Source organism: Roseovarius pacificus (assembly GCF_900142665.1).
Lineage (GTDB): Bacteria > Pseudomonadota > Alphaproteobacteria > Rhodobacterales > Rhodobacteraceae > Roseovarius > Roseovarius pacificus.
In genome coordinates this window covers 1-55,304 of the sequence record NZ_FRBR01000007.1, presented here as the reverse complement: position 1 = coordinate 55,304, position 55,304 = coordinate 1, and the positions used below count along the sequence as shown (strand labels likewise).

The following is a 55,304-nucleotide window of genomic DNA, read 5'->3' as shown; positions in this document are numbered from 1 at the left end:
TCCGCCACCGAGCGGAAGCAGACGACCTGAACGCTGCTCTCATCCGGCATCCAGATCGCCGCCGGCACCTGCGCCATGCGCGAGCGGCGGAACTGACCGGGGGCAAAGGCCTCCGTGCGCATATCCACCGGGCAAAGCTTGGCAATCGCTTCACGCACAAGCGCACCATTCCCCGACAAGCGGAACATGGCCCGCGTGTCCGAAACATTGACCGCCAGATGATGCACCTTCGAGAGCGCATCGCGCAGGGATGCCTCGGTGTCGCTTACGCTCTCATAAGCGACGATCAGCAGCAATTCATCCGGTGACATCCACGCCACCCAGTTGCCGCCTTCACCCGCGATATGCCCTTGCTCGGGCACATTCAGGCCGGTTGCATCCTTGACCGCCTTTTTCATCTCGGGCGAGGCCAGATCGCCACGAAGGGTGATCATGCCTTGCAGGCCCATTTCCTCGACCGTGACGATCCCGTCGAAGGAGGCCCCTTTCAGTGCGCTGACTGCCTCAGACATTCTGCTTCTCCCCGTCCTTGTCATAGAAGATGGGTTCGACGATTTTCGCCTTGATCACTGTGCCGTCCACCTTGGGGAAGTCCAGAACATCGCCCATCCGGTCCGGCCCGTTCAGGACCAGCCCCATCGCGATACCCCGGCCCAGGGTCGGCGAATGATAGGTCGAGGTCACCCGTCCCTGCACATTGCGCTGACCGTTGGCATTGGTTCCGTCGGCAGTGGCATAAGCGCCATCGGGCAATGTGCTGCCGTCCAGCGTTTCCAGTCCCACCAGTTTCCAGCGGGTCGGATCGGTCATGTGGCTGCGCTCCTGAGCGCGTTTGCCAAGGTAATCCTCTTTCTTCTTCGAGATCGCCCACTGCATGCCCAGATCCTGCGGGATTACCGTGCCATCGGTCTCGTCCCCGATCATGATAAAGCCCTTCTCGGCGCGCATGATGTGCATCGCCTCGGTGCCGTACGGGGTGACGTTGAATTCGGCCCCGGCCTCAATCAGCTTGTCCCACAGTTCGCGACCGCGCGAGGCGGGAACCGCGAGTTCGAAGGACAGTTCACCGGCAAACGAGATGCGGAATACACGTGCGGGGATGCCACCCGTCAGGGTGATCTCTTTCCAGCCCATGAAGCTGAGGGCATCGCCGCCGATATCGTCATCGGTCAGCTTTTCGAGCACCTTGCGTGACTTGAGGCCGACCACGCCGATCTGGGCGTACTGCTCGGTCACGTTGGCGGTGTAAACCTTCCAGTCCCACCACTCGGTCTGCAACCATTCTTCCATGTGGCCGTGGATGTTCTCGGCTCCGCCGGTGGTTGTGTGGCAAAGGAACGTGTCCTCATCCAGACGCGCGACGACGCCGTCATCCATCAGGAATCCGTTCTCGTTGCACATCAGCCCATAGCGGCAGCGGCCAGGCTTCAGCGTGGACATCATGTTCGTATAGAGCATGTCCATGAACTTGCCCGCATCCGGGCCCTTGACGATGATCTTGCCAAGGGTCGAGGCATCCAGCATTCCGAGGCTGTCTCGGGTCTGCGTGATCTCGCGATGCAGGGCCTCTTCGATGGTTTCACCCGGCTTCTGATAGCAATAGGGCCTGCGCCATGCGCCCACCGGCTCCCAATAGGCGCCGTTTTCCTCGTGCCAGGCATGCATCGGCGTCTTGCGGAGCGGCTGGAAGGTTTCATTGCGCGCCTCACCGGCAATCGAAGCCAGTGAAATCGGTGTATAAGGCGGGCGGAACGTGGTGGTACCCGTCTGCGGGATCGGCTGGCTCAGCGAATCCGACAGGATCGCCAGACCGTTGATATTGCTCAGCTTGCCCTGATCCGTCGCCATGCCGAGCGTCGTATAGCGCTTGGCGTGCTCGACCGATTCATAGCCCTCGCGCGCGGCCAGTTGCACGTCGCTGACCTTCACGTCGTTCTGGTAATCCAGCCAGGCCTTCATGCGCAGCTTGATGCTCGCACCCTGCGGCATCATCCAAACGGCTTCGATCGGAGCCGCGGTTTCAGGTGTGGCGACTGGGGCCTCGGCCTTACCGGGCACATAGCCCGTCGCCTCGGCTGCGGCCTTGCCTGCTACATCGGCATTTTCCAACACCGTGGCCAGATCGAGATATCCATCGGCCGATCCTGCAGGGATCACGAAACGCTTGCCGTCGGCACCGGTCGGAGCTTTATCCCCATCGGGGCGAAACATGGCATTTTCGTCGTCCCACAACAGCTTACCACCGCAATGCGACCACAGGTGCACCACCGGCGACCAGCCGCCCGACATGGCGACCGCATCGCATTTGATCAGTTCCAGCGCCGCGCCTTCGCCAGCCTGGGTGCAGATTTCCACGCCCTCGACCCGCTTGCCGCCCTTGACCCTGGCGATTCCCTTGCCGTTTTCGACGCGAATGCCAAGAGCCGCGGCCTCACCGGCCAGAGCCCCACCGCCACCGGCTCGGGCATCGACGATCACCGGAACGTCAAGGCCCAGTTTTTTAAGGGTGATTGCAGTGCGATAGGCGTCGTCATTGTTGGTCACGACAACGGTACGATCCCCCACGGACACGCCATAATTCACCGCATAGTCACGCACCGCCGAGGCCAGCATGACACCCGGAACATCGTTTCCGGCAAAGCTGATCGGGCGCTCGATGGCCCCGGTCGCCGTCACGATCTGTCCGGCGCGGATGCGCCACAGGCGATGACGCGGGCTCTTGGCGCCGGGCTGATGATCGCTCACCCGCTCGTAGCCCAGAACATATCCGTGGTCGTAGACACCCGAGCCCATCATGCGGGTGCGCAGGGTGACGTTCTCCATTGTTTCCAGATCGGAAACGATTTGATCCACGAAGTTATCCACAGGCTGACCGTCAATCGTGCCACCATCCACAGGTGCACGCCCACCCCAATGGGGGGTTTGCTCCATCAACAGCACCTTGGCGCCCGCCTGCCCTGCGGCCTTGGCGGCTTGCAGTCCTGCCACGCCGCCACCGATCACGACGACATCGAAGAATGCATAGAAATGCTCGTAGCTGTCCTGATCGCGATCACGCGGTGCCTTGCCCAAGCCTGCGGACTGGCGAATGAACGGCTCGTAGATGTGTTTCCAGAAGGGGCGCGGGAACATGAACGTCTTGTAATAGAAACCCGCCGGCAGGAAGCGCGCCAGTTTCGAGTTCACGGCGCCGATGTCGAATTCGAGGCTGGGCCAGTGATTCTGACTGGTACAGGTCAGCCCGTCGAACAGCTCGGTCGTGGTGACCCGCTGGTTGGGTTCGAATTTGGCGTCCTCGCCAAGGCCCACCAGTGCATTGGGTTCTTCCCCGCCGCTGGCGACGATACCACGCGGACGATGATACTTGAACGACCGCCCGACCATCATCTGGTCGTTGGCCAGCAGCGCCGAGGCCAGGGTATCGCCCTCGACCCCCTTGAAGCGTTTGCCATTGAAGGTGAAATCCAGCGCCCGTCCCTTGTTCAGAAGACGGCCACCATTGGCCAGACGTGTGCTCATGCGAACTCTCTCCAGCTCCAGCCCGGCCGCTTGGCCGAGATTTTGTCTTTGATATCCTGCGGGGGTTCCGTGGTTTGCGCGCTATAGGTGCCGAACACCTCCAGCGTGACGGTGCAGCGCGCGGCATGGAACCACTTGCCGCAGCCATTGGCATGGCGCCAGCGTTCGAAATGCACGCCCTTGGGGTTCACCTTCTCGAACAGGTAGCCGTGGAAGTCCTCATCGCTCGAACCGGGGCCGAAGCGTTTGATATGCGCTTCGCCGCCGCCGTGGAATTCCGTTTCTTCCGCGGTCACACCGCAGCAGGGGCAGGTCAGGATCAGCATGTCATGCCTCCGGTGATCTGGGCGCCAGGTTTCTTTGGGAAATTCTGGCAAAACTCTTCGAAGAATTTCGTCTGTATTGCGGCCATCAGTGCGCCACCCCCGCGGCGACGCTCTCGTCGATAAAGCGGCCTTCCTTGAAGCGGTCCAGATTGAACTCGGCGGTCAAAGGCGAGTGCCCCTTGGCCATCAGTTCTGCAAAGCCCCAGCCGCTGCCGGGAATGGACTTGAACCCGCCGGTGCCCCAGCCACAGTTGATGAAAACGCCCTCGACCGGGGTTTTCGACAGGATCGGCGAACGATCACCGGTCATGTCCACGATCCCGCCCCACTGGCGCAGCATCTTGAGGCGGCTGATCATCGGGAAGGTTTCGACCAGCGCGCGCACGGTTTCCTCGACATGGTGGAACGAGCCGCGCTGCGTGTAATTGTTGTACCCGTCCGCGCCGCCGCCGATCACCATCTCGCCCTTGTCGGACTGGCTCATGTAGCCATGCACGGTGTTGGCCATCACGACCACGTCCATGCAGGGCTTGATCGGCTCGGACACCAGCGCCTGAAGCGCCACGGATTCGATTGGCAGGCGGAAGCCCGCCATATCGGCCAGATGCCCCGAATGCCCTGCGACGACGATGCCCAGCTTATCACAGGCGATATCGCCGCGATTGGTGGTCACACCCGTTACCTTGCTGCCTTCGCGGCTGATACCGGTGACTTCGCATTTCTGGATGATGTCCATGCCCATGGCCGAACAGGCCCGTGCATAGCCCCAGGCCACGGCATCGTGACGCGCGGTTCCCCCGCGCGGCTGCCACAGCGCCCCGAGAACCGGGTAACGCGGCCCGTCGATATTGATGATCGGCACCAGTTCCTTGACCCGGTTGGGCGAGATGAATTCAGTCGCCACGCCCTGCAACGCATTGGCATGTGCCGTGCGCTCATATCCGCGCACCTCGTGCTGGGTCTGGGCCAGCATCATCACCCCCCGCGGGGAATACATGATGTTGTAGTTCAAATCCTGGCTCAGGGTCTCGTACAGTCCGCGCGCCTTTTCGTAGATCGCCGCCGATGAATCCTGTAGATAGTTCGAGCGGATGATCGTGGTATTGCGGCCCGTGTTACCGCCCCCAAGCCAACCCTTTTCCAGAACAGCCACGTTGGTGATGCCGAAATTCTTTCCTAGGTAATACGCGGTGGCCAGACCATGCCCCCCCGCACCGACGATGATCACGTCGTATTTCTTCTTCGGTTCGGGAGAAGCCCAGGCCCGGTCCCAGCCCATATGATAGCGCAGGGCTTCGCGGGCGACGGCAAAGGCGGAATAACGTTTCATGCGCGCTCTTTCGAACAAGGTTGGAATCGCAGTCATGCTGCCATGTAAGCGTAATGCGACAGCTTGACCTGTCAAAGGATACCCCGCGCGGCATAAAACACCCGATATGCGACATCCGGTCGTTCTCCCAAAGATGCAACACCCCCTGCGCGCCTTTGCCTCTTTTTTCCATCCTCCGTGATGGCTACATGGAGGCACGAATTTGAGGAGAAACCATGGTGTTCTGGATCGTCACGGGCGCACTTGCGCTGATCGTCAGCGGAATCATCGGGCTTACGCTGGTGCGCGGTCGCGTTGGCGACAAGCCGCCAGCCGCTTATGACCTTCAGGTCTATCGCGACCAACTCAAGGAAGTGGATCGCGACCTCGCCCGTGGCGTCATCGGCGCGGAAGACGCCGAGCGCATCCGCGCCGAGGTATCTCGCCGCGTTCTGGCTGCCGATGCGCAACTGAAACGAGGTGGCGACAGTGGCGGACAACCCCGCCGCGGCGGACTGATCCTGACGCTTATGCTTGGGGCGCTCATGATGGGAGGCTCGCTGATGCTTTATGCGCAGCTAGGGGCGCCGGGGCTTGGCGACCTGCCGCTCAAGACCCGCATGGCAGCCTCGGACATGGCTCGTACCAATCGTCTGACTCAGGCGGATGCGGAAGCACGGATGCCCGCCACCGACATCGCGCCGGAAGCCAGCGAAGAATTTCTGACACTTATGGAGCGGCTCCGGCAGACTGTGCAGGAGCGCGACGGCGATCTGCGCGGCCTTACCCTGCTGGCGCGCAACGAAGCCGCGCTTGGCAACTACGTCGCCGCATACGATGCCCAGCAAAAAATCATCGACGCCAAAGGAGACGAAGCCTCGGCAGGCGACTATGCCTATTTGGCGGAACTCAAGATCAGCGCGGCTGGCGGTTACGTCAGCCAGGAGGCCGAACAGGCCCTGCGCGATGCACTGGAACGCAATCCTGAAATCCCGCCCGCGCGATATTACATGGGTCTTTACCTGATGCAGGTGGACCGCCCCGATGCCGCCTTCCGCACCTGGGATCGTCTGCTGCGGGAAAGCAATCCCAATGCCCCTTGGGTTCCGGCAATCCGCACCAATATCGAAGAACTGGCGTGGCGCGCAGGTGTCACCGATTACCAACTGCCTGATGCTCCTGCCGCGACACCGCCGCTCGCCGGACCATCCGCCGCCGATATCGAGGCCGCTGGCGACATGTCCGACGAGGACCGCCAGCAGATGATCGAAGGCATGGTGCAAGGCCTGTCGCAGCGTCTGGCCAACGAAGGCGGAACGCCGGCTGAGTGGGCGCAATTGATCCGTGTGCTTGGCGTGCAGGGCAAAACCGAACAGGCCGGGGAAATCTGGGCCGAGGCTCAGGGGGTTTTCGCCGAAATGCCTGAGGCACTGGACCAGGTCCGCGCTGCGGCGCAGGCGGCGGGTGTCGCGGAATGATCTGCGACGAGATCGCCGATTTCGCCGACGCATTGATCTCGGGCCGCCCGATCATCGGGCTTGATCTCGGGACCAAGACCATTGGCGTGGCGCTCTCGGACAGGCTTTTGTCCGTGGCCAGCCCGGTGGAGACGATCAAGCGCCGCAAATTCAGCCTCGATGCCGCGCGATTGCTTGAACTCTCGAGCGAACGCGAGGCCTGCGGGATTGTTCTGGGCCTGCCACGCAACATGGACGGAAGCGAGGGACCGCGCTGTCAATCCACCCGCGCCTTCGCCCGCAACCTGGAAAAGCTGACCGACCTCCCGATCACTTACTGGGATGAACGCCTGTCCACGGTCGCCGCCGAACGCGCTCTGCTCGAGGCGGATACGTCCCGAAAACGTCGCGCCGAAGTTATCGACAACGTCGCCGCCTCCTATATCCTTCAAGGTGCATTGGACCGTTTGAGGCACATGAGGGCAGCACAGTGACGGAAAACAAGGTCTGGACCCGCGACGAGGTCGAAAGCCCCTGCGTGCGCATTTGCGTCGTCCACCCCGAGGCGCGCATCTGTACCGGATGTTACCGCACCGTCGACGAGATCGCCCGCTGGTCGAAAATGGATGCCGATGAACGCCAGGAGATCATGGCCGCCCTGCCCGACCGCGCACCACTTCTGGCCAAACGCCGCGGCGGTCGTGCCGCGCGGCTCAAACGCAACGGCGGCTAACGTCGAAATAAGCGCCAGCCGTCATGGCAGTTCCAGCCAATCGCGTGTTCCGCCAATAAATTCCGGCCTGAAATACACAATCATTCGCCCCTCTTCAGGGGCCTGCGCGCTTTCGGCCCACGGTGCCACGCCATGCAGGGCAAACCGATGTACCAGATAGGCCTCGCCGGGTTTCGCGGCTATCTCGACACGTTTGCACTTGTCGAACACCTCGCACCGGGCAGCCTGATATACCTCGGTCAAATCCACCTCGGCCCACTCGGTTTCCGGCCATTGCCCAAGGGCCACCGTAAACATATCCCGCATGATCCGGTGGCTGCCTTCCCAAACAACGAAGGGACTTGCACCCGCATCGCAACTGGTCAGTGGCAGACCGAGAATATAGGCGTGACGCTCTTTCAACATGCGCCGCCGATCCGGCCCCACGGCCAGCACCCCATCCACATGCGCGGCATCGCGCTTCGCTCGATACCCAAACGCCGCATCGCTTTCCCCGTCGCGCGGGCGCGGATAGCCGGGATAGGTGACCGAGACCTGCCCACGATGCAGCGGCAAGGCTCCATAAAGCCGTCGTGCCAATTCCGTCGCGGCACCGTGCAAGGGGGCAGACCTCCCCACCGTTCCGTCAGGGCCGTTCGGCAAGGTATTGACCCCGACAAACCATGTTCCCCCGCACTGCAACCATTTGGCCTGTTCGTCCGCGTCAGCCACCCGCTCCGCAGCCACCGCGTGCGCCGCATGCGACCAACCCCGCACACTCTCCTCGGACGCGAACCGCACCCAGCCGTCGCGCAGAAGCGCCTCTACCATCCCAATGCCTTGCGTAGCATGTTCAGAGCCACGAGAGTCAGGAACACCGCAAAGACCCGCTTCAGCGGCTTGGGGTCCATGGCATGGGCCAGACGCACGCCCCATGGCGCGGTGATCATCGTCATCGCAATAACGATACCGAAAGCCACCAGGTTGACCGCACCAATGGTCAGCGGCGGGCGGTTGACCGGGTCGATTTCAAGAAACAGGAACCCAATCACCGATGGCACGGCGATAGTCACGCCAAACCCCGCCGCCGTGGCGACGGCGCGGTGGATCGGCACGTTGTACAGACTCATCAGCGGGACACCGAAACTGCCACCGCCTATGCCCATCAACACCGACAGGAAACCCACGAATGGCGACAGGATCGCGCGGGTCAGGCCGCGTGGCATCTCGGTCCCCAAACGCCAATGTGCACGCCCAAAACCCAGATAGGCCCCGATTACCACACCCAACACGCCGAAAATGCCTTGCAATGTGGTCGAACGCAGGCTCGCCGCCACCAGCACCCCCAGCACCGCCCCTGCCGCGATTCCCGGTGCCCAGGTGCGCAGGATCGACCATTCGACCGCGCCCTTTTTGTTATGGCTCAGAACCGATCGGACCGAGGTCACGATGATCGTGGCCAGCGAGGTGGCGAGGCAGATCTGCATCAATTGCGGACCATCATACCCCAAGGTCTGGAAAGTATAGAAAAAGGCCGGCACCAGCACGATGCCACCGCCCACCCCCAACAGCCCCGCCAGCACACCTGCGAAACCGCCGATGAACAACAACAGCAACAGCATCTGGATCAATAGCATCGTATCGGGCATAGCCGGGCCTTTCCTGTCGCGGTGATCGAAGCCTTACACCGGCAAGATTGAAAGGAAAAGCCGCCCGCCCGGGCAAACCAACAGCTTGCTATTCCGGTGGCTTGAACCGCAACAGACGGCGCGACACGCCCAAATCCATCACCGGACTGAACAAATCACGCAACAGGCTTGGTTTCTGGCTGTAAACGGCTGTCTCCGTGCTGGGATCCAGACGCAAGGCATCGTTTAACAGGATTTGGAGGATTTCCTCGTCGAAAGTATAGCGGCCCTGCCGACCTTCGGCCCGATCGGCTTGTTGATAGGATACCCATTTCATCAACCGCTTGCGGTTCGAGACATCCCGCTCCGGATAGACAAGGTAAAACCCGCTGTTCACCCGCAAACAGATATTATCCAGCATCCGCGCAACGCCGCGATAATCTTCGGGCACATGCCGTTTGGGAACATAATTGAACCGTTCCGGCTCGCCGTTGAGGAACACTGTCAGGGCCGTCCCCAGATCCATGCATTTTTGCGCCATTGCCCAGCCCAGAACCGGCACCGGATACATCGCCCAATCGTAAGAGCGCGCCAGATGACGCAACTGGTCCTCGTTGGCCTCCCGGACCATCTTCAGGTGTTCCTCTGGCGTACCATCAGACCAGTCGAACTCGTCGAAAGATTGCATGTATGACTCCGCCCATGAAAATCACCGGATGCGTTCCGGAATACGTGCCTTAAACTGCCGTTGAAAATCGCAAAGAGTTTGGAGCAATTGTGACCGACTTGGGGCCATTGCGGATTACCGCCGGTTTTATGTGTTCTCTCGTGCTGGCCACCCCGCCCGCACAGGCAGAGACCCCGTTGTCGCCAGTGCCTTACACCAACCTCGAACTCATGCTTGATGCGGCGATCCGGTTCGAGGCTCTTCCGCGCCGAGCCGAACCGGGAATCGCCCTTGATTCCCCGGTACGCGCGGGCCTTGCCTGGCTGGGAGAGCGATTGGGCGGGCAGTCCGTTTTCAACAACATGCAGCATGACAGGCTCAGCGGAGCACCACATACGCCCCTTTCAGTGGTAGCTGGCGCACCTGGTGCCTCTCTTTCGGCGGCATATCATCGCGGTTTCGGCTCGACCGCGCTGTTTCCACTTGGGCCAGCGGGATTTCCTGCGCTGAATTCGCGCGGCGAAGGCGCCGTCGCCATCCTTTTCGACCACGACCAACCCGCCTTCGGTCTGCGGGTGCACAGCGACTATGCCGCTCCGCTCGGGCAGGCCCGCCCACAAGGGTATGTGACACTCACCTTCTATACCCGTGAGGGCCACCTGATCACCCGCCATCGGCAGCGATTGAACACCGCGGTCACCGAACTGGGCTTTGCGCGGGCCGGTCACACGCCGGACATCGCCGCGATCACCATCACCAATGACGATCCCGGCGGCATTGCACTGGACGACATCCTCTATCAAACTGCACCAGCCGCATTCTGAACCAAGGGGCCCACATGCTCAGCCGTATCCTTTCCGCCCTGTCCAATCCCGAGCCCGAACCATTGCCCGAACCCGACGCCAATCTTGCACTCGGGGCATTGATGGTACGGGTGGCGAAATCCGATCACCGTTACCGGTTCGAGGAAATCAGCCGGATAGACAAATTGCTGATTCGTCTGCACCGCATCGGCCCGATCGAGGCTGCCAAGATGAGGGCCACCTGCGAAAAGCTGGAGCATCAGGCGCCGGACACCTCCGATCTGGGCCATCTGATCCGCGACAACGTCAGCCACGAGGCCCGCTGCGAGGCGCTCGAGGCCCTGTGGGAGGTGGTGCTTGCCGATGGCCGCCGTCGCCCCGAAGAAATCGCCGTTGTCGACGCGGCACAAGAGGCGCTTGGACTGAGTGATCACGACAATGACTCCGCCCGCGTCCGGGCTGAGGCGCAATAGCGCTTTGCGCCATCGCTCCGAAGCCCTATATCTTGCGCCATGTTTGCTGATCTTCTGAAAAACCTGTTCCAGCCAGAGCCGGAAACGCTCGACAATCTGGACGCTCGTCGCGCGTTGACCGCCCTTTTGGTGCGGCTGGCCCGCTCGGACAACAATTACTCGGCCTCCGAGATTATCCGCATCGATCGTATCATAAAGGCCCGCTTCGGGCTGGACGATGATGCCGCACTCAAATTGCGTACCGAGGCTGAATCGATCGAGGCCGAGGCCCCGGACACCGTGCGCTTTACGCGCGCCATCAAGGATGCCGTTCCCTACGAGGACCGAATCGGCGTGATCGAAGCCTTGTGGCAGGTTGCCCTTGCCGATGGCGCGCGCGATCAGGACGAGGATGCACTGGTGCGACTGGTGGCGAACCTGCTGGGCGTCAACGACCGCGACAGCGCTCTGGCCCGCCAACGGGTCGATACCCGCACGTGACCGCCACATCGCTGGCCAGCCTGCCCATGTACGACCGCCCCGAAACAGCGGCGGCCAACGACCGGCTTTGGCAAGCAATCCGCGCCGAACTGGGCTATGGTCCTCGGCATCTGACCCGCGACGGCGATCTCTGGGCACATTGGACCAGCTCCGACCTGTTGCTGTCGCAAACCTGTGGCTATCCGTTCCGCGCACGGTTGCATGACAAGGTCACCCTGGTCGCCACACCGGATTTCGATCTGCCCGATTGCCCCACTGGCCACTATTGCAGTGCGCTTGTGGTGCGCGTTGACGATCCGCGTCAGGCTCCGACTGAGTTCGCCACTGCCCGCTTTGCCTATAACGACCCACTCAGCCAAAGCGGATGGGCCGCGCCACAGAACTTCGCTGCCTTGCAGGGGTTCACCTTTTCCAATCCAAAGACAACGGGTGGGCACCGCGCCTCTGCCCTTGCCGTGGCCGAGGGACACGCTGACATCGCATCCCTGGATGCCCTGACATGGGCGCTGATCCAGCGTCACGACGACTTTTCCTGTTCCCTGCGTGAAATCGCCCGCACGCCCCCCACCCCGGCGCTGCCCTACATCACCGCTCCCGGAAACGATGCCGACGGCCTGTTTGACGCGCTCGAGGCCGCAATCGGTGCACTGACGGCATCGGATCGGCATGCCCTCGGGTTGCGCGGCCTGACCCGACTGCCTGCCCAGGCCTATCTCGACGTGCCCAACCCCGCGCCTCCACCTGCCGAAACAGCCTGACCCTGCGTCATTTCGGTCAGGAATCGCCCGGATCGGTCGTTTTGCAAGTTGCATCGCACCATTTTTTCGTCCCTATTGTCGGGCCAGACCCGCACTCAGACACGGACGCTGCCCTTGCCAGACGACACGCCCGTCATCGAAATACGCAACCTGCACAAGGCCTATGGCGCGCTTGAGGTGATCAAGGGCGTGGATATCACGGCTCACAAGGGCGATGTAGTTTCTCTCATCGGTTCGTCCGGCTCGGGCAAATCTACTATCCTGCGCTGCGCCAACCTGCTGGAAGACAGCCAGCAGGGCGACATCCTGTTCAAGGGCGAACCTGTAAAGTGGAAGGGTGAGGGCCTGCTGCGTCACCCTGCGGACGCCAAACAGGTGCTGCGCATCCGCACCAACCTGTCGATGGTGTTCCAACAGTTCAATCTTTGGGCCCACATGACTATTCTGGAGAACGTGATGGAGGCCCCGATCACCGTTCTGGGCCGCGACCGCGCCGAAGTCGAGAAAGCCGCCCATGCCTATCTGGACAAGGTCGGCATCGCCGACAAGCACGATGCCTATCCGGCACAATTGTCGGGTGGCCAGCAACAGCGCGCCGCCATCGCCCGCGCCCTTGCCATGGAACCCGAGGCGCTGTTGTTCGACGAACCGACCAGCGCACTGGACCCTGAACTGGAACAGGAGGTCGTGCGCGTTATCAAGGACCTGGCCAGCGAGGGTCGTACCATGATGATCGTCACCCATGACATGAAGATGGCCGCCGATGTCTCTGATCAGGTTATCTTTTTGCATCAGGGGCTGATCGAGGAACAGGGCGCGCCCGACGCGCTGTTCGGCGTCCCCAAATCCGAGCGGCTGCGGCAATTCCTCAGTTCGACCATGGCCGCCTGACACCAGAAACCGATACCAACCAAAAAGGGAGCAATATTATGAAAAAGCTGATCCTTTCGACAGCGGCACTGGCCCTTTCAGCCAGCTTTGCCATGGCGCAGGACGTGGTGCGCATGGGCACCGAAGGCGCCTACCCTCCGTGGAACTTCATCAACGATTCCGGCGAAGTCGACGGGTTCGAGCGTGAACTGGGCGACGAACTGTGCAAGCGCGCCGAGCTGACCTGTGAATGGGTCACGAACGAATGGGATTCGATCATTCCCAACCTCGTCTCGGGGAACTACGACGTGATCATCGCGGGCATGTCCATCACTGCCGAACGCGACGAAGTGATCGACTTTACCCAAAACTACACGCCGCCCGATCCGTCTTCCTACCTGGCCTTGTCCGAGGACGTTGACCTGACCGGTGGCGTGATCGCCGCGCAAGCCGGCACGCTTCAGGCCGGTTACGTTGCCGAATCCGGCGCGACCCTGATCGAGTTCGCCACCCCCGAAGAAGCCATCGCCGCCGTCCGCAACGGCGAGGCCGACGCGGTACTGGCCGACAAATCCTTCCTCGTGCCCGTGGCCGAAGAGGATGCCGACCTTATGATCGTTGGCCCCGATGTGGCGCTCGGTGACGGGATCGGCATGGGCTTGCGCGAATCGGACACCGAACTGCGCGAAACCTTCGATGCCGCCATCCAGTCGATGAAAGACGATGGAACCCTGAACGAAATGATCAAGAAGTGGGAAGTCGCATCGACCTTCTGATGCATTCCACCGGCGGGGGCGGGTCATGACCGCCCCCGCATCGCCTTTCGGACCATCCTGAATGTTCTCCTACTGCGCCGATCCCGATACGCTGTCAGGCCTGAAATGGCTGTCGTGCTATCTCACGACGGGCAAACACCTGTCGTTCTATGTCTCCTTCGGGGTTGTCCTGTTGTTGCTGGCCATCACAGCCCCTGCGGCGCTTTTGTTCGGCTTCGGCGGGGCCGCTGCGGCGCGCTCGCGCATCTGGCCAGTGAATTGGCTGGGCCGCATCTATATTGCCATCGTACGCGGTGTGCCCGACATCGCCTTTTTCCTGTTTTTCGTGATCGCGCTCGATCAGGGATTTGAATGGATGCGCCATCAGGTCCTGTGCCCCGACTGGGATCAGCCGATCCGGCGAGGCAACGATTTCATCGTCTGTGCTCAGGCCAAACTGCCGCTTGGCAACGCACCGCAATGGATTCACGAGGTCTATGGCTTTTTCCTTGCCGTGCTGACCTTCGCCATCGTCTTTGGCGCCTTTGCCGCCAACGTCCTGTTCGGCGCGATGCGCGCCGTGCCCCATGCACAGCTTGAGACCGCCGAAGCCTATGGCATGACCCGGCGGCAAACCTTCTGGCGCATCCTCGTGCCGCAGATGTGGGTCTATGCCCTGCCCGGCCTGTCGAACCTGTGGATGGTGCTGATCAAGGCCACGCCGCTGTTGTTCCTTCTGGGTGTCGAGGACATCGTTTACTGGGCCCGCGAATTGGGAGGCACCGCCAACCCGCGCTTTACCCAATACCCTCATGGCGACTGGAGGATGTGGTATTTCCTTGCGCTTCTGGTGTTCTACCTCGGCTTCACGCGCGTATCCGAACTGGTGCTCGATCGCCTGATGCGCAAACTCAGCCACGGTCAGGCCACGACCGGCGGCGAAGCCCAACGGAAGGCCGCCGCATGAGTTGCTGGCAAACCATACAGGATTACGGGCTGCGCAGCCTCGGGATCGGCGAACGCCTGTTGCCGCGCGAGAACTTCACACTTTGCGAACAGGTCACCCTGATCGGTTCGGGCATGATCTGGAACATCTATTTCGGCACCCTTGCCCTGCTGGCGGGTTTTTTCCTTGCCACGGCAGTGGGGCTTGGCAAGGGCGCACACAACCGCATGATCCGCAAAAGCTCCGAATGGTTCATCTTTCTCTTCCGTGGCTCACCGCTCTTTATCCAGTTCTTCTTTGCCTATTTCGCATTTCTGTCTCTGAAGCGGCTCAGCCCGGTCTTCGATCCGTTTACCTCGGCGTGGCTGGGGGCGCTGATCGTGTTGTTCCTGAATACCGCCGCCTATTCGGGAGAAATCTTCTATGGCGCGCTGCGCTCGATCCCCAAGGGCGATGTCGAGGCTGCCGATGCCTATGGCTTCTCCGGCTGGCCCCGTTTCCGTCGGATTGTCTGGCCCACCATGCTACGCTTGGCATGGCCTGCCTACACGAACGAGGCGATTTTTCTGTTCCACGCCACAACGCTGGTATTTTTCACCGGGTTCCCTGCATGGCAGCAACGCGGCGATGCGCTTTATTACGCGAACTACTTCGCCGACAAGACGTTCAACCCCTTCGTGCCTTACCCGATCCTGGCCGGGTATTTCATTCTGCTCACGCTAGTGCTGCTGGCACTGTTCGGACTTATCAACCGCCGCCTGAATCGCCATCTGCCTCGCGCTGCGCGGCGCAGTCTGAAATTCCGCATGAATCTGATACGTTAATCCCCGCATTCATCGCCGGGACGGAAACTTAGAGGTCTTCATTGCGCGTATTACGGGCCTTCACATCGCTCAGCGCCCTGTCCCACACCCGTCCGCGCAGCACCCGGCGAAAGGCACGCTCAAGCTCCGCCACCCCATTGCTGTCATACCAGCGGCCATGTGCCAAAATCACCCGCTCAGGCCCCCAGCCGATCATCCGCTCCAGATCCTCGGCCAGTGCCGTCTTGTCGCGGAAGGTCCATTGCATATCGGGGGGCATCTTGCCGTCGCTGTCGTCAATCCCCGCGATCCAGACGAGAGGCCGCATCCAGACCGGCAGTTTTTCGGTCTCAAACGCTTCGATCAGGTCGGTCAGGATCAGCGTATCGCTGGCCCGGTGAAAAAACACCGCTTCGCGATGTGTCTTGCTGCCGCGCACGATCAACTGGTCGATCTGCCCGGTCCAGAGAAGCTCGGCCCCGTCCCATTGCAGATCGTGATCAAGACTCAACTCAAGCCCCTTTTTCGCGGCCCGCTCAGCCACACCCGGAGCACCCCAAGCCTCGGCCTCGGGCCAGGCAGCCTGCCAATCCGCGATGTGGGCATAGTGAATCCAGTTGGGCGCAATCAGGTGCCGCACGGGACCGAGCGCATCCAGTTCGGCGCGCAGACCATCCGTCAGATGCGTGGGCGAATGCACCCAGACATCCCCGTTCTCCAGCCGAACTACAGTGGCGCGCGTCGAAAACGGCAATCCCATGAACCGGATCGCCGGCCCGTCGATCAGCCAGAGCCCATCGGCCACGGGTTTGAGCGTATCGAGCGGCTCGTATCCCGTGGCCTTCGTCATCGTTTAGTCAGTGACCGTGACTTTGGTCATGGCGTCGGGCTTGCCGACTACCGCACCGTTGGGGCCCGTGCCCCGTTTGATCGCATCGACCACGTCCATGCCATCCGTCACCTCACCGACCACGGTGTACTGGCCGTTCAGGTGATGAGCGGGGGCGAACATGATGAAGAACTGACTGTTGGCGCTGTCCGGATTTTGGCTGCGCGCCATGCCCACGACACCGCGCTCGAACGGCACGTCCGAAAACTCGGCCGTCAGATCAGGCCGGTCGCTGCTGCCGGTGCCGGCCATACGCATGTCACCGCCCTCCAGCTTGCCGAACTGCACATCGCCCGTCTGCGCCATGAAGCCCTCGATCACCCGGTGAAAGACGATCCCGTCATAGGCGCCCGCCTCCGCAAGCGCGGTGATCTGCTCCACATGGCCGGGCGCCACATCTTCGAAGAGGTCAATCGTAACGGTGCCGTTGGTCTCACCCTCGATCTCGATCTGCAATCCCGTCGCCAGTGCCGGGCTGGCCAACAGGCTGAAAAGAAAGGCCAGTTTACGCATCAGAAGCCACCTTCATGCTGATCATCCGGTCGGGGTTCGCGGGCGGCTCGCCTCGGGTGATGGCGTCCACATGTTCCATCCCCGAAATCACGCGGCCATAAACCGTGTATTGCCTGTTCAGGAAATGGTTGTCGCTGAAATTGATGAAGAACTGGCTGTTGGCGCTGTCCGGGTTCTGGCTGCGTGCCGCACCGATGGTACCGCGATCATGCGGGATGCCGCTGAACTCGGCCTTGAGGTTGGGCAGATCGCTGCCGCCGGTACCGGCCATGCGCGGATTGTAATCCTTTTCCATGTTGGCATTGGCCACATCGCCCGTCTGAGCCATGAAGCCGTCAATCACCCGGTGAAAGGCCACGTTGTCATACTGGCCACTGCGCGCCAGTTCCTTCATCCGCTCGCAATGGTTCGGGGCGATATCGGGCAACAGTTCGATCGTTACCGTACCGTCCTTCAGTTCCAGCAGAATGGTGTTCTCGGGGTCTTTGATCTCGGCCATCTGGCGCTCCTTGTCTGATCTGTCGCCGAATACCTAAGATGCCGCGCCCCGATTGCCAAGCGCAGAGCTTGACGCCCCGGTCCCGAGAGGCCATGAGAGGCGCGCATTTGACCCAAGCGGAGACAGTGGCATGAGTTGGAAAACCCTCGATGACATGGACCTCAATGGCAAGACGGTCCTGACACGGGTCGACATCAACGTTCCCATCGAAAACGGGCGCGTCACCGACGCCACCCGCATCACCCGCATCGTCCCCACGATCGAGGCCATCCTTGCCGCAGGCGGCAAACCGATGCTGATCGCCCATTTCGGTCGCCCCAAGGGCAAGGTCGTCGATGACATGTCGCTGCGCCCCATCGTTCCCGCACTGGAACGGGCCCTCGGCTACACCGTAACCTTCATCGAAACACTGGAAGGTGCCGAGAACCTGACCGCCGAAGCGCGTGAGGCCGAGGTGCTGCTACTGGAAAACATTCGCTTTCATCCCGGCGAAGAGGCCAACGATCCGGATTTCGCCAAACGTCTGGCAGGCTTGGGTGACATCTATTGCAACGATGCCTTCTCCGCCGCCCACCGCGCCCACGCCTCGACCGAAGGACTGGCCCATCACCTGCCCTCTTGCGCGGGCCGCCTGATGCAGGCCGAACTCGAAGCGCTCCGCGCCGCACTCGGTCGGCCCAAGCGCCCGGTCGTCGCCGTCGTTGGCGGGGCCAAGGTTTCGACCAAGCTCGACCTCCTGGGCAATCTCGTGGAAAAGGTCGATCACCTCGTGATCGGCGGCGGGATGGCCAACACGTTCCTCGCCGCACAGGGTCTGAACGTGGGCAAATCGCTGTGCGAACACGACATGGCCGACACCGCCCGCACGATCATGTCCAGGGCCGGGGCGGCAGGCTGTGAAATCCTGCTGCCGGCGGATGTGGTCGTGGCGCGCGAATTCGCCGCCAATGCCCCGCATGAAACCGTACCCGCCCATGCCTGCCCCGCGGATGCGATGATTCTCGATGCCGGGCCGCAATCGGTGGCGCGCATCACCGCCGCCATCGACGCCGCCAAAACCCTGATCTGGAACGGCCCCCTCGGCGCATTCGAGATCGAGCCCTTCGATGCCGCCACCAACGCCGCCGCCGCCCATGCCGCCGCGCGCAGCAAGGCGGGCGAGTTGATCTCGGTCGCCGGGGGCGGGGATACCGTGGCGGCCCTGAACAAAGCCGGGGCCGCGCAGGATTTCACCTATATCTCAACCGCCGGCGGCGCATTCCTGGAATGGATGGAAGGCAAGGCTCTGCCCGGCGTCGCCGCACTTAAGGGCTGAGACAGAGCCCGGAATTTTCCTGAATTCCACCTGCCCGAATGGTCGTGTTGTTAGCGCGACCACGATTGCAACCGCGCCTGCCCTCGCCTAGAAGCAAGCTAACCGTGCGGTGTCCTGTCCGGGGCTGCGCATGTCACCAGTCAATCCACATGTCGAAAACGGGGATCACAGATGTCGAAGGAACGTCAGGCAGAGCAGATGCGCAACGGACAGGGCTTTATCGCGGCCCTCGATCAATCCGGCGGCTCCACCCCCAAGGCGCTGCGCCTCTACGGCGTGGAGGAAAGCGAATACACCTCCGACGCCGAGATGTTCGACATGATCCATGCCATGCGCGCCCGCATCGCGCAGGCCCCCGCCTTTACGGGCGACAAGGTTCTGGGCGCGATCCTGTTCGAAATGACGATGGACCGCAAAATCGACGGCAAACCCTCGGCCACCTTCCTGTGGGAAGATCGCGGCGTCGTTCCCTTCCTGAAGGTCGACAAGGGACTGGCCGACGAAGAAAACGGCGCGCAGGCGATGAAACCCATGCCCGAACTCGACGCCCTTCTGGAACGCGCCGTCAAGGCCGGTGTCTTCGGCACCAAGATGCGCTCGGTAATCAACGCGGCCAACCCGGCGGGCATCAAGGCTGTCGTCGCCCAACAATTCGAGGTCGCCAAACAGATTCTGGGCCACGGCATGATCCCGATCGTCGAGCCCGAGGTGACGATCAGCATCAGTGACAAGGCCGAGGCCGAAGAGATCCTGCTGACCGAGATCACCGCCCAACTGGATGCACTACCCGATGATCAGCAGGTCATGCTGAAACTGACCCTGCCGGAAACCGACAATCTCTACAAACCCCTGGTCGACCACCCGCGCGTGATGCGTGTCGTGGCCCTGTCGGGGGGCTATAGCCGCGACGAGGCCAACAGCCGTCTGTCGCGCAATACCGGCATGATCGCCAGCTTCAGCCGCGCCCTGACCGAAGGCCTGTCGGCGCAGCAATCCGACGATGAATTCAACGCCACCATCGCAACCTCGATCGACAGCATTCATCAGGCTTCGGTCGCGGGCTGAAACGCCCTCAGATCGGGAATGTCTGACGACACCCAAGTCTTTCTGGCAGAAGCAACTGAACCGCCCGATCAGATGTCGCGGCGGTCCTGAAAGAAGAATCTGAGCAGTTGTTGGGCCGCATCGCCCGCGATGCCATCATATACTTCAGGGACATGGTGGCATTGCGGGTGGCTGAATACGCGTGCCCCATGCGCCACGCCACCCGATTTCGGGTCCGATGCGCCATAATAGACCCTCGCAATGCGGGCTGCTGAAATGGCCGTGGCACACATCGCGCACGGCTCTAATGTGACATACAGGGAATACCCCGGCAGGCGTTCGCTTTGAGCCGCTTCGCACGCTGCACGGATCGTCAAAATCTCAGCATGGGCGGTGGGGTCGTGCAACTCACGTGTACGATTCCCCGCCTGCGCGACGACTTGCCCATGCGGATCGACGATCACGGCTCCAACCGGCACCTCACCCCGCGCAGCGGCCTTGCGCGCCTCATCGAGCGCGATTTGCATATGGCTTTTGAACGTCATCCTGCCCTATTGCCGTGCGATCCCCGCTTTCGCAAGGGCGGGCTTTGCGCTAAGCGATGTTCTTATGAACACATCGCAACATAAAGGCGACCGAATTGCCAAGGTAATTGCGCGGGCTGGGGTGGCTAGTCGGCGGGGGGCGGAGCGGATGATCGAGGCCGGTCGTGTGGCGGTTAACGGGAAAGTAATCGACCGTGCCGCGCTGAACGTGACCGACAAGGACCGGATCACCGTGGACGGGCGCGACCTGAAGGCCCCGGAACCGCCGCGCCTGTGGCTCTATCACAAGCCCGCGGGCCTTGTGACCACCACGCGCGACGAACAGGGCCGCCAGACCATTTTCGACGACTTGCCCGACGACCTGCCGCGCGTGATGAGCGTGGGGCGGCTGGACCTCAATTCGGAGGGGCTTCTGCTGCTGACCAACGATGGCGAGCTCAAACGCAAGCTGGAGCTGCCCTCGACCGGATGGTTGCGCAAATACCGGGTACGCATCAAAGGCCGCCCGACTGACGCCACGTTTGCCCCCCTGCGTCAAGGCATTGAAATAGATGGAGAAAAGTTCCAGCCGATGAGCGTCACGCTGGACCGCCAGCAAGGCGCCAACGCCTGGGCCACGGTGGGCATCCGAGAAGGGCGCAACCGCGAAGTCCGTCGCGCGATGGAGGCCGTGGGGCTGAGCGTGAACCGCCTGATCCGTGTCTCCTACGGGCCGTTCCAACTGGGCAATCTCAAGACCGGCGCGGTCGAGGAAATCCGCCCCCGCATCCTGCGCGACCAGTTGGGGCTGAAGGACGAAAAAGAGGCGGCGAAACCGGGCAAACCAAGGCCACAACGGACCCGGCGCAAGCGCTGACGCGCATTCCGGCGCTAAACGATATCTTACCCGACCGCGCACCGTTTCGCGCCGCTTTCCGACCGGCATTCAGGCCCCGGCGAATCGTACAAAACGTACGAAATACCCCATTGGTTTGTACAAAACACCGTTAGGCCGGTTTTGCGGGCAAAAGTTTGATGGTTGAAGCGTTTTGGTGGGGCAGTGCGGGGTGAAAGCCTAACCGCCGCGCCCACCGGGAAAGTGGGTGGAATGCGGACTAAGTGAGCTTTCACTGCAGTTGCGCCAATGTCGGCTTGGGTGACATCCTTCAACAAGCCGTCCACTTAGGAAGTAGTGTTGTCTGGTGATGTTGAGCAAGATAGTAGTAGGAAATGAGAAATTTCTTCAGACGAAAGCAATATGAAATCCCAGATAGCTGGGCCGTTTGCCATGTAGGCGGCGACCGGCGTGCAACAATGCGGATCAACACTCCGTTGGAAGGTTTCGTTCACAAGGCTGATTTCTCGATAAGTACGGTTTTCGCTATCTCTTTGAGCAGCTTTGACGCTGAATCTGATATTCCCATCATTTTTGAAGATGCACTATTTGAGCAGCTTCAGGATTCAGGATTGGGCATCATCGCAGCCATAGTTACTAACTCTGAAACTCGTGATTTCATTACCTATGTAAAAAATGAAAAATCTGGACCAAAAACTAAACAATTGATGAGAGCCAATTTCCCAACCGTTCAGATGGATATCTCCAGTCAAGCAGATGTCGAATGGAGTTTGTTTCACAACCTGCTACCAAGTTTATAAATCATCCTTTTGGGAGCGGCCCTTCGCGGCATTTCAGAAATTCGTCAATCTGGGCTCCATGCCGACATCTGGGCGCGATGCAGCATCCGACACGTTGGGCTCGAACCAGACCTCCGCTGCAAGCGGTGCCGATGGTTGCTATGCGGGACAAAACTGCCGTTGCCTGAGCGCGCATCGCCAGACCGCGGGATGGCGATCAAACGGTCATTCTTTGCAGTTTATGCCAGCCCAATCCGAAAGAGGCCTGAACGGGGCGCCGTCCTCACCCAATCGCCAGCCCGTATGGGCGGTCTGGCGATGCGCGGCGGCCTTCGGCCGCTGTATCGCGCGACCGGGAAGACCTCTCCGGTTTCAATGCAGACAACAGCCAGACATGGTGCCGATGGTTGCTATGCGGACGACGTTAGCTTTCGCTGCGGCTGCCCTAAGGGCTGCTTTTGAGAGTGCGCACGAGCGGTTAACGGAAAATTAGCTGTCCAGGACGACCATAATCACCAGGAACTGCAGCAGGGTGGCACCACGATGTTCGTCGATCAGAAATTATACAAAAAGGCGTTTGAGGCATACCTCCGCAAGGGAACGCCCATTGAACTGTCTGTCAAGCGAGCGCGACCAGGCTCCGTCGAAGGGCGAATATATGCAGATCCATCGCGTAGCCAATATACAATATGATCACACTCCTTCGCGCAATTGTCGTCACGTTATGTACCCTTGCCATCCTGAGCGTGTTGGGTCTGACACCTCTTGTGTTTCTGTACTCCCTTAAGTTTGGCCGTTGTGTAAAATTGCCGAATGGCAGCGAATTGAGCTACGAGGCATTTGTCGACTTCGGTAACAGCTACTTGATACCAGATGTTGTGCTGCGTGATCCTGATGGAGCAATCATTGGCAAAGAAATTTGGCCGATACGTGTGACGCGCATTGCGACCCTTGGAACCGCTTGGCCGGAACACAGCAGTTCGAAGTCAGACTTTTCCTTTGTTTGGACCGCTGAAACTGGTTTAGTGAAGCAAGAAGAAAACCCGTCACTGTATGCTGAACTGCGGACCACCGCCAACTTGACGTCAAACTACATCGGAGCACCAGTCGACTTACACGTGAATACGCTATGGATGTTCAAACGGCTTTCGGAAGACAAGCAATACGTTGGGCGATCATGCGCAACTCGCTACTTCACGTTTTAAATGAATAAATCAAAAATGACGTGTCCATCGATTGAAAAATCTTGAGCCACAAACCCTTTGCAAAACCCGGTTTGGTTCTTTCAGGTTTTTATCCACAGCTCGAGCAGCGGACATTGGTGCAAGGTACAGCATCCGTGGACTTTGGCCTCGACCCAAACAGTCGCCGCACGTAACATCAAGGACAGCTATGCAATACCTGGCTGATGCCGGGCATGGATGCAGGCTGAGCCCCGCCAGGAGCAAAAACTTCTTTGCAATCTTGCGACACCAACTCAGAATGGCCCGACAAATGGGTGTCGTTTGAAATGAGTTCGTCGGTCATCGCCATCTCTCTTGTCGCGCTGCACGTCGCGCTTCAGGCAGGGTTTATCGTTCGCGCTCTGCTGCGGCCGTATCGGGAGCCCTCGTCCCGTATCGCTTGGGTTCTGGTCATTCTCGCACTCCCGGCCGTCGGGATGTCAGCTTATGTTCTGTTCGGAGAAACGAATATCGGTCGACGCCGTGTCGCGCGTTACAAGGCGGCGATCGCGCTTGTCGGCCCTGCCACAGAGACCGGGCACGAGATGCGTGAGGCCATGGAGGGCCTTGGGGCCGATCACGAGCAACTCTTTCGGCTGGGGCAGTCGATCAGTGGCTTTCTTCCGGTTTCCGGCAATGCCGCCCGCCTGATGCCGGACTCGGACAGCGCAATAGACTCGATGATCGCCGACATCGACGCAGCGCAGGAAAACGTCCACCTCCTGTTCTACATCTGGCTGGACGACACGAACGGGCGAAAGGTTGTCGAGGCTTTGAAACGGGCGGCGCGGCGCGGTGTTGTGGTGCGCGCCATGGCGGACGATCTGGGATCGCGGAAGCTGGTGCGGTCCGGCCATTGGACAGCCATGCAGGAGGCCGGCGTCAGGCTGGCGCGGGCGCTGCCTGTGGGAAATCTCCTGCTGCATCCGATCCGGGGGCGGGTCGACCTGCGGAACCACCGCAAGATCGTGGTGATCGACAGCCGGATCACCTATTGCGGAAGTCAGAATTGCGCCGACCCCGCGTTTCTTCCCAAGGCGAAATACGGTCCCTGGGTCGATCTCATGGTCCGCTTCGAGGGGCCGGTTTCAGATCAGAACCAGAAGCTCTTTCTTCAGGACTGGCTGTCGCATGTGGATGATCCCCTGACGGACCTGCAGGGCGCACCGGCGCGCCGCAGGTCGGATGGGGATGTCATTGCACAGGCGATCGGGACCGGGCCGACCATTCGCAACTCTGCCATGCCCGAAGTGTTCGAGGCGCTGATGCATAACGCGAAAGACGACCTGATCATCACGACTCCCTATTTCGTGCCTTCGGAAGCCATGCACTCGGCGCTTTGCTCGGCCGCGTTTCGCAATGTGCGCACGTCGCTCGTGATGCCCAAACACAATGATTCATGGGTCGTCGCGGCCGCGAGCCGGAGCTTTTATCTTGAACTGCTGAAAGCCGGTGTCCGGATTTTCGAGTATCCAAACGGATTGCTTCATGCAAAATCCATGACGGTCGACGGTGAAATTGCCCTGATCGGTTCGGCAAATCTGGACCGGCGCAGTTTCGATCTCAACTATGAAAACAACATTCTTCTGAAGAGCCACGCCCTGAGCGCGAAAATTCGCGAGCGTCAGGAGGCCTATATTTCAGCGTCGGGCGAAGTCACCCGGTCCGACGTGGAGAAGTGGAGTGTCGGACGGCGGTTATGGAACAATTCGGTGGCCATGCTTGGGCCGGTGCTCTGAGCGGGCCCGCGCGCCCTAGCCCTGCACCGTGCTCCATTTCTTGCGGTAGCTGCGCGGGGACATGCCGAAGCGTTTGCGAAACCGCGTGGCCATTTGCGAGGTGCTGTTGAAGCCGGTGGCGGCGGCGATTTCGGCGACGCCGAGGTCGGTTTCGTTCAGCAGGGCATGCGCGCGCGAAATCCGCAGGTCGATATAGAACTGCGCCGGGGTGCTGCCGACATGGGTGGTAAAGAGCCGCTCGAGCTGTCGGCGCGAGATGCCGACGCGCAGCGAGAGTTCGTCGATGGGCAGCGGCGTGTCGAGGTTGTCGTTCATCATGTGCATGGCCGCGATCAGGTGTGTGTTGCGGCTGCTGAGGGCGAAGGAAAAGGCCGATTTCTGCTTGCGGTCCTGCAGGTTGGAGCGGACGTGCAGGCACATGTCGGCCACGATGGTGGCGAGGTCGGCGCCGTGGTCGCGTTCGATCAGGTCCAGCATCATGTCGGTCGCGGCGCTGCCGCCGCCGCAGGTGACAAGCGGGCCGTCGATTTCATAGAGCGCACCGGTGGGCTCCAGATCCATGAACTTTTCGACAAAGGCGGGCTGGTTTTCCCAATGCAGGGTAAAGCGCCGCCCCTCGAGCAGCCCCGCCTGCGCCAGTGAAAACGCCCCCGTGCAGATCCCGCCGACCCGGCAGCCGAAGGTCCGCTGGCGGCGAATCCACTGGGTCGCGCGGCGGCTGGCGGTGCTGGCCGGTTCGATCCCCGCGCAGACGAAGGCCAGGGCATCGCGGGGCACGTCCGTCAGCCCGCTGTCGGGGGTGATGTGCACCCCGCAGGAGCAGGTGACCGGCCCGCCCTCTTCGCTCATTACGTACCAGCGATAGAGCTCGCGCCCGGCGACCTGATTGGCCACGCGCAGCGGCTCGAGCGCCGAGGTGAAGGCCAGCAGCGTCAGCTTGGGCAACAGCAGGAAATACACGTCGCGCGGCGGGCCGTCATAGGCCACGCTGAAACTGGCTGCGCCGCGGGGGACGAAAGATCGCGTTGTCATGACGCTGTCATAGCATCCTCTGTATCCGTGGGTAAGACGGGGCAGCCCGTGCGGGCGGTGAAAATGACGGCAGGGCTGGCGATGCACCGCCCGCCACAATCTTCCCCCTAGCAAGGACTGGCGGGTTGGCCTAAGTTTGATGAGACAAAAGGAGTTCCGGGGGACTTATGTCCGATACAGGGTTGCAGAAACTGGCGTTTTTCCTGCTGGTCTTGCTTATTTTCTACGTTTCCGTTGCAGGGGGCGTGTGATGGCGCAACGCTATGGCGGACACTACAGCCCCGACGGTCCGTCCGAAGGCGGGCCGCGCAAACCGGCGACAGGCAGTTATCGCGGTGCGAAACGCACCCGGGCCGGGGGGCGGGTCAACCTGCTGTTTCTGGCCCCTCTGCCGCTGATCTGGAAGGCGTTCACCACCGATCCCGTCGGCATGGCGCAATATCTGGCGGCGCTCGGCCTGCTGATCCTGTCCGCATGGCTGACGCGCGAGGGGATACTGGCGCAAGAGGCCTATGAGGCGCGCAAGGTGGCGCGCCGCCCGGCCTTGCCGCGCAAGATCGTCGGATCGCTCTGTGCGGGCGCGGGCCTGTTCATGGCCGGGATCGCCGGGTTCGGCCTGCCGGAGGCGGTGATCTTTGCCGTGCTGGGGACGGTCATCCATTCCTTCGCCTTCGGACTGGACCCGCTGACGGACAAGGGCATGGACGGTGTGGACATGTTCCAGACCGACCGTGTGGCGCGGGCCGTGGACGAGGCCGAAAAACACCTGTCGGCCATGTCAGAGGCGATAAAACGCGCAGGCGACCGCCAGCTTGAGGCGCGGGTGGATCGGTTCAGGACCACGGCGCGCGATCTGTTCCGCACGGTCGAGGAAGACCCGCGCGACCTGACGGCGGCGCGCAAATACCTGTCGGTTTACCTGCTGGGGGCGCGCGACGCGACGATCAAGTTCGCCGACATCTACGGGCGCAACCGCGATCCGCAGGCCAAGGCGGATTATTCGGCGCTGCTGGACGATCTTGAGGGCAATTTCGCGGCGCGTACCGAGAAGTTGCTGCTGGACGACCGCAGCGATCTGGATATCGAAATCGGCGTTCTGCGCGACCGCCTGCAACGCGAGGGCATCCGCCCAAACACCAACAACGAGTGAGGGAATACCATGTCGGACACCATTCGCCAGAAAGCCGAGGCCGCGCTGGCCGAAGTCGAGGAAGTCAGCCGCGCCATCCTGCCCGAACCCGCCGAGGCGAATGCCATCGTGCCGCTCGAACAGGCCGATGCGACCGCGGGCGGAGAAATCCGCAAGCGCATGGACGAGATCGACATGTCGGATACCAATTCGATCGTATCTTTTGGCTCAGCGGCGCAGGCGGAATTACAGGAAATCTCGCAATCCATGCTGCAAGGCGTGCGCAACAAGGATGTCGGCCCGGCGGGCGACAGCCTGCGCGGGATCGTCACCACGATCCGCGGCTTTTCAGTGTCCGAACTGGATGTCCGGCGCGAACGGACATGGTGGGAAAAGCTGTTGGGCCGCGCCGCGCCCTTTGCCAAGTTCACCGCGCGGTTCGAAACCGTGCAGGGCCAGATCGACAAGATCACCGACGATCTGCTGCATCACGAACACACGCTGCTGAAAGACATCAAGTCGCTTGACCTGCTCTATGAAAAGACGCTGCAATTCTATGACGAACTGGCGCTGTATATCGCGGCGGGCGAGGAAAAGCTGAAAGAGCTGGACAACACCCATATCCCCGCCAAGGAGGCCGAGGTGCAGGCCGCGCCCGAGGACGATCAGGTGATGAAGGCGCAGGAATTACGCGATCTGCGCGCCGCGCGTGACGATCTGGAGCGCCGGGTGCACGACCTGAAGCTGACCCGGCAGGTGACGATGCAGTCGCTGCCCTCGATCCGGCTGGTGCAGGAAAACGACAAGAGCCTGGTGACCAAGATCAACTCGACCCTGGTGAACACCGTCCCGCTGTGGGAAACGCAACTGGCACAGGCGGTGACGATCCAGCGTTCCGCGCAGGCGGCCGCCGCGGTGCGCGACGCCAACGACCTGACCAACGAATTGCTGACCTCGAACGCCGAAAACCTGCGCGAAAGCAACAAGATGATCCGCGAGGAAATGGAGCGCGGCGTGTTCGATATCGAAGCCGTCAAGAAGGCCAATGCTGACCTGATCGGCACGATCCAGGAAAGCCTGGCCATCGCTGACGAAGGCAAGGCCAAGCGCGCCGCCGCCGAGGAAGAACTGAAGAAGATGGAAGCCGAACTGCGTGACACGCTGGCGGCTGCCAAGGCGCGCAAGGACGGTGTGGGCGACAATGCCGGCACCTCGGTTCCGAAAGGCTGAACAGGCAGTGGGCGCACGATGTTTCACGGTTCGGGCATTCATGGGGCTGGCGGCGCTGGCCCTGTCAGCCTGTGCGATGACCACCCCGCCACCCGGCACCAAGCCGCAGGCCCGCCCGCCGGGCCTTGTGCCCGCCCCGGCCCCTGCCCCGGTCAGTCCGTCACCGGCCAGCCAGGCCATGTCACGCTATTACGCGGCTGTGCAGGCCGACCTGCTGGCGCAAGGGCTGCTGCGGACCGATGGCGGCGGGCCGGACACCCCGTATACCGACACCGATCTGATGCGGAATTTCGAGCGGATCGCGTTTTACGACGAGTACGAACGCAACGGTGGTTTCCGCCGATCCAGCGGCGATGCGGTGGGGCTGCGCAAGTGGACCCGCCCGGTGCGCATGTCGGTCGAGTTTGGCGATACCGTTCCAAAAGCGCAGCGCGCCGAAGACGAACGGATGGTGCGCGATTATGCCAAACGGCTGGCGCGCGTCACCGGGCATCCGATTTCGACCGGGCGTTCGAACCCGAATTTCCACGTTCTGTTCATGGGCGAGGACGACCGCGATCAGGCGATTGCGCGCATCCGGCAGATCGTGCCGAATATCAATACGTCATCGCTGGCGCTGTTTCGCATACTGCCGCGATCGATCCATTGCCTGGTGGTGGCGTTTTCGGACGCCGAACACGATTACAGCTACAGCCGCGCGATTGCCTTTATCCGCGCCGAGCACCCCGACCTGATGCGCCAGTCCTGTGTGCATGAGGAACTGGCGCAGGGGCTGGGGCTGGCCAATGACAGCCCGCACGCACGGCCCTCGATCTTCAACGACGATGACGAGTTCGCGCTGCTGACCACCCATGACGAAGAGTTGCTGAGCCTGCTCTATACCCCGGTACTGACCCCCGGCATGCAACCCGACGAGGCCCGCCCCATCATCAGGCGGCTGCTGGCCGGTACAGCCGGGTCGATCTGACGACAAAGGAGACCTGAATGATGGGTATTTTCGATTTTCTGACCGGCGAGTTCATCGACGTTATCCACTGGGTCGACGATACCCGCGACACGATGGTCTGGCGCTTCGAGCGTGAGGGCCACGAGATCAAGTATGGCGCCAAGCTGACCGTGCGCGAGGGTCAAGCGGCGGTGTTCGTGCACGAAGGGCAACTGGCCGATGTGTTCACGCCCGGCCTTTACATGCTTGAAACCAACAACATGCCGATCCTCACGACGCTGAACCATTGGGATCACGGGTTCAGATCGCCGTTCAAGTCGGAGATCTATTTCGTCAACACGACGCGGTTCAGCAACCTGAAATGGGGCACCAAGAACCCGATCATGCTGCGCGACCCGGAATTCGGCCCCACCCGCCTGCGCGCCTTTGGCACCTATACGGTCAAGGTGGCCGATCCGGCACGGTTCCTGTCCGAGATCGTCGGAACCGATGGCGAGTTCACCATGGACGAGATCAGCTATCAGATCCGCAACATCATCGTGCAGGCGTTTTCGCGGATCATCGCGGGCAGCGGCATTCCGGTGCTGGACATGGCCGCCAACACCGCCGACCTGGGCAAGCTGGTGGCCGCCGAGATTTCCAAGGTGGTGGCCGAATACGGGCTGACCATCCCCGAGTTTTATATCGAGAACATCTCGCTGCCGCCCGCGGTGGAAGAAGCGCTGGACAAGCGCACATCGGCCGGGCTGGCCGGGGATCTGGGCAAGTTCACCCAATACTCCGCCGCCGAAGCGATGACCGCCGCCGCCAAGAATCCCTCGGGCGGGGCGGGCATCGGTGCCGGGCTCGGCATGGGGATGGGCATGGCGATGGCCCAGCAGATGGCCAACCAGCAAGGCCCGTGGGGCGCCGCGCCGCAAACCGGACAGGCCACCCCGCCGCCCCCGCCTCCGCCGGTCGAGCATGTCTGGCACATCGCCGAAAACGGCAAGACCCACGGCCCCTATTCCAAGGCCGACATGGGACGCATGGCCGGAGACGGCAAGCTGACGCGCGACAGCCATGTCTGGACCGCCGGGCAGGATGGCTGGCTGCGGGCCGAGGACGTGGCGGAACTGGCGCAACTGTTCACCGTCCTGCCGCCGCCGCCGCCGGAGGCGTGACACCGGCGCAGGGGCTGTGCCCCGCCTGATCGTCTTTTCAAGCGCCTTTCCGATGGCAGGTTTCGTTCATGCCTTTTTCCGACACTTCCGCGTCCCTCGAAGAACACCGCTTCCCCTGCGATCAATGCGGGGCGGATTACCGCTTTGATCCGGCGGCGGGGCGGCTGGTGTGCGATCATTGCGGCAACAGCGAGGACGTGGCGCAATCGGGCCCGTGGGAAAGCTCGATCCGCGAGCTGGATTTCCGCCGCGCCCTGGCGCAGGACCTGCCCGAGCAGGACATCGAGGAAACCCGCGTCAGCACCTGCCCCAATTGCGGCGCGCAGGTCGAGTTCGACGCCGATGTTCATGCCGCGGAATGCCCGTTCTGCGCCACGCCGGTGGTGACGGATACCGGTACGCATCGCCATATCAAGCCCAAGGGGCTGTTGCCCTTCGCACTGGACGAAGACAGAGCCCGCAAGGCGATGACCGATTGGCTGGGCCGTCTGTGGTTCGCGCCCGGCGGGCTGAAGGAGTATGCGCGCAAGGGGCGGCGCATGCAGGGGATTTACGTGCCCTACTGGACCTTCGATGCCGACACCCGCTCCGCCTATCGCGGTGAACGCGGCACGGTTTACTACGAAACCCGCACCGTCACCCGCAACGGCAAGCGCGAGCGGGTGCGCGTGGCCAAGGTGCGGTGGCGCGCGGTGTCGGGCCGGGTGGCACGGTTTTTCGACGATGTGCTGGTACTGGCCTCGCGCAGCCTGCCCAAGAGGTTCACCGACGCGCTGGAACCGTGGGATTTGTCGGCGCTCGAGCCCTACAACCCCGAATACCTGGCCGGGTTCCGCGCCGAGGGGTATTCGGTGGACCTGGAAGAGGGGTTTGCGGAGGCACGCCAGATCATGGACCGGGTCATCGCCCGCGACGTGCGGTTCGACATCGGCGGCGACCGGCAGCGCATCCATGACATCCGCACCGAGATCGGTGACATCACCTTCAAGCACGTCCTGCTGCCTGTCTGGCTGGCGGCCTATAAATACCGTGGACAGACCTATCGCTTTGTCGTCAACGGTCGCACGGGCCGGGTTCAGGGCGAGCGTCCGTGGTCGGCGTGGAAGATCGCCCTTGCGGCCATCGCGGCGCTTTTGGTCGGGGCCGTGGTGGGGTATGTCGTCGCCAAAGAACAGGGAGTTTTGTAGATGAGCGACACCTATGAGACGCTGACGCAGGTGCTGCGGGAGCGGCATTCGTGCCGCGCCTTTCGCCCCGAGCCGGTGCCGGACGAGGTGATCACGCGCATCGTCACGGCGGCGGGTCAGGTCCCGTCCTGGTGTAACGCGCAGCCCTGGCAGATCACCGTGACGCGCGGGGCCGAAACCGAGCGTTTCCGCGCCGCCCTGCTGGAACGGGCCGCGCAAGGCGACCCGAACCCCGATCAGCCCTGGCCGCAAGGGTTTCCCGGCATCTACGGCGACCGGCGGCGGACCTGCGGGTTTCAACTCTATGACGCGGTGGGCATCGCGCGCGACGACCGCCCGGCGCGGGCCGAGCAATCCATGCGGAACTATCGCCTGTTCGATGCGCCGCATGTGGCCATCGTGCATAGCGAGGCCGCGCTTGGCCCTTACGGGGCGATGGATACAGGCGGGTTCATCACCACGTTCATGCTGGCGGCCAGATCGCTTGGCGTGGACACGATCGCACAGGCCGCCATTGCGGCCTATTCCCCGATGGTCCGCGCACATTTCGGGTTACCGGATACGCGGACCGTCCTGTGTGCGATCTCCTTCGGCTACGGCGATACGGACCATCCCGTTAACGGTTTTCGCACCGAGCGCGCAGATCTGGATGAAATCCTCGACCTGCGCGGTTAGGAACAGCCCGCAAGGCATCACCCGCGCTTGATCGCGACCTTTTTGGCCTCGCCCGTGGCTTCTGTCCGTTTGGGCACCGACAGGCTCAGCACCCCGTCCTTGAGATGCGCCTCGAGCCGGTTACCATCCGCATCGGCGGGCAGACGAAAGGTACGGCTGAACGCGCCGTATTGCCGTTCGGAAAAGAACCACGTGTCGCCCTTTTCCTCCCGCTCCTGGGTTTTCTCGCCCTTCACGGTGACCACACCGTCATGTACCGACACGTCGATATCGCTCTCGGTCACGCCGGGCAGTTCCAGAGTGATGTGATACGCGTTGTCGCTGGCCGATGCATCGGAGGCCGGGGACAGCCAGTCGGCCACGCGCTGACCGAAATTGCGCATGGGCTCATAGACCGACGGCCAGAAGCCGGATTGGGATTTTTCAACCATGGTGCCAACTCCTTTCAGTAAGACGAATAGCAGAGAGTATGCACATCGCTGGCGCGGTGCACATTGATTCGTATCAAAGTCCGGGCCTTGCGACGCCACGAAAATTCGGCCAACAGGGTGACGAACCGGACACGGAAACGGAGCGGGATCATGCGCGCATTGCTGCAACGGGTTACACGGGCCTCTGTAACCGTCGAGGGGCAGATGACAGGGCAGACGGGCCCCGGCCTGTTGGTGCTGGTCTGTGCGATGCAGGGCGATACCGAGGCACAGGCCGATCACCTGGCTACCAAGATCGCCAAACTGCGGATTTTCACCGATGAGGCGGGCAAGATGAACCGCTCGGTACGCGATATCGGCGGCAGCGCCCTGGTGGTCAGCCAGTTCACGCTGGCCGCCGACACGAGCCGGGGCAACCGGCCCGGATTTTCAACCGCCGCCCCGCCGGAGGACGGCAAGCGCCTGTATGAATATTTCGCCGCGCAACTGGCCGCGCAGGGCGTTCCGGTGGAAACCGGCCGGTTCGGGGCCGACATGAAGGTGGAACTTCTGAATGACGGCCCGGTGACGATCTGGATGGAGGCCTGAGCGGCCCCTAGCGCAAAAGCGCGTCCTCGAACGGGAATTGCGATAACAGGTCGATCCCGGTGTCGGTGATCAGCACCTGCTGTTCCAGCTTTACGCCTTCGCTGCCGCCGTCCTCGCCGATATAGCTTTCCACGCAGAGCGTCATGCCGGGCAGGATTTCACCGTCATAGCCTGCGTCGGGAAAATCCCCGTGGTGATAGAGATAGGGGTATTCCCCGGTCATCCCGCAGCCATGCGAGGACAGGTAATAACGGTTGGCATAGTATTTCTCGGGGATGTCCCATGCCTCGTTGGCGTAATCGCGGAAGGACATGCCGGGGCGCAGGATGCCCATGTTGTAGTGGACCTGCTCATGGGCCACCTTGTAAAGTTCACGCTGCGTATCGGTGGGCGTATCGGGCCCGGAATGGAAGGTGCGCGAGAAATCGGCGTAATAGCCGTGACAGCCCACCACATCGGTATCGAGCGCGATCAGTTCGTTCTTGCCGATCACGTTGTTCGAGGTTTCCTGAAACCACGGGTTCGTGCGCTCTCCGGCATTGAGCAGCCGGGTTTCCACGTAATCGCCATTCTGCGCGATGACCGACTGGTGCAGGACGGACCAGAGTTCGGCCTCGGTCAGGCCGGGGCGGATCGCGGCGCGCAGTTTGCCCACGCCGATCTCGGTGGCGCGGAGCGAGGCGATGACGCATTTCATTTCCTCGTCGGATTTGATTGCGCGGGCCATCTCCACGGGTTCCTGCGCGTCGACGATGGTCAGCCCCTGTTCGCGCAGGGCAAGGGCGGTGCCGGCGTTCAGCCGCTCCAGCCCCACGGTTGCGCCCTTGCCGACCAGTTCGGCGATCAGGTCGGCCATTTCGGCGGCCCAGGCCCGCTCGCGCTCGGCGATATGAGGACCGGCGGCCACGAAACTGGCGGTTCTGGCCGGGCGCACCTCGTCCACGGTTTCGAACTCGTCGGCCAGATGCAGGCAGCCGGTGAATTCGAACAGGATGGAACGCCCGGCGGTCAGCAGCAGATAGCGCGAGGGCGCGTTGCGCATGGAAAACACCTGCATGTTGCGGATGCCGGTGGCATAGCGGATGTTCACCGGATCGCTGAGGATCACCGCGCCGATGCCACGGGCGGCCATTTCCTGCCGCACGCGCCCCAGCCGGTAGAGCCGCACCGCGCGCAGGTCGATGCCTTCGTCTTCGGGGGCGCGATCCAGTTGGGCGAGCCCCTCAAGGTCGCTGCGTTCGGCGTGCCAGTCGAGTTCGGGCATGTTTGATCCTTCTCATTCCCGATGGCGATTTATCCGCTACGCGCCGCGCAAGGAAAACCTTGGAAATTCTATCGCTTTTGCATAACTTTTAGTTATGTCAATCAAACGCAATTCCCTGCCCCCGCTGGATACGCTGTTGTTTTTCGACTGCGTGATGCGCCATGGCAGTTTCACCCGTGCCGCGGATGAGTTGCATGTCACGCAGGCCGCCGTCAGCAAGCGTGTGCGCCAGCTTGAGGACTGGCTGGGCGTGTCCCTGTTCGACCGCAGCACCCGGCAGATGACGCCGACACCGGCGGCGCAGGTGCTGTCGGAAAAGGTGGCGGTGACGCTGGAATTTCTGGCGCAGGGGCTGGAGGCGGTACGCGCGCCCGAAGACCCGCCGGTGCATCTGGCCGCCATGGGGGCGGTTTCGATGTTCTGGCTGCAACCCAGGCTGCGCGCCTTTGCCCTGGGCGAGGCCGCCTGCCCGATCAACCTGACCACCACCGATCATCCGCGCGATCTGTCGTCGGCCACGCATGACCTGTCGGTGCTGTATGGCGATGGCCGGTTTCCGGGGCGCAGGGCGCATATGCTGTTTGCCGAAACGCTGGTGCCCATGGCCGCGCCGGGGGCGGAGATCGCGAATGCCCCCTTGCTGGACTATCCGCTGCGAGGCCCCGACTGGATCGGATGGGAGCGATGGCATGCCCTGACCGGCAGCGATGCCTTTGCCGACCGGCCCCGCCTGCGCTGTGCCAGCTATGCGCAATCGGTGGGACGGGCGTTGCAGGGCGACGGGATCGCCCTTGGCAGTCTGCATCTGCTGAAGGACGAGTTGCGGCATGGCGCATTGAGCGCCCTGCCCGGCCCGTCGCTGGAGACCGGCAAGGGCTATTACCTGACGCAGCCGGAAAACCGCCTGCCGGGCGAAAACGCCCGGCGGCTGTGGGGATTCCTGACCGCCCGGTCTGAGCCGGATCAGGGTTCGCGGAAGGCCTCGCGCGATTTGTAGAGCGGCTTGAGCAGGTATTGCAAAACGGTCTTCTGGCCGGTGTGCAATTCCGCCTGAGCCTGCATGCCGGGGCGGATTTCGATGCTGGACTGGCGCGGCGTCAGCGCCGACATATCCACCCGCAGCGTCACCTTGTAATGTGGGTTGCCGTCGGGATCGCGGGCGTTTTCGTCCTTGAACGTATCGGCGGAAATGAAATCCACCACGCCCTTGAGCGTGCCGTAGATCGTGTAATCATAGGCGGTCAGCTTGATCGTGGCCTCTTGCCCGCGCCGGATATTGGCGATGTTTTCGGGCGCGACGCGGGCCTCGACGAACATTTCCTCGTCCAGCGGGATGATCTCCAGAATCTGCTCGCCGGGGCGCACGACCCCGCCGATTGTGGTGACGTTGAGATTATTGACGATCCCGCGCATGGGGCTGGTCAGGACGGTACGGTTCAGCTGATCCTGGCTGGCCTTGAGGTTCTGCTTCAGCGTCGCCAGTTCCTTGAGCGTGTCGGAATAATCCTGTGCGCGGTCCAGTTCGGTTTGCGTGACGATCTCGTCATAGCGCTTTTGCGCATCGGCGTGATCCTTGCGGGCGCGGGTCACTTCGATCAGGGCCACGACATTCTTTTTCAACAGGTTTTCCAGAAGCTGACGTTCCTCGGCGGCCTGATGCAGCACCTCTTTGGCACCTTCGCTGCGCTTGACGTAATCGGCCTGCCGCGCCTTCAGCAGCACCTTTTCCGAAGCCACGATTTCGGGGCTGCGGGCGGCCAGATCATCGGGCACGGCAAAGTCGAACTGCCCGGCCAGTTCGGCCTCGAGCCGCAGGCGGCGGATGTCATGGGCGTTGATCTGATCGCGCAGATCCTCGACCGAGGATTTGAACTGCGTGCCGTGCAGCCGGGCCAGCACATCGCCCCGATCGACAATATCGCCTTCCTGCACCATCAGTTGGGACAGGATGCCGCCTTCGAGGTTCTGGATGATTTGCGGGCGCGAAGACGAGATGAACTCGCCATCGGCACGCACGATTTCATCGACCCATGCAAAGGCGGCCCACATGATGAACAGCCACACGCTGGCGGCGCAGAGCCAGATGGTCAGGCTGGGGCCGCGCAGGCGGTCGTTGAGTTGCGCGACAAGGGCGGTTGCACCGGTGGTCATGCTCATACCCCTCCCTGCGGGCCCTGCGCGATATGCGCCAGCACCTGATCGCGCGGGCCATCCACCGCCAAGCGGCCGTTTTGCAGGATCATCGTGCGATCCGTCAGTTGCAGGATCGGCACGCGATGCGTCGCGATCACCGCCGTGCGGCCCGCCAGCCAGGTTTCAAGGCGGCTGACCAGCGTGCGCTCGAGCGTCTGATCCAGCGCGGCGGTGGGTTCGTCCAGCAGACAGATGCGCGGATCCTGCAGCCACAGCCGCGCCCAGCCGATCGACTGGCGCTGTCCCTGGCTGAGCCCCTGCCCGCCGTCGCGGATTTCCAGATCGAGCCCCTTGGGGTGGGATTTGACGAATGGCCCCAGCCCGGCGAAATCCAGCGCCTGCATCAGGCGATCATCGTCGCGTTCCAGCAAGGTGAGGTTCAGGTTCTCGCGCAGGCTGCCTGTGAACAGGCGCACATCCTGCCCCAGATAGCCCACCAGACGGCGCAGATCGCGCGGTTCGATCTGGTTCATGTCGGTGCCATCCACCATGACCCGGCCCCTGGCGGGCGCGTAGAGCCCCGACAGGAGCTTGAGGAAAGTGGACTTGCCCGAGCCGTTGGCCCCGAGAATGGCCAGTTTCTGCCCCGGCTGAATGGCCAGTGCGGGGATGTCCAGAACGGGCGCGGCGCCCGCGTCATAGCCGAACTGGACCTCGCGCAATTCGAACCCGCCCTCCAGCGTTTCGCGCCGCAGGTAAGAGCGGTCGCTTGCGCTGTCCTGTTCGGCCAAAGCGATCTGGTCCATGCCGTTGAGAGCGGATTTCACATTGCTCCACCGCGCCATGGTGCCTGCCAGTTGCGTCAGCGGCGCCAGCGTGCGGCTGGTCAGGATCGACACGGCGATGATCGACCCCACGGTGAATTCACCGGCGAACACCAGATAGGTGCCCATGATCACAGCCGAAACATATGTGGCCTGCTGCACGCCCTGGCTCCAGAACGTCAGGGTCGAGGCCAGTTTGCGCTGTTCGCTGGACTTGAGCGCCTGAAGGGTGGTCAGCTCGGTCCAGAGTCGGCGGAACCGATCCTCGGCGCGTTGGGTTTTCAGCGTGTCCAGTTCGAAGATCGCCTCGTGCAGGAGACGCGAGGATTTCGAAGAGGCGCCCTGTGTTTCCTGCGTCAGGCGGATCATCTTCTTTTGCAGGAAAAACCCCGGCAGAACCATCAGGATCGCGCCGAAGATCAGCACCCAGACCACGTTTCCGGCAATCGACGTCACCAGCAGAAGGAAGACGAAGATAAACGGCACATCTGCAAGGCTGCCGATGGTCGAGGCGGTAAAGAACTCGCGCACCGAGCCGAATTCGCGCATTGCGCTGAACAACTGGCTGGGCGCGCGGCCCGCCACTTCGGATCGCATGCCCAGAAGGCGGTTCATCAGCAGGGACTGCACGTTCAGCTCGATCTGCCGCCCGGCCCCGTCCATCAGCCGCGCACGGGCGATTTTCAGAAACGCCTCCATCAGCAGCGCCAGCGCCGCACCGCCCGCCAGCACCCAAAGCGTCGCTTCGGACTGGTGCGGGATCACGCGATCATAGACCTGTAGCGCGAACAGCGCGACCGCAACCGCCAGGATATTGGCCACGAAAGACCCCAGAACCACCTCGGCGAAATGGCGGCGGAACCCGGCGAACTGGCCCCAGAACCAATGCGGCTCGGCGCGTGTTTCGGTGTGCGATCTGGAAATCCGGTGCAGGGGCGCTTCGGCGCGCACGACGATGCCGGTGAAATAGGGTTCGAATTCGTCCAGTGCGACCGTGGCGCGATTGTCGGCGCAGGTGGGATCGTAGATCACCAGATCGCCGCGATCCTGTTGCAGCACGAGGATGAACTGCCCGCTGGTCATCTGCGCCAGAGCGGGCCAGTGATCGCCAAGGCAATGCGCGACGGTTTCCACCTCGGTCAGCAGGCCGACCGCGGCCAGACCATCGGCCAGCGCCTGTGGTTGCGGCTGATCGCCGGTGGCGGCGCTCGACATCATCGCCTCGAGGATATCGCGCGCCATGACCTCCTGCCCCAGAATGGCGGCGTAGGTGGCCCCCAATTTGGCGCGGGCTTCGGCCCGTTCACCAAAGCGCGAGTTTATCTGCGGCTCGGGCGGGGGTGCGGAGGGAGGCGCATCGCTGTTGGAAACGGCCCTGAGCCGGCGGCGCACGCCACCGGTGATCGACAGAACTGCGGGTGGCTTGCTCAAATGTCGCCCCCGTCCGCCAGAAGGCCCAGATGCCGCGCAATTTGCAGGCGGGTTCTGGCCAGTTCGTATTTCAGGTCCAGTTGCGCAGTCTGGCGCGCGGCGAAGGTTTCATAGACCCCGACCACATCCATCACCTGCCGCTGCCCCGCCTTGTACTGCCGCTGGAACAGGTCGAGATTGGCCTTGGCCTGTGTGGCCAGTGTGCTGGCTTCGGTGACTTGCCGGGACAGGGCCGAACGGCGGCCATCGAGACGGCGCAGGGTGCGCTCGGCGTCTTCCTGCGCCTGACCGACACGGCGTTCAGCGGCATCGCGCGCGGCTTGTGTCGCCTTGAGGCTGGCGCCGGTGCCAAGGCCCAAAAGTTGATCGGTCGAGATATTCAGCCCGATGTCCGCCCCGTCCTCGTCCACGGTGCCCCCTGCCGAAAGGCCCGGCAACAGGCCCGCCCGGTCGATTTTGGCCTGCGCGATATCGCGGTCTTTCTCGGCCTCGGCGCGCAGCACCTCGAGCGGACGCGCAGCGCCGGACTCCGGCGTCAGGTCGCTGAGCCCGCTCACATCGTCCAGCGGACTTGTAGACATGGCGTTCAGTTCGGCCAGCGCAGTTGTCTCGGCCTCATGTTGCGCGGTCAGGGTCGCGCGGATTTCGGCGAGTTTCTGGCGCAGGACGTTCAGATCGGACATATCCGACACGCCACCGTTGACGCGTTCGGTCATGACCCACTCGAAATGCTGCATGTCCTTGAGCGTTTGCTCTTCGAGCGAGGCGCGTTCGCGCGCCTTCATGGCGTCGAGATACAGGCCGAGCGCCGTCAGCACCCGTTCGTTCGTGTCCTCGGACAGGGTGACGGCGGCAACCTCGACATCGGCCTTTGCAAAGGCGCGTTCCGCCTTTTTGCGGCCATTGTCGAACAGCACCTGCTCGACCACCAGTTGCGCCACCAGATCGCCCAGACTGGTCAGGCTGATATCCGGGCCAATCCGCGGCAGCCAGTTTTTCGACGCGGCCCTGGCCCGCAAGCGCGCGCTGCGCAATTCGGCCTCGGCCGGGCGGCTATAGGCCGCCAGAACCGGCCCGGCCACGCGCGCATAGGCGCTGTCCGGCGGCAGGACGCTGTGGCGTGCCTGCAAGGCGGAAATCACCGTGGATTGCACCGCCTCTTTCTGACGCTCGGTCAGTTGTGTATCGGGTGAATTGCTCAGGAAACGCGAAACCTGCCCGTCGTCGCCACCGGACGACATGCACCCCGACAGGCCCATGGCCGCCAGCAGGCAAGCCACCGCTTTCACTGATCCGTCCCTCTGCCCCATGACTGCCCCTTGACCGGTAGCTTCTTATGGTCTGGCCGCGCCCGCCACCGGACGCGACCGTCATTTTCCGTGTCAGGTGACGATGTCGATATCTTCGTCGACGATAATCGTCGCGTCATTGCCCAGACTGTAGATATCGAAGCCTTCGGGCTCATCCGGGGCATCGGTGACCCTTTGCGCCCCGGTGATGGTGACCTTGTCGTCGGCGCCGCCCTTGACCACCAGCGTATTGCTGTTGTCCGAAAGGGCCAGAAGCTGCTCTTCGGTGATCGTCAACTCGCCGCTTGCGCCGCGCGAACTGAGGTCGATGGTTTCGATGTTGAAGCCATCGAGCGCCGGATTGGACAGGTCCACATCGCTTGCATTCACCTCGTCCAGAACCAGATAGGTGGTCGAGGCATTGCCCGCCTGATCGGTCGTTGTCACCAGCAGTTGAGAGCCGTCCGGGATGGGCGCGGGATTGCCCGATCCGTCGACGAACGTGTGATTGGTCATCGACCCGATATTGTTGCTGTTTACCTCCAGCCCGGTCACACCGCCGCCGGGATTGACCTGATGGAAGTCGATGCTGTCCGAGGTGACATCCGTACCGACCACGCTGTAACCGCCACCGAGGTCTTCGCCCACGAAGCGCACCAGCGGCTCACCGGGAGCAACCATGTCATAGGCCACCTGCCCCGTTGCTGTGCCGGTATTGCCGTATATGTCGGTGCCGGTGATCGACATCGGTGCCGTGCCTTCGTCATCGGGGATGACCCCGCGCGGCACGGTGATCGACCATGCGCCCGAACTGTCGCCCGTCGCATAGTAGGTCTGGCCGAAAATATTGACCTCGACCTCGGAACCGGGTTCGACCGTGCCGGTCAGTTCCAGCCCGTCGCGCGCGGCGTCGAGATTGGCAAAGTCATTGACCGCACCCACCGTTTCGCCCTGCGCAAGATCCTGCACCTCGGTGTCGATCAGCACGCGCTCGGACAACTCGTCAAGGTTGCCGACCGAATCCTGCACCCGCACGACCATGTCGGCCTCGCGCGTGCCGCCGGGGATCGCTCCGGCATCGAACACTGCGGTCCATGCACCGGTTTCCGGATCGACAGTCACGTCGCCGGGCACCCCGTCGATCTCCACCCAGACCTGCGAGCCGGGCTCGACCGTGCCGGTCAGTTCGAACCCGCCATTGGCGAGGCTCTGATTGATCACACGCATGCCATCGGCGGTCAGCGGCATACCCGAAGGCCCGTTCATGGACAGGTCTTCGACCACGGTATCGACAGTCAGCGTTTTGCTTACCGAATAGGTGTTGTCGTGCTCATCGGTGATCGTGGCCTTCAGTTCGGGAGAATGCACCCCCGGCGTCAGGTCGGAGGTGGCATAGAACTTCTGCCACTGACCGTTTTCATCGGCCTGAACCGTATATTCCACATTGTCGAGCGACACCACGACCTGCGCATGAGGATCGGCCGTACCAGTGACCATGACGCCGTTTTCGTAGACATCGTGGTTGATCACACCGTTATTGCCGATATTGCCGTTCAGCGTCAGCGCCCCGGCCTCGGTATCCACCACCACGGTCTGCGTCAGCGTCCTGGTATTTCCGGCACTGTCCTGCGCGATGATCTGCACATCCTGCGAATAGTCGCCCGGCGGCACCTGATCGCCCGAAAAACTGGCCGTCCAGGTACCATCGGCATTGACCGTGGCCTCGATCACCTCGTCGAAAAACCTGAGCGTCACGGAGGAACTGCCATCCTCGACCGTGCCGGTCAGGGTAAAGCCGCCACCGATCTCGGCCTCGTTGATCACACCGTCCTGGCCGCCGATATCGGCCTGATGCGTGAAGTCGCGCACTTCGAGGTCGATACGGATGGTCTCGGACTGCTCGGTCACGTTGCCGGCATCGTCGACGGTGCGCGCGGTCACGGTGGCATCGTATTGCGTATCGGGCAGATCGTAGGGGTCGAATTCGGCCTGCCATGAGCCGTCATCGCCAGCCGTGACCTCGACGGTTTGCCCGCCCATCGCGACAATCACCGTCGCGCCCGGTTCTGACATGCCGGTGACGATCAGCCCCTCGGTGTCAGCGGTGGCCTTGTTGACCAGACCGTTATCGCCTGTCTGATCGGCATGGATTTCCAGCTCGTTGTAAATCGTGTCGATCGAGATTGTTTCAGTGATCGTCGCGCTGTTTCCATAGGAATCCGTGGACACGATGGTGACTTCGGTTTCGTAATCGCCCTCGCGCAGATCGCCGGGGGCGAACTCCACGGTCCAGGTCCCATCTTCGCCGACGGTGACCATTTCGGTCACCTCGTCGATGGTCACCGCCACGGTCGACCCGGCCTCGCCGGTACCGGAAATCTCGACGCCATCGCGGAAATCATCGTCGTTCACGATATCGCCGGTCGAAACCACACCCTCCAAAACAGTGGTTTCAGGTGGCGTCGTGTCGATGGTGACCGACGGCCCCTCAAGCTCGGTTTCCGTCCCGTCGGGTTCGGTGACCGTCACAGTCACGTCGTATTCGCCATCCTCGGGAAAATCCTCCCCCTCGAACACGACCTCCCAGGTGCCGTCCTCACCGGCTTCGGTGTCCACGGTTTTATCACCTATCGTGACTTCCACTTCCGAGCCGGGCTCGGCCTCACCGGAAATCGTGATCGACGGGTCGCCATCGGGATCGCCGCCGACAACAATGGTGCCCTTTTCGTTCACAGAGGGCTCGATCCTGTCGCGGCCACCGCCGCCGGGAATAAACCCGCCGCCATCGCCCCCGCCGCCGGACCCTGCCAGCAGCGACGTGGCCGCAAGCGTTGCCGCCCCGGCCCCCGCCGCACCGAACAGGCCCGCGCCGCCCAGCAGACCGGCGCCAAGCATTGAAACCTCTTCACCGCCTGCTGCGCCGGGGGGCACCACATCGCTGCCACCCAGGAAAATCAGGTCATCCGACGGGCTCCACTTGCCCCACATTTCGGTTGGGCCGTATTGCGCATACAGCGTACCTTCGCCGCCATCGACCAGCGTCACCTCGTTCAGGTAGCCGTCCGCACTGATGAACAACCGGCTATCGGCCTCGCCATCCGCACCGAAATAGCCTTCGAGAACGATCATGCGCCCATCGGCCAGAGCGAGGATCAGATTGCCTCCGTCCCGCTGATAGCTCTCGATGTCGATCTGTCTGAGATTTAAGGAGATTTCCTGCCCGTTACCGGCCGGAATTACCGTGATATCGCCACCTTCTGCGATAGAACCACGAAACACACTTCCCGCTTCCGCGCGGGCGACGTACTCAATAGCCTTCATTACACTCACCGCTCTACCTCGGCCTGCCGCGCCTCGTTTGCTGGGCGCGACCTCGACCTTCTGGTCCAGCATTTACCGCCAAATTACCACAATCGCTAGTATTTTTTTCGCGCTCCGCCGCAAAATCGACCCAAAGCCGCCACATTTGGCACCTCCCCGCCCCGATTTCGGAAAATGTGAGTCTTTCGTGCAACAGGCTGGGCGCGAAAGCCGCGCGCAGTGTTTTTGACCGGAAGTCCGGTACCGGGCAAAATACGGGTTGACGGGACGAAATCGGGGAAACACAGTCGCTCAGGTTTCCCGACATCCATTCGAGGTATACGTGACGACACAACTCTCTGATACAGTTGCGCTCCTGGGCGATCTCATCGCGTTTCCCACCGTCTCGGAGGTCAGCAATCTGGACATGATCGCCTATCTTGCCCACCGGCTGGAAGCCGAGGGGGCGAAGGTCGACATTTTCCATGACGAGATCGGGCACAAGGCCAACCTTTTCGCGACCATAGGCCCGGAAACGGATGGCGGGATCGTGTTGTCGGGGCATTCGGACGTGGTGCCTGTGGATGAACAGGACTGGTCGAGCTATCCCTTTGAAATGACGGAACATCAGGGCCACCTGTACGGGCGCGGCACCTGCGACATGAAAGGGTTCATCGCGGCAGCGGTCGCGATGGCCCCCTATTTCGCCGAGCGGGTTCGCGACCGTCCGGTGCATTTCGCGTTTACCTATGACGAAGAGGTCGGATGTTTCGGGGCGCAGGCGCTTGTGGACAGTCTCAGGCAGAAAGGCATCCGTCCCGGCGTGGCCATCATCGGTGAGCCCACCATGATGCGCATCATCGAAGGGCACAAGGGTTGTTACGAATATACCACGCATTTTCATGGGCTTGCGGGGCATGGCTCATCCCCTGACAAGGGTGTGAACGCGGTGGAATACGCCGCGCGTTACGTGGGCCGCCTGCTGGAGTTGAAAGACGCGCTGCGCGCCCGCGCACCCGCCGGAAGCCGGTTCGATCCGCCCTGGACCACGATCAACACCGGCAGCCTGAGCGGGGGGGTGGCGCATAACGTGATTGCCTCGATCGCCAAGCTGGAATGGGAAATGCGGCCTGTGCAGGCGGCGGATGCGCAGTTCGTGAAGGACGATCTGCGGCGTTATTGCGACGAGGAATTGCTGCCCGCGATGCGCGCGATCTGTCCCGAGGCCGAGATCACAACCGAGGTGATCGGCGAGGTGGACGGGCTGGAACCCGTGGATCAGAACGAAGCCAAACACATCATGATGGAGCTGACCGGCGCCAACACCGCAGATGTTGTGCCTTTCGGGACCGAGGCGGGTATCTTCCAGCAATACGGCATGTCGGCGGTGGTGTGTGGGCCGGGATCAATCGACCAGGCGCATAAGCCCGATGAGTATGTGTCGGTGGATCAGCTACAGCAATGCGTCGATATGCTGGGCCGCCTTGGTGATCGTCTTGCGAATTAATCGCCGCATTATCAAATGGTTACGCGACGATCCTGATCTTACTTCTTAACAAAGGTCAGGTAATGCGGCGTGCGGCCTTCGCGCAACGCCTTGGCCTCGTAACGTGTTGAAATCCAATCGTTCCAGGGCTCCCGCCAATCGGCGGGACGCTCGGCCAGCCAGTCGAACCCGTGGCGCGGCACCTGTTCGAGCGTCTGGCGGACATAATCGGGAATATCCGTGGCCACGCGGAAAATAGCGCCTGTTTTCAATACCCTGGACAGGGGTTCCAGATGCTCGGGCGTGACGAAACGGCGGCGGTGGTGGCGTTTCTTAGGCCAGGGATCGGGGTAGAGAAGGAAGGCGCGCGAAATGCTGTTATCGGGCAGCACATCGAACATATCGCGGGCATCACCGGGGTGAACCGCAATATTTTGTGCCCCCGACTCCCTGATCTTGCCCAGAAGCATCGCCACGCCGTTGATATAGGGCTCGCAGCCGATGATCCCGACATCCGGGTTCTGCGCCGCCTGATGCACCATGTGTTCGCCACCGCCGAATCCGATCTCGAGCCAGACATCGCGATCCACGAAAAGCGATTTTAAATCAATCTGTTCCCGGTCGGGGTTTACGTCCCATCCGACCGGACCGGGGGAGAGTTTTTCCAGATCCTGATCGAGATAGGCCTCCTGCGATTTGCGCAGGCCCTTGCCTTTGAACCGGCCATAGAAGTTGCGCCACGGGGCGCCGGAGGGGTGTTTGTCCTGAGTCATGACTTTTGTACGAAACGTACGAAGTGTACGCGGGTTTTGTACGAAATCCGGGCGGATGCGCGGGGTTTGCATCCATCATGGACGCAAACCCGGCCCCGCCCCGAAATCAGACGGATTTTTTCAGCGTTTCGACCAGATCGGTTTTTTCCCAGCTGAAGCCCCCATCGGCCTCGGGCGCGCGCCCGAAATGGCCATAGGCCGCCGTGCGCTGGTAGATCGGTTTGTTCAGGTCCAGCGTTTCGCGGATGCCGCGCGGAGTGAGGTCCATCGACTGGCGGATCGCCTTTTCGATGGCTTCCTCATCGACCTCGCCGGTGCCGTGGGTATCGACATAGATCGACAGCGGCTTGGCGACGCCGATGGCATAGGAGAGTTGCAGCGTGCAGCGTTCGGCCAGACCGGCGGCGACGACGTTTTTGGCCAGGTAGCGCGCGGCATAGGCCGCCGAGCGGTCCACCTTGGTGGGGTCCTTGCCCGAGAACGCGCCGCCCCCGTGCGGGGCCGCACCGCCATAGGTATCGACGATGATCTTGCGCCCGGTCAGGCCGGCATCGCCGTCGGGGCCGCCGATGACGAAGGTGCCGGTGGGGTTGACCCACCATTCGGTGGCGTCGGTGATCCATTCGGCGGGCAGGACCTCGCGAATGTAGGGCTCGACGATGGCGCGGATGTCATCGCTGGTCTGGTCTTCGCTGTCGTGCTGGGTGGAGAGCACGATCTGCGTCACCTCGACCGGCTTGCCGTTTTCGTAGCGCAGCGACAGCTGGCTTTTGGCATCGGGGCGCAGGCTGGGTTCGGCGCCGGATTTGCGGGCCTCGGCCAGACGGCGCAGGATGGCGTGGGAAAACTGGATCGGCGCGGGCATCAGCGCGTCGGTTTCATTGGTGGCATAGCCGAACATGATGCCCTGATCCCCTGCCCCGTCGCGATCGACGCCCTGCGCGATATGGGCGGATTGTTCGTGCAGGAAGTTCAGAACGTGGCAGGTGTTCCAGTGGAATTTCTCCTGCTCGTAGCCGATATCGCGGATGCAGTCGCGGGCGATCTGCTGAATGCGGCCCATGTAGTTGCGCAGGATTTCCTGATCGGACAGGCCGACCTCGCCGCCGATGACGACCATGCCGGAGGTCGCGAAGGTCTCGGCGGCCACGCGTGCATTGGGTTCCTCGGCGATCAGCGCGTCGAGGATGGCATCCGAAATCCGGTCGCAGACCTTATCGGGGTGGCCCTCCGAAACGGACTCGGAGGTGAAAATGTAGTTCTGACGGGACATAAGTTGAGTGCTCCATTGAATATCTGCCGTCACGCCAGGAAGCCGTTGTGACGGGTATGCGATGTGGTTACGCGCCTGCCGGGGGCGCGTCAATCGCTATCTGGGGCCGCTGCGCTTCCTGTACCGCGCAAGGCACAGGCCAAGGATCAGGGCGGCGAGCAGCAGCGCCGGCGCATCGCCCGTCCGGGCATAGGGCGTGGGCGGCCGGGGCGCGGGCAAGGGAATGTCGCGCCAGCCCGCCTGCCCGAGCGGGATCGGGTCGATGATGCGCCCTGCCGGGTCGATCATGGCCGAAACGCCGGTATTGGCCACGCGGATCATCGGCAGCCCCTGCTCGACGCTGCGCAGGCGGGCCTGCGCGAGATGCTGATACGGCCCCGACACCTGCCCGAACCAGGCGTCATTGGTGATCAGCAACAGCATGTCCGGGCGCTCGGGCGCGGCAGCGACATCCTGCGGGAAGACGCCTTCGTAACAGATCAGCGGCAGGGCGCGGCCCGTGCCGGGCAGGTCGATCACCCGCGCGCCGGGGCCGGAGGAATAGCCGTTGCCCTGCTGCGCGGCGAAGGCGCTGATTCCGAGGGCCTGAAGCCGGTCGCCGAAGGGGATGTATTCGCCGAAGGGCACGAGGTGGTGTTTGTCATAAACGGCGCTGGCGGTGCCGGATTCATCGAGCGCGACCAGCGAATTGTAAAACCGCAGACCGTCGATACGTTGCAGGCCCAGCACCACGGGCACCCCGCCCGCCGCCTCGGAAATGGCCTCGAAGGTAGGCCCGGCCCGGTGCAGCAGAACGGGCACCGCCGTTTCCGGCCAGACGATCAGATCGGGGCGCTGCGGCCCTTCGGCGGTAAAGGCGATCTGGCGGTTGAAAAAGATCGGGATATGGGCCGGGTCCCATTTCTGGTGCTGCGGCGCGTTGGGCTGAATCAGGCGCACGACGGGGGCGTCGGCGGGCGTATCGGCCGGCGGCCTCAGCGCGCTGCCGCCAAGGTGCAGCGCGGCAAGGGCCAGCAGCGTCGCCACGGCGGGCAGGCGCGGGCCTGTCAGGACGTGCCAGAGCGCGCTGGCCGCCGCGAGCGTGAGCGTGGTCAGCAAAAGCGCGCCCCCGAGCGAGGCCCAGTGCAGCCAGGCGGTGCCGATCAGCGCATGGCCCGCCTGTGCCCAGGGAAAGCCCGTCAGAAGATAGGTGCGCGCGGCCTCGGCCAGCACCAGCGCGGCGATGAAAGCGGGCGCACGCCCGCCCGCGGCACGGGCCAGGGCAAAACCGCCCGCCCAGAACAGCGCAAGGCCGCCGCTGAGCCCGACGAGCGCAAAGGGCGCCATCCAGCCGTGGCGCGCGATATCGACAAGGAAGGGTTCGACGATCCAGCTGAGGGCCAGGGCGAAATACCCCGTCCCCGCCGCCCATCCCAACAGGGCGGCGCGGCGCCAGCCGGAGGTGGCGGTGAACAGCGCATAGAGCGCGGCCAGTCCGGCGATGGTGGCGGGCCAGAGGCCCCACGGGGCCTGCCCGAGCGCCGCGAGCGCGCCGAACAGCCCGGCCAGCGGCAGGCGGTGGCGCGCGCGCAGCGCGGCGGCGCGGGCGGCCGTGGCCTGAACCGGGCTGTCAGCCATCCGTGTGGCCGGGCAGCCGGACGCGCAGGCGCTTGATGCGGCGGGGGTCGGCGTCGATCACCTCGATCATCGCGCCGGAGGGGTGTTCCACCACCTCGCCGCGCACCGGCACGCGGCCCAGCAGGACAAAGACCAGCCCGCCGAGCGTGTCGATCTCTTCCTCGTCGACCTCTTCGGCGTCGGTCAGCGACAGGCCGATCTCCTGTTCGAACTCGTCCAGCGGGGTCTTGGCCGCGGCGAGATAGCAGCCGGGGCTTTCGCGGATGTAGAGCTGATCGTCGTCGACATCGTGTTCGTCCTCGATCTCGCCCACGACCTGCTCGATCAGGTCCTCGATGGTCACGAGCCCGTCCACGCCGCCGTATTCGTCGATCACCAGCGCCATGTGCCGGCGTTCGGCCTGCATTTTCTGCAACAGCACGCCGATGGGCATCGAGGGCGGCACGAACAGCAGCGGGCGCAGCATCTGCTTGAGCGAGAACGCCGTGCCCTTGCCGTTGAAGCCGTGGCGCAGCGCCAGGTCCTTGAGGTGGATCATGCCGATGGGCGTGTCGAGCGTGCCGTCATAGACCGGCAGGCGGCTCATTCCGCTGTCGCGGAACACATCGACGAGATCGTCCTTGGTGATGGTGGCCGGGACCGAAACGATATCCGCCTTGGGGATGGCCACGTCCTCGACCGCCATGTCGTGCAGGTTGCGCAGCCCCGGCGCGCCCTGCGGCACGGAACGTTCGGCCGTGTCCTCGGCTTCGGAGTGTTCTTCGGCGGGGCTGAAGGCCCCGATGATGCGGCGGAAAAATCCGCCCTGGTCCTCGTCACTGTCGTGCCCGGTGTCGGGCTGCGCGCTTTGCGCCGCGTTAGAGGACTCGTCTGTACTGTCGCCCATCGTCTCTTTTTCCAGTGGTCGGGCCATATGCGGCCCCGGTCAATACCCCTAATATGGGTCACGCACCCCGAGTTTGCCAAGTATGGCGACCTCGGTTTGCTCCATCAGGGTGGCATCCTTGTCACGGATATGGTCGTAGCCCAGCAGATGCAGCACCGCATGCACGATCAGGTGGGTGATGTGATCGGCGGGGGGGATGGCCGCCTCGGAGGCCTCGCGCTGACAGGTTTCGTAGGCGATGGCGATGTCGCCGAGATGCGACGGCCCCTGCCCGGCCCCGGCTTCGGGCCCGGGCGGCGCGGGGCGCGCGCCGGGGGTGTCGGGGGCGAGATCGTCCTCGGGCCAGCTGAGCACGTTGGTGGGCTGCGGTTTGCCGCGAAAATCGGCGTTGAGCGCGGCGATGCGCGCATCGTCGCAGCCCAGAACGGCGATTTCCCAGTCGGCGGGGTCCAGCCCGAGATGGGCCAGCGCGGCCTGTGCGGCGGTTTCGGCGAGGTCTTCCAGGCCGGCCTCTTGCCAGCGGCTGTCCTCGATCAGCGTATCGGTGAGCATGTGGCATATGCCGGGGGCCAGCCCCCGGACCCCCGGGATATTTGGAGCAAGAAGAAATGGCATTGCCGGGTTTTGCACGGCAGGTCAACCGGTGGGCGCGTCCTTGTCATAGGCCTCGATGATGGCGGCGACCAATGGATGGCGGACCACGTCCCGCGAGGTGAAGTAGTTGAAGGCGATGCCGGGAATCCGGCCCAGCAGGCGTTCGGCATCGTGCAGGCCCGAGGTGACGCCGCGCGGCAGGTCGATCTGGCTGCGGTCGCCGGTGATGACCATGCGCGACCCTTCGCCCAGACGGGTGAGGAACATCTTCATCTGCATGGAGGTGGCGTTCTGCGCCTCGTCCAGCACCACGAAGGCATTGGCCAATGTGCGCCCGCGCATGAAGGCGAGCGGCGCGATCTCGATGCGCTTTTCCTCGATCAGCTTGGCCAGTTGCTTGCCGGGCAGGAAATCGTTCAGCGCGTCGTAGAGCGGCTGCATGTAGGGATCGACCTTTTCCTTCATGTCGCCGGGCAGGTAGCCCAGTTTCTCGCCCGCCTCGACCGCCGGGCGGCTGAGGATGATGCGATCGACATGGCCCTCGATGAACATCGACACGCCCACCGCCACCGCCAGATAGGTCTTGCCGGTGCCCGCCGGGCCGATGCCGAAGGCCAGTTCGTTGCCGAAAAGCGATTGCACATAGGCCTTTTGCGCCTCGGTGCGCGGTTCGACCAGTTTCTTGCGGGTCTTGATCTCGACCCGGCCCCCCTTGAACATTTCGAGCTGATCGCCGTCGCGCGCGCCGATCTCGTCGGAGTCGGAGCCCATGCGCAATTCGCGATCCACGTCGCCGGGTTCGACCATCCGGCCGCTTTCCAGACGCTGATAGAGCGCGCGCAGCACCTCGACGGTTTCCTTTGCCGGGGTCTCTTCGCCCATCACGACAAGCTGATTGCCCCGGCGCAGGATCTGCACGCCGAGACTGCGTTCGATATCGGCAAGGTTGCGATCATATTCGCCGCACAGGTCGATCAGAAGGCGGTTGTCGGGGAATTCGACAGCTTCTTCGTGCAAGGTGTCGGGACCGGGCGTCTGGGGCAGTTGGGTGGTGACCAATCGGTTCTCCTGCGCAAGAGGTTTCAGTCAAGGGTGCCAAGTTGCATGAGCCTGTGCAAGCACCGGTTTCATATTGTCACGAAGTTGAAACGAAAAAAGCCGCAGGCGGAAGGCCTGCGGCTGATTTTGCGTCACGTGGGAGGGCATCAGAGCGGATCGCCCAGCGAGCTCGTGGAGCCGCCCTTGAAACTCCCTGTCGCCACGGTGGGCGGTGCGACGCCCGAGCAGACCGGCTTGCCGTACCTGTCGAGCCGCTGCGAGAGGTAGCCTTCGACGCCATCGTCGATGATCCAGTGATCACAGCCGTTGGGATCGACCCAGATACCGGCCTGAAGCTGGCTGAGATGTTTCTTGTCGAACCCCCGGTCACGGGTTTTGTCGGGTCCGACCGTGCCGTGACCGCAGGCCGCCACGAGGCCGGCAAGAGGCAGAGCAATCGCAAGATTGATAATTTTCATGGAAACCGCCCCCTCAGCGAATGCAGATGATTTCGACACGGCGGTTTTGCGCCATGCCCGCCGCGCTGGCGTTGGATGCCTTGGGCATGCGTTCGCCATAGCCGCGGATATCGGAGACACGCGCGCCCACGCTCTGGGCGACGCGCGCCACCGCGTTGGCGCGGCGATACGACAGGTTCATGTTGTATTCGTCCGAGGCGCGGCTGTCGGTGTGCCCGGTGATGATATAGGACACGGCCCCCGCCTGACGGAAGAAGCTGGCCAGGCGCTGACGGCCCGCGGCGTTGATATGCGCGCTGTCGGTGCGGAACAGCTGATCGGAGTTCATCACCCCGCAGACATCGCCCCGGCGGCAGACCGGGATACCCTCGCGGGTGACGTGCGGCGACATGTATCCTTCGGCGCCGTCGTCCATCACCCAGTGTTCGCACCCGTCCGGATCGACCCAGATGGTCGGAATGTATCTTTCGCCCTTGATGACGCGCTGGCCCTGCTGCGCCTGCCCGGCATCGGCCATTGCCGCAAGCCCCAGGGCGATGGCGGCAAGCCCCCCCAGAACGCGACGCATTGAAATCGAAAACTGTTTCACCACGGTACTGCCCCTTTCACCAGTTCCCCCGAAGGTTCCCGGCGCGGACGGGACCGAAGCCTACACACACCGGAAACATTGCGGCATTCTAGCAAGTTCAGGCCCGATGTGAAGGAGAATTCACCATATATTGTGTCGTAACGGGCAACAGTCCCCAAAAAATCCGGGGATCGGATCGGGCTGGATGCCGGGCGGAGTCAGGAATGTTTCAGGACACGAGCCGCCCGGCCAGCGAATTGGAGCCGCTTTCGGTGATTTCCACCTGCGCCAGATCGCCCGGCTGACGATCGCAATCGGCCACATGCACGGCGTGCAGGTAATCGGATTTGCCGACCATCTGGCCCGGCAGGCGGCCCGTTTTCTCGAACAGAACGCCCACGGTGCGCCCGACCATGGCGTCCTGAATGGCGCGCTGGTGGTGGGTGATGCGCTCTTGCAGGCGGTGCAGGCGGTCGGTTTTCACGTCTTCGGGAAGCTGTTCGCGCTCTGCCGCCGGGGTGCCGGGGCGGGTGGAGTATTTGAAGGAATAGGCGTAGCCGTATTTCACCTCTTCGATCAGGTCCATCGTGGCCTGGAAATCGGCGTCGGTTTCCTCGGGGAAGCCGACGATGAAATCGCCCGACATCAGGATATCGGGGCGCGCGGCGCGGATGCGTTCGATCAGGCGGATATACTCTTCGGCGGTGTGTTTGCGGTTCATCCGCTTGAGGATGCGGTCACTGCCCGACTGCACGGGCAGGTGCAGGTAGGGCATGAGCTTGTCGCAGGTGCCGTGGGCGTCGATCAGGTCGTCGCTCATGTCGTTGGGGTGCGAGGTGGTGAAGCGGATGCGCAGCAGCCCGTCGATCCTGTCCAGCTCGCGGATCAGGCGGGCCAGCGACCAGTCGGCCCCGTCCGGCCCGGCCCCGTGATAGGCGTTGACGTTCTGGCCCAGCAGGGTGATTTCGCGCACGCCGCGATCGACCAGTTCGCGGGCCTCGTCGAGGATGCGCGCCGCGGGGCGCGAGGCCTCGGCGCCGCGGGTATAGGGCACGACGCAGAAGGCGCAGAACTTGTCGCAGCCTTCCTGCACGGTGAGAAACGCGGTGGGGCCGCGTCTGGCCTTGGGGCCGCGGGATTTGAGGGTTTCGAACTTGTCGTCCAGCGGGAAATCGGTGTCGAGCGCCTTTTCGCCGTTGCGGGTGCGGGCCTCCATCTGCGGCAGGCGGTGGTAGGATTGCGGGCCGACGACCAGATCGACCAGCGGCTGGCGGCGCATGATTTCCTCGCCCTCGGCCTGCGCGACGCAGCCCGCCACGCCGATCTTGAGATCGGGGTTTTGATCCTTGAGCGCGCGGAACCGGCCCAGTTCGGAATAGACCTTTTCGGCGGCCTTTTCGCGGATGTGGCAGGTGTTGAGCAGGATCATGTCGGCATCGTCGGGGCTGTCGGTTTCGACATAGCCCGCGCCGCCCATGGCCTCGGCCATGCGCTCGCTGTCATAGACGTTCATCTGGCAGCCATAGGTCTTGATGAACAGTTTCCTGGGGTCGGACATGGGGGCCGCTCCTGCCTTGTTACAGGGGCGCTCCTACATCATGTTCGGGGTGTCTTGCAATGGAGGTCGAATTGGCGGAGTCTGGCGCAAAACCGGGGGCAGCGATGCAGTATGACAGCCTTGACGATTTCCTGAGCCGTGGCAAGGCCGCCCTGGCCACGGGGCCGGTGGCGATTGTCCTGATTGAGGACGACACCGAGGTGGACAGCACCCTGCGCCACCATCTGGATTGCGGGTTCACGGCGGTTCTGGCGCTGATGCCCGAGGGATTCGCGCTGGCCGGGGACGTGGCGCCACGGGTGCACAGGATCACCCATGACGTGGTCGGCTCGGGCGATTTCACCGCGCCTGTCAACCGGATCATCGCCGCCGCGCCGGGGCTGTGGATGTTTTACTGTTTCAACGGCGAATACCTGTTCTACCCGTTCTGCGAAACCCGCACCGTGGGCGAGATGCTGGCCTTTCACACCGAAGAGCGGCGCGATGCGATGCTGACCTATGTGGTGGATCTCTATGCCGGGGATCTGGGACGGCACCCGAACGCGGTGTCGCTGGAGGATGCGCATCTGGACAAGTCGGGCTATTACGCGCTGGCGCGCAACGATCCGGCCAATCACAACCACCCGAAAGAGCGGCAGCTGGATTTCTTCGGCGGGCTGCGCTGGCGCTACGAGGAGCACATCCCTGCCCCGCGCCGCAAGATCGACCGCATCGCATTGTTCCGCGCCCGCGAGGGGCTGACGCTGCGCGAGGATCACACGTTTTCGGACGAGGAATACAACACCTATGCCTGCCCGTGGCATCACAACCTGACGGCGGCGGTGGTCTCGTTCCGCACCGCCAAGGCGCTGAAGCGCAACCCCGGCTCGACCTTCGATATCGAGACCTTCAAGTGGCACAACTCCACCCCGTTCGAGTGGCATTCGCGCCAGTTGCTGGATCTCGGCCTGATGGAGCCGGGGCAGTGGTTCTGAGAGAGCCCTCGCCCGGCGCGGATCGGGCCGGGGAACACGTCAGGGTCCGGTCGGGGAAAGGTTAATCCCGGATGCTCAGCAGCAGGCGGGTCATGGCGCTGTCGCCGTTATCGGCCCCTTTCGGGCCGCTGTTGCCGAGCGAGGCGAGATAGGTCTGCGCCACGCCGGAGTCTTCCAGCATTTCGGCGGTTTTCGCCTGCACCACCAGCATGCCGTCATGAACGGCCGGAGCAAGGCGGCGGTCCTGCCAGATGGCCGTCAGGGAGGTGCCCACGAGGGCGAACATGACCAGACTGGCAAGACTGCGCGCCCGCCGTGCCCGGCGATCGAACCTGTCGGCGTGCGATTGCGCATGTGTCGGCATCATCGTCATGCCGCTTGTCTGCCCCGACGGCGCGGCATTTCTATGACCCGATAATGGCGGATTTGCGGCCCTGCCGGCGCGCAGCCGGAGCCCTAGGCAGCGTCTGCATTTAAGCGATCCATGCCATTGTACATGCGAGGTTGACGAAGGCTTCGAATGAACTGACGGTTTTCTCGCACCTGAGC

General features: G+C 62.6%; 56 protein-coding genes and 1 riboswitch (1 of these 57 running past the window's edge). Of the genes, 27 read left to right on the top strand and 29 right to left on the bottom strand.

Annotated elements, in window-relative coordinates:
• The 4 genes from BUB53_RS12835 to BUB53_RS12820 all read right to left on the bottom strand — a co-directional run.
• Positions 1–512, bottom strand: the 5' portion of a protein-coding gene (locus BUB53_RS12835) for a sarcosine oxidase subunit gamma (protein ID WP_073035179.1). The gene continues 64 nt to the left of window position 1, outside the view; the window shows 512 of its 576 coding nt (coding positions 1–512); it begins with the start codon at positions 510–512; the stop codon falls past the left edge of the window.
• The gene (locus BUB53_RS12830; protein ID WP_073035178.1) at positions 505–3,519 is read right to left on the bottom strand and encodes a sarcosine oxidase subunit alpha family protein; all 3,015 of its coding nucleotides are present in this window, start codon (positions 3,517–3,519) and stop codon (positions 505–507) included. Before BUB53_RS12830 ends, BUB53_RS12835 begins: the two co-directional genes overlap by 8 nt.
• The gene (locus tag BUB53_RS12825) at positions 3,516–3,845 is read right to left on the bottom strand and encodes a sarcosine oxidase subunit delta (protein WP_073035177.1); all 330 of its coding nucleotides are present in this window, start codon (positions 3,843–3,845) and stop codon (positions 3,516–3,518) included. Before BUB53_RS12825 ends, BUB53_RS12830 begins: the two co-directional genes overlap by 4 nt.
• Before the next feature lie 85 nt (positions 3,846–3,930).
• Complete coding sequence (locus BUB53_RS12820) at positions 3,931–5,175, bottom strand: sarcosine oxidase subunit beta family protein (RefSeq protein WP_073035176.1); 1,245 nt, start codon at positions 5,173–5,175, stop codon at positions 3,931–3,933.
• A gap of 215 nt (positions 5,176–5,390) precedes the next feature.
• On the opposite strand from BUB53_RS12820, the gene ccmI reads away from it, so the two are divergent.
• Genes ccmI through BUB53_RS12805 form a run of 3 tightly spaced genes read left to right on the top strand, consistent with a single transcriptional unit; the run spans position 5,391 to position 7,344 of the window.
• Positions 5,391–6,632, top strand: coding sequence for a c-type cytochrome biogenesis protein CcmI (gene ccmI / locus BUB53_RS12815; protein WP_073035175.1), 1,242 nt, complete (start codon positions 5,391–5,393; stop codon positions 6,630–6,632).
• On the top strand, positions 6,629–7,105 hold the full coding sequence (gene ruvX / locus BUB53_RS12810) for a Holliday junction resolvase RuvX (RefSeq protein ID WP_073035174.1): 477 nt from the start codon (positions 6,629–6,631) through the stop codon (positions 7,103–7,105). Before ccmI ends, ruvX begins: the two co-directional genes overlap by 4 nt.
• The gene (locus BUB53_RS12805; RefSeq protein ID WP_073035173.1) at positions 7,102–7,344 is read left to right on the top strand and encodes a DUF1289 domain-containing protein; all 243 of its coding nucleotides are present in this window, start codon (positions 7,102–7,104) and stop codon (positions 7,342–7,344) included. Before ruvX ends, BUB53_RS12805 begins: the two co-directional genes overlap by 4 nt.
• A 21-nt stretch (positions 7,345–7,365) precedes the next feature.
• On the opposite strand, the gene BUB53_RS12800 is transcribed toward BUB53_RS12805, so the two are convergent.
• The 3 genes from BUB53_RS12800 to BUB53_RS12790 all read right to left on the bottom strand — a co-directional run bounded on the left by BUB53_RS12800 (position 7,366) and on the right by BUB53_RS12790 (position 9,639).
• A complete protein-coding gene (locus BUB53_RS12800; RefSeq protein ID WP_073035172.1) occupies positions 7,366–8,154 on the bottom strand; it encodes a hypothetical protein in 789 nt (262 codons plus the stop codon).
• Positions 8,148–8,972, bottom strand: coding sequence for a sulfite exporter TauE/SafE family protein (locus tag BUB53_RS12795; protein ID WP_073035171.1), 825 nt, complete (start codon positions 8,970–8,972; stop codon positions 8,148–8,150). Before BUB53_RS12795 ends, BUB53_RS12800 begins: the two co-directional genes overlap by 7 nt.
• Before the next feature lie 88 nt (positions 8,973–9,060).
• A complete protein-coding gene (locus tag BUB53_RS12790; protein WP_073035170.1) occupies positions 9,061–9,639 on the bottom strand; it encodes a hypothetical protein in 579 nt (192 codons plus the stop codon).
• Between the two features lie 128 nt (positions 9,640–9,767).
• On the opposite strand from BUB53_RS12790, the gene BUB53_RS12785 reads away from it, so the two are divergent.
• From BUB53_RS12785 to BUB53_RS12750, 8 genes are all read left to right on the top strand, one after another.
• Entirely contained in the window at positions 9,768–10,442 is a 675-nt protein-coding gene (locus BUB53_RS12785) for a hypothetical protein (RefSeq protein ID WP_143163209.1), read from the top strand.
• Positions 10,443–10,456: 14 nt separating this feature from the next.
• On the top strand, positions 10,457–10,894 hold the full coding sequence (locus tag BUB53_RS12780) for a tellurite resistance TerB family protein (protein WP_073035168.1): 438 nt from the start codon (positions 10,457–10,459) through the stop codon (positions 10,892–10,894).
• A 39-nt stretch (positions 10,895–10,933) separates the two neighbouring features.
• Positions 10,934–11,374: a tellurite resistance TerB family protein gene (locus tag BUB53_RS12775; RefSeq protein WP_073035167.1), complete on the top strand. Its 441-nt coding sequence runs from the start codon at positions 10,934–10,936 to the stop codon at positions 11,372–11,374.
• A gap of 26 nt (positions 11,375–11,400) precedes the next feature.
• On the top strand, positions 11,401–12,132 hold the full coding sequence (locus tag BUB53_RS12770) for a phosphate/phosphite/phosphonate ABC transporter substrate-binding protein (RefSeq protein ID WP_073035297.1): 732 nt from the start codon (positions 11,401–11,403) through the stop codon (positions 12,130–12,132).
• A gap of 114 nt (positions 12,133–12,246) precedes the next feature.
• Positions 12,247–13,023, top strand: coding sequence for an ABC transporter ATP-binding protein (locus BUB53_RS12765; RefSeq protein WP_073035166.1), 777 nt, complete (start codon positions 12,247–12,249; stop codon positions 13,021–13,023).
• 38 nt (positions 13,024–13,061) lie between these two features.
• The gene (locus BUB53_RS12760; protein ID WP_073035165.1) at positions 13,062–13,778 is read left to right on the top strand and encodes a transporter substrate-binding domain-containing protein; all 717 of its coding nucleotides are present in this window, start codon (positions 13,062–13,064) and stop codon (positions 13,776–13,778) included.
• 61 nt (positions 13,779–13,839) lie between these two features.
• Complete coding sequence (locus BUB53_RS12755; RefSeq protein WP_073035164.1) at positions 13,840–14,724, top strand: ABC transporter permease; 885 nt, start codon at positions 13,840–13,842, stop codon at positions 14,722–14,724.
• Complete coding sequence (locus BUB53_RS12750; protein WP_073035163.1) at positions 14,721–15,527, top strand: ABC transporter permease; 807 nt, start codon at positions 14,721–14,723, stop codon at positions 15,525–15,527. Before BUB53_RS12755 ends, BUB53_RS12750 begins: the two co-directional genes overlap by 4 nt.
• Before the next feature lie 28 nt (positions 15,528–15,555).
• Here the strand turns inward: BUB53_RS12750 and BUB53_RS12745 are convergent, their stop codons facing one another.
• The 3 genes from BUB53_RS12745 to BUB53_RS12735 are packed head-to-tail and all read right to left on the bottom strand — an operon-like array spanning position 15,556 to position 17,407.
• Positions 15,556–16,356: a DUF4336 domain-containing protein gene (locus tag BUB53_RS12745; RefSeq protein ID WP_073035162.1), complete on the bottom strand. Its 801-nt coding sequence runs from the start codon at positions 16,354–16,356 to the stop codon at positions 15,556–15,558.
• A 3-nt stretch (positions 16,357–16,359) separates the two neighbouring features.
• Positions 16,360–16,908, bottom strand: coding sequence for a peptidylprolyl isomerase (locus tag BUB53_RS12740; RefSeq protein ID WP_073035161.1), 549 nt, complete (start codon positions 16,906–16,908; stop codon positions 16,360–16,362).
• The gene (locus BUB53_RS12735; protein ID WP_073035160.1) at positions 16,901–17,407 is read right to left on the bottom strand and encodes a peptidylprolyl isomerase; all 507 of its coding nucleotides are present in this window, start codon (positions 17,405–17,407) and stop codon (positions 16,901–16,903) included. Before BUB53_RS12735 ends, BUB53_RS12740 begins: the two co-directional genes overlap by 8 nt.
• Before the next feature lie 130 nt (positions 17,408–17,537).
• On the opposite strand from BUB53_RS12735, the gene BUB53_RS12730 reads away from it, so the two are divergent.
• Both BUB53_RS12730 and BUB53_RS12725 read left to right on the top strand, forming a co-directional pair.
• Entirely contained in the window at positions 17,538–18,722 is a 1,185-nt protein-coding gene (locus BUB53_RS12730; protein ID WP_073035159.1) for a phosphoglycerate kinase, read from the top strand.
• A 171-nt stretch (positions 18,723–18,893) separates the two neighbouring features.
• The gene (locus tag BUB53_RS12725) at positions 18,894–19,787 is read left to right on the top strand and encodes a fructose bisphosphate aldolase (protein WP_073035158.1); all 894 of its coding nucleotides are present in this window, start codon (positions 18,894–18,896) and stop codon (positions 19,785–19,787) included.
• Positions 19,788–19,855: 68 nt separating this feature from the next.
• On the opposite strand, the gene BUB53_RS12720 is transcribed toward BUB53_RS12725, so the two are convergent.
• On the bottom strand, positions 19,856–20,311 hold the full coding sequence (locus tag BUB53_RS12720) for a nucleoside deaminase (RefSeq protein WP_073035157.1): 456 nt from the start codon (positions 20,309–20,311) through the stop codon (positions 19,856–19,858).
• 64 nt (positions 20,312–20,375) lie between these two features.
• On the opposite strand from BUB53_RS12720, the gene BUB53_RS12715 reads away from it, so the two are divergent.
• The 3 genes from BUB53_RS12715 to BUB53_RS12705 all read left to right on the top strand — a co-directional run bounded on the left by BUB53_RS12715 (position 20,376) and on the right by BUB53_RS12705 (position 23,130).
• Entirely contained in the window at positions 20,376–21,167 is a 792-nt protein-coding gene (locus BUB53_RS12715) for a pseudouridine synthase (RefSeq protein WP_073035156.1), read from the top strand.
• A gap of 353 nt (positions 21,168–21,520) precedes the next feature.
• Entirely contained in the window at positions 21,521–21,946 is a 426-nt protein-coding gene (locus tag BUB53_RS12710) for a DUF695 domain-containing protein (RefSeq protein ID WP_084729122.1), read from the top strand.
• A gap of 668 nt (positions 21,947–22,614) precedes the next feature.
• Positions 22,615–23,130 carry a hypothetical protein gene (locus tag BUB53_RS12705; RefSeq protein WP_073035154.1) on the top strand — a complete coding sequence of 172 codons (516 nt, stop codon included), beginning with the start codon at positions 22,615–22,617 and terminating at the stop codon, positions 23,128–23,130.
• A gap of 175 nt (positions 23,131–23,305) precedes the next feature.
• On the opposite strand, the gene BUB53_RS22775 is transcribed toward BUB53_RS12705, so the two are convergent.
• The gene (locus BUB53_RS22775) at positions 23,306–23,452 is read right to left on the bottom strand and encodes a hypothetical protein (protein ID WP_159437822.1); all 147 of its coding nucleotides are present in this window, start codon (positions 23,450–23,452) and stop codon (positions 23,306–23,308) included.
• On the opposite strand from BUB53_RS22775, the gene cls reads away from it, so the two are divergent.
• Positions 23,436–24,887: a cardiolipin synthase gene (gene cls, locus BUB53_RS12700; protein WP_073035296.1), complete on the top strand. Its 1,452-nt coding sequence runs from the start codon at positions 23,436–23,438 to the stop codon at positions 24,885–24,887. The genes BUB53_RS22775 and cls overlap by 17 nt on opposite strands.
• 15 nt (positions 24,888–24,902) lie before the next feature.
• Here cls and BUB53_RS12695 read toward each other — a convergent pair whose 3' ends face one another.
• Positions 24,903–25,919, bottom strand: coding sequence for a GlxA family transcriptional regulator (locus tag BUB53_RS12695; RefSeq protein WP_073035153.1), 1,017 nt, complete (start codon positions 25,917–25,919; stop codon positions 24,903–24,905).
• Between the two features lie 250 nt (positions 25,920–26,169).
• Here BUB53_RS12695 and BUB53_RS12690 point away from each other — a divergent pair, with 250 nt between their 5' ends.
• From BUB53_RS12690 to BUB53_RS12665, 6 genes are all read left to right on the top strand, one after another.
• Complete coding sequence (locus tag BUB53_RS12690) at positions 26,170–27,069, top strand: 5-bromo-4-chloroindolyl phosphate hydrolysis family protein (RefSeq protein ID WP_073035152.1); 900 nt, start codon at positions 26,170–26,172, stop codon at positions 27,067–27,069.
• Positions 27,070–27,078: 9 nt separating this feature from the next.
• Positions 27,079–28,278, top strand: coding sequence for a toxic anion resistance protein (locus BUB53_RS12685; RefSeq protein WP_073035151.1), 1,200 nt, complete (start codon positions 27,079–27,081; stop codon positions 28,276–28,278).
• Positions 28,279–28,318: 40 nt separating this feature from the next.
• Positions 28,319–29,245: a DUF2927 domain-containing protein gene (locus tag BUB53_RS12680; protein ID WP_073035150.1), complete on the top strand. Its 927-nt coding sequence runs from the start codon at positions 28,319–28,321 to the stop codon at positions 29,243–29,245.
• 20 nt (positions 29,246–29,265) lie between these two features.
• Positions 29,266–30,387, top strand: a complete 1,122-nt coding sequence (locus BUB53_RS12675; protein ID WP_073035295.1) for an SPFH domain-containing protein — start codon at positions 29,266–29,268, stop codon at positions 30,385–30,387.
• 68 nt (positions 30,388–30,455) lie between these two features.
• Positions 30,456–31,574, top strand: a complete 1,119-nt coding sequence (locus BUB53_RS12670) for a TFIIB-type zinc finger domain-containing protein (protein WP_073035149.1) — start codon at positions 30,456–30,458, stop codon at positions 31,572–31,574.
• Positions 31,575–32,249: a nitroreductase gene (locus tag BUB53_RS12665; protein ID WP_073035148.1), complete on the top strand. Its 675-nt coding sequence runs from the start codon at positions 31,575–31,577 to the stop codon at positions 32,247–32,249.
• A gap of 17 nt (positions 32,250–32,266) precedes the next feature.
• Here BUB53_RS12665 and BUB53_RS12660 read toward each other — a convergent pair whose 3' ends face one another.
• A complete protein-coding gene (locus tag BUB53_RS12660) occupies positions 32,267–32,680 on the bottom strand; it encodes an Hsp20/alpha crystallin family protein (protein ID WP_073035147.1) in 414 nt (137 codons plus the stop codon).
• 150 nt (positions 32,681–32,830) lie between these two features.
• Between BUB53_RS12660 and dtd the strand changes: the two genes are divergently transcribed.
• The gene (gene dtd, locus BUB53_RS12655; RefSeq protein WP_073035146.1) at positions 32,831–33,268 is read left to right on the top strand and encodes a D-aminoacyl-tRNA deacylase; all 438 of its coding nucleotides are present in this window, start codon (positions 32,831–32,833) and stop codon (positions 33,266–33,268) included.
• Positions 33,269–33,275: 7 nt separating this feature from the next.
• On the opposite strand, the gene BUB53_RS12650 is transcribed toward dtd, so the two are convergent.
• The gene (locus BUB53_RS12650) at positions 33,276–34,532 is read right to left on the bottom strand and encodes a M24 family metallopeptidase (RefSeq protein ID WP_073035145.1); all 1,257 of its coding nucleotides are present in this window, start codon (positions 34,530–34,532) and stop codon (positions 33,276–33,278) included.
• 94 nt (positions 34,533–34,626) lie between these two features.
• On the opposite strand from BUB53_RS12650, the gene BUB53_RS12645 reads away from it, so the two are divergent.
• Positions 34,627–35,529 carry a LysR family transcriptional regulator gene (locus BUB53_RS12645; RefSeq protein ID WP_073035144.1) on the top strand — a complete coding sequence of 301 codons (903 nt, stop codon included), beginning with the start codon at positions 34,627–34,629 and terminating at the stop codon, positions 35,527–35,529.
• On the opposite strand, the gene BUB53_RS12640 is transcribed toward BUB53_RS12645, so the two are convergent.
• The 4 genes from BUB53_RS12640 to BUB53_RS12625 form a co-directional block, all read right to left on the bottom strand.
• Positions 35,496–36,683: an HlyD family efflux transporter periplasmic adaptor subunit gene (locus BUB53_RS12640; RefSeq protein ID WP_073035143.1), complete on the bottom strand. Its 1,188-nt coding sequence runs from the start codon at positions 36,681–36,683 to the stop codon at positions 35,496–35,498. The genes BUB53_RS12645 and BUB53_RS12640 overlap by 34 nt on opposite strands.
• 2 nt (positions 36,684–36,685) lie before the next feature.
• Entirely contained in the window at positions 36,686–38,920 is a 2,235-nt protein-coding gene (locus BUB53_RS12635) for an ATP-binding cassette domain-containing protein (protein WP_073035142.1), read from the bottom strand.
• Positions 38,917–40,209 (bottom strand): TolC family protein, encoded by a 1,293-nt coding sequence (locus BUB53_RS12630; protein ID WP_229709546.1) that lies wholly within the window; start codon positions 40,207–40,209, stop codon positions 38,917–38,919. Before BUB53_RS12630 ends, BUB53_RS12635 begins: the two co-directional genes overlap by 4 nt.
• 93 nt (positions 40,210–40,302) lie before the next feature.
• Positions 40,303–43,530, bottom strand: a complete 3,228-nt coding sequence (locus tag BUB53_RS12625) for an Ig-like domain-containing protein (RefSeq protein WP_073035140.1) — start codon at positions 43,528–43,530, stop codon at positions 40,303–40,305.
• Between the two features lie 322 nt (positions 43,531–43,852).
• Between BUB53_RS12625 and argE the strand changes: the two genes are divergently transcribed.
• Positions 43,853–45,016, top strand: a complete 1,164-nt coding sequence (gene argE / locus BUB53_RS12620; protein WP_073035139.1) for an acetylornithine deacetylase — start codon at positions 43,853–43,855, stop codon at positions 45,014–45,016.
• Positions 45,017–45,054: 38 nt separating this feature from the next.
• On the opposite strand, the gene trmB is transcribed toward argE, so the two are convergent.
• The 9 genes from trmB to miaB form a co-directional block, all read right to left on the bottom strand.
• On the bottom strand, positions 45,055–45,768 hold the full coding sequence (gene trmB / locus BUB53_RS12615) for a tRNA (guanosine(46)-N7)-methyltransferase TrmB (RefSeq protein WP_073035294.1): 714 nt from the start codon (positions 45,766–45,768) through the stop codon (positions 45,055–45,057).
• Between the two features lie 106 nt (positions 45,769–45,874).
• Positions 45,875–47,041: a methionine adenosyltransferase gene (gene metK, locus BUB53_RS12610; protein WP_073035138.1), complete on the bottom strand. Its 1,167-nt coding sequence runs from the start codon at positions 47,039–47,041 to the stop codon at positions 45,875–45,877.
• An 8-nt stretch (positions 47,042–47,049) separates the two neighbouring features.
• Positions 47,050–47,098: riboswitch (SAM-SAH riboswitch) on the bottom strand.
• Positions 47,099–47,137: 39 nt separating this feature from the next.
• Positions 47,138–48,658, bottom strand: a complete 1,521-nt coding sequence (gene lnt, locus BUB53_RS12605; RefSeq protein WP_073035137.1) for an apolipoprotein N-acyltransferase — start codon at positions 48,656–48,658, stop codon at positions 47,138–47,140.
• Complete coding sequence (locus BUB53_RS12600) at positions 48,651–49,544, bottom strand: hemolysin family protein (RefSeq protein ID WP_073035136.1); 894 nt, start codon at positions 49,542–49,544, stop codon at positions 48,651–48,653. The genes lnt and BUB53_RS12600 overlap by 8 nt, the downstream gene beginning before the upstream one ends.
• Before the next feature lie 48 nt (positions 49,545–49,592).
• A complete protein-coding gene (gene ybeY, locus BUB53_RS12595) occupies positions 49,593–50,096 on the bottom strand; it encodes an rRNA maturation RNase YbeY (RefSeq protein WP_073035135.1) in 504 nt (167 codons plus the stop codon).
• A gap of 84 nt (positions 50,097–50,180) precedes the next feature.
• Positions 50,181–51,197: a PhoH family protein gene (locus tag BUB53_RS12590; protein WP_073035134.1), complete on the bottom strand. Its 1,017-nt coding sequence runs from the start codon at positions 51,195–51,197 to the stop codon at positions 50,181–50,183.
• 146 nt (positions 51,198–51,343) lie between these two features.
• Positions 51,344–51,655, bottom strand: a complete 312-nt coding sequence (locus tag BUB53_RS12585; RefSeq protein ID WP_143163208.1) for a hypothetical protein — start codon at positions 51,653–51,655, stop codon at positions 51,344–51,346.
• A 13-nt stretch (positions 51,656–51,668) separates the two neighbouring features.
• The gene (locus BUB53_RS12580) at positions 51,669–52,172 is read right to left on the bottom strand and encodes an OmpA family protein (RefSeq protein WP_229709548.1); all 504 of its coding nucleotides are present in this window, start codon (positions 52,170–52,172) and stop codon (positions 51,669–51,671) included.
• Between the two features lie 280 nt (positions 52,173–52,452).
• Entirely contained in the window at positions 52,453–53,781 is a 1,329-nt protein-coding gene (gene miaB / locus BUB53_RS12575; protein WP_073035133.1) for a tRNA (N6-isopentenyl adenosine(37)-C2)-methylthiotransferase MiaB, read from the bottom strand.
• A gap of 104 nt (positions 53,782–53,885) precedes the next feature.
• On the opposite strand from miaB, the gene BUB53_RS12570 reads away from it, so the two are divergent.
• Complete coding sequence (locus BUB53_RS12570; protein ID WP_073035132.1) at positions 53,886–54,755, top strand: hypothetical protein; 870 nt, start codon at positions 53,886–53,888, stop codon at positions 54,753–54,755.
• A gap of 61 nt (positions 54,756–54,816) precedes the next feature.
• Here BUB53_RS12570 and BUB53_RS12565 read toward each other — a convergent pair whose 3' ends face one another.
• Complete coding sequence (locus BUB53_RS12565) at positions 54,817–55,128, bottom strand: hypothetical protein (protein WP_073035131.1); 312 nt, start codon at positions 55,126–55,128, stop codon at positions 54,817–54,819.
• Between the last annotated feature and the right edge of the window lie 176 nt (positions 55,129–55,304).

Excerpts from the sequence above, each read along its gene's own strand:
- lnt (WP_073035137.1), bottom strand. The coding sequence starts at position 48,658 with ATGGCTGACAGCCCGGTTCAGGCCACGGCCGCCCGCGCCGCCGCGCTG.
- BUB53_RS12830 (WP_073035178.1), bottom strand. The coding sequence starts at position 3,519 with ATGAGCACACGTCTGGCCAATGGTGGCCGTCTTCTGAACAAGGGACGG.
- BUB53_RS12570 (WP_073035132.1), top strand. The coding sequence starts at position 53,886 with ATGCAGTATGACAGCCTTGACGATTTCCTGAGCCGTGGCAAGGCCGCC.
- BUB53_RS12730 (WP_073035159.1), top strand. The coding sequence starts at position 17,538 with ATGAGTTGGAAAACCCTCGATGACATGGACCTCAATGGCAAGACGGTC.
- BUB53_RS12580 (WP_229709548.1), bottom strand. The coding sequence starts at position 52,172 with ATGGCCGATGCCGGGCAGGCGCAGCAGGGCCAGCGCGTCATCAAGGGC.
- BUB53_RS12785 (WP_143163209.1), top strand. The coding sequence starts at position 9,768 with ATGTGTTCTCTCGTGCTGGCCACCCCGCCCGCACAGGCAGAGACCCCG.
- BUB53_RS12745 (WP_073035162.1), bottom strand. The coding sequence starts at position 16,356 with ATGACGAAGGCCACGGGATACGAGCCGCTCGATACGCTCAAACCCGTG.
- BUB53_RS12695 (WP_073035153.1), bottom strand. The coding sequence starts at position 25,919 with ATGACAACGCGATCTTTCGTCCCCCGCGGCGCAGCCAGTTTCAGCGTG.
- dtd (WP_073035146.1), top strand. The coding sequence starts at position 32,831 with ATGCGCGCATTGCTGCAACGGGTTACACGGGCCTCTGTAACCGTCGAG.
- BUB53_RS12660 (WP_073035147.1), bottom strand. The coding sequence starts at position 32,680 with ATGGTTGAAAAATCCCAATCCGGCTTCTGGCCGTCGGTCTATGAGCCC.
- ybeY (WP_073035135.1), bottom strand. The coding sequence starts at position 50,096 with ATGCTCACCGATACGCTGATCGAGGACAGCCGCTGGCAAGAGGCCGGC.
- BUB53_RS12640 (WP_073035143.1), bottom strand. The coding sequence starts at position 36,683 with ATGACCACCGGTGCAACCGCCCTTGTCGCGCAACTCAACGACCGCCTG.
- BUB53_RS12585 (WP_143163208.1), bottom strand. The coding sequence starts at position 51,655 with ATGAAAATTATCAATCTTGCGATTGCTCTGCCTCTTGCCGGCCTCGTG.
- ruvX (WP_073035174.1), top strand. The coding sequence starts at position 6,629 with ATGATCTGCGACGAGATCGCCGATTTCGCCGACGCATTGATCTCGGGC.
- ccmI (WP_073035175.1), top strand. The coding sequence starts at position 5,391 with ATGGTGTTCTGGATCGTCACGGGCGCACTTGCGCTGATCGTCAGCGGA.
- BUB53_RS12740 (WP_073035161.1), bottom strand. The coding sequence starts at position 16,908 with ATGCGTAAACTGGCCTTTCTTTTCAGCCTGTTGGCCAGCCCGGCACTG.
- BUB53_RS12685 (WP_073035151.1), top strand. The coding sequence starts at position 27,079 with ATGTCGGACACCATTCGCCAGAAAGCCGAGGCCGCGCTGGCCGAAGTC.
- BUB53_RS12790 (WP_073035170.1), bottom strand. The coding sequence starts at position 9,639 with ATGCAATCTTTCGACGAGTTCGACTGGTCTGATGGTACGCCAGAGGAA.
- BUB53_RS12715 (WP_073035156.1), top strand. The coding sequence starts at position 20,376 with ATGAACACATCGCAACATAAAGGCGACCGAATTGCCAAGGTAATTGCG.
- BUB53_RS12825 (WP_073035177.1), bottom strand. The coding sequence starts at position 3,845 with ATGCTGATCCTGACCTGCCCCTGCTGCGGTGTGACCGCGGAAGAAACG.
- BUB53_RS12820 (WP_073035176.1), bottom strand. The coding sequence starts at position 5,175 with ATGAAACGTTATTCCGCCTTTGCCGTCGCCCGCGAAGCCCTGCGCTAT.
- BUB53_RS12690 (WP_073035152.1), top strand. The coding sequence starts at position 26,170 with ATGGCGCAACGCTATGGCGGACACTACAGCCCCGACGGTCCGTCCGAA.
- miaB (WP_073035133.1), bottom strand. The coding sequence starts at position 53,781 with ATGTCCGACCCCAGGAAACTGTTCATCAAGACCTATGGCTGCCAGATG.
- BUB53_RS12755 (WP_073035164.1), top strand. The coding sequence starts at position 13,840 with ATGTTCTCCTACTGCGCCGATCCCGATACGCTGTCAGGCCTGAAATGG.
- BUB53_RS12600 (WP_073035136.1), bottom strand. The coding sequence starts at position 49,544 with ATGGGCGACAGTACAGACGAGTCCTCTAACGCGGCGCAAAGCGCGCAG.
- trmB (WP_073035294.1), bottom strand. The coding sequence starts at position 45,768 with ATGACTCAGGACAAACACCCCTCCGGCGCCCCGTGGCGCAACTTCTAT.
- BUB53_RS12675 (WP_073035295.1), top strand. The coding sequence starts at position 29,266 with ATGGGTATTTTCGATTTTCTGACCGGCGAGTTCATCGACGTTATCCAC.
- BUB53_RS12795 (WP_073035171.1), bottom strand. The coding sequence starts at position 8,972 with ATGCCCGATACGATGCTATTGATCCAGATGCTGTTGCTGTTGTTGTTC.
- BUB53_RS12750 (WP_073035163.1), top strand. The coding sequence starts at position 14,721 with ATGAGTTGCTGGCAAACCATACAGGATTACGGGCTGCGCAGCCTCGGG.
- BUB53_RS12645 (WP_073035144.1), top strand. The coding sequence starts at position 34,627 with ATGTCAATCAAACGCAATTCCCTGCCCCCGCTGGATACGCTGTTGTTT.
- BUB53_RS12770 (WP_073035297.1), top strand. The coding sequence starts at position 11,401 with ATGTACGACCGCCCCGAAACAGCGGCGGCCAACGACCGGCTTTGGCAA.
- BUB53_RS12720 (WP_073035157.1), bottom strand. The coding sequence starts at position 20,311 with ATGACGTTCAAAAGCCATATGCAAATCGCGCTCGATGAGGCGCGCAAG.
- BUB53_RS12760 (WP_073035165.1), top strand. The coding sequence starts at position 13,062 with ATGAAAAAGCTGATCCTTTCGACAGCGGCACTGGCCCTTTCAGCCAGC.
- BUB53_RS12565 (WP_073035131.1), bottom strand. The coding sequence starts at position 55,128 with ATGACGATGATGCCGACACATGCGCAATCGCACGCCGACAGGTTCGAT.
- BUB53_RS12725 (WP_073035158.1), top strand. The coding sequence starts at position 18,894 with ATGTCGAAGGAACGTCAGGCAGAGCAGATGCGCAACGGACAGGGCTTT.
- BUB53_RS12650 (WP_073035145.1), bottom strand. The coding sequence starts at position 34,532 with ATGCCCGAACTCGACTGGCACGCCGAACGCAGCGACCTTGAGGGGCTC.
- cls (WP_073035296.1), top strand. The coding sequence starts at position 23,436 with ATGAGTTCGTCGGTCATCGCCATCTCTCTTGTCGCGCTGCACGTCGCG.
- BUB53_RS12775 (WP_073035167.1), top strand. The coding sequence starts at position 10,934 with ATGTTTGCTGATCTTCTGAAAAACCTGTTCCAGCCAGAGCCGGAAACG.
- BUB53_RS12625 (WP_073035140.1), bottom strand. The coding sequence starts at position 43,530 with ATGAAGGCTATTGAGTACGTCGCCCGCGCGGAAGCGGGAAGTGTGTTT.
- BUB53_RS22775 (WP_159437822.1), bottom strand. The coding sequence starts at position 23,452 with ATGACCGACGAACTCATTTCAAACGACACCCATTTGTCGGGCCATTCT.
- BUB53_RS12780 (WP_073035168.1), top strand. The coding sequence starts at position 10,457 with ATGCTCAGCCGTATCCTTTCCGCCCTGTCCAATCCCGAGCCCGAACCA.
- BUB53_RS12665 (WP_073035148.1), top strand. The coding sequence starts at position 31,575 with ATGAGCGACACCTATGAGACGCTGACGCAGGTGCTGCGGGAGCGGCAT.
- BUB53_RS12670 (WP_073035149.1), top strand. The coding sequence starts at position 30,456 with ATGCCTTTTTCCGACACTTCCGCGTCCCTCGAAGAACACCGCTTCCCC.
- BUB53_RS12800 (WP_073035172.1), bottom strand. The coding sequence starts at position 8,154 with ATGGTAGAGGCGCTTCTGCGCGACGGCTGGGTGCGGTTCGCGTCCGAG.
- BUB53_RS12735 (WP_073035160.1), bottom strand. The coding sequence starts at position 17,407 with ATGGCCGAGATCAAAGACCCCGAGAACACCATTCTGCTGGAACTGAAG.
- BUB53_RS12710 (WP_084729122.1), top strand. The coding sequence starts at position 21,521 with ATGAGAAATTTCTTCAGACGAAAGCAATATGAAATCCCAGATAGCTGG.
- BUB53_RS12680 (WP_073035150.1), top strand. The coding sequence starts at position 28,319 with ATGGGGCTGGCGGCGCTGGCCCTGTCAGCCTGTGCGATGACCACCCCG.
- BUB53_RS12705 (WP_073035154.1), top strand. The coding sequence starts at position 22,615 with ATGATCACACTCCTTCGCGCAATTGTCGTCACGTTATGTACCCTTGCC.
- metK (WP_073035138.1), bottom strand. The coding sequence starts at position 47,041 with ATGTCCCGTCAGAACTACATTTTCACCTCCGAGTCCGTTTCGGAGGGC.